The sequence below is a fragment of the Streptomyces sp. NPDC032091 genome, from assembly GCF_055580265.1.
Genome location: NZ_JBVILR010000002.1, coordinates 444,217 through 497,914, shown reverse-complemented (window position 1 = coordinate 497,914; position 53,698 = coordinate 444,217). Strand labels below are relative to the sequence as shown.

The window sequence follows — 53,698 nt, the reverse complement described above, 5'->3', positions numbered from 1 at the left end:
CGGCGCGGATGGAGACCGCGCGACCGGTGAAGTGGTCGCGGGCGTCGAAGTGGGCGAGCGGTCGTACCGGCCGGGGCAGCACCGGCAGCCGGTCGAGGTCCACACACCACAGGTAGGTGCGGTGCCGGAGGGAGTGGCGCAGCGGGGTGGTGCGCCTGTGGGTGATCACGCAGTCGTAGAGGGCCGCCGCGGGCGGCCCGGCGGCCTGCGGGGCTGCGGCCGCCGTGCGCGCGGCGGGTCGTGCGGCGGGCCGTGCGGGCCGGGTCACCAGCGGGCTCCCAGGGAGTGGGCGGCAGCGGCGCCGGAGCGGCAGCCGTCCTCGTGGAAGCCCCAGCCGTGCCAGGCCCCCGCGTACGCGGTGACCCCGTCGTTCAGGCGGGGCAGCTGCTTTTGCGCCGTGACGGAGGCGGGGGTGTACACCGGGTGCTCGTAGATCATCCGCTCTACGACCCGGTCGGCGGCGATGCCGTCGTCCGCGCCCAGGGTGACGATGTAGTCGGCGCCGTCGGGCAGGTGCTGGAGGCGCCGCATGTCGTAGCTGACGCGCACGGGTTCCGTGGAGGGGTCACAGCCGGTCATCCGGTAGTTCCAGGAGGCGCGGGCCCCGGGCGAGCGGGGTAGGACGGCGGTGTCCGTGTGCAGCACGGTGGGGTTGCGGGAGTACGTGAACGCGCCCAGGAGCCGCCTCTCGTCGGCGGTGGGGTCGGCGAGCAGGCGCAGGGCCTGGTCGGGGTGCGTGGCGATGACGACGGCGTCGAAGGCTTCGGTGTCGCCGTCGCCGGTGGTGACCAGTGCGCCACGGCCGGTGCGCCGGACCGCCTCGACCGGGCTGGAGACGCGGACGCGCTGGATGTGCTTGGCGGCGGCGGTGACGTAGGCGGCGGAGCCGCCGGTGACGGTCTTCCACTGCGGGGAGCCCGTGACGGACAGCAGGCCGTGGTGGTGCAGGAACGTGAACAGGTAGGCGGCCGGGTAGGACAGGGCGGTCCGCGCGGGGCAGGACCACACCGCGGCGACCAGGGGCAGAGCGAAGTGGCTGACGAAATAGGAGGAGAATCCGCCCTTGCGCAGGAAATCCCCGAACGTGATGCCCGAGTGGGCCCCGCGGGCCAGGAGACGGCGGGCGCCCCGGTGGAAGACCGGTACCTCGGCCAGGAGCCGCAGGTGCCGGCCCCGCAGCGCCGCCCGCGAGGCGAACAGAGCGGCAGGGCCGCGGGCGCCCGCGTACTCCAGGCCGCAGCCGTCGCAGCGGACCGACATGCTCATCTCGGCGTCCTGCGTGCCGATAGCGAGCTCGCGGAAGAGCCGGAGCAGGGTGGGGTAGGTGCGCTCGTTGTGGACGATGAACCCCGAATCCACCGCTACCGCATCCCCGTCGGGGGCCGGCAGATCACGGGTGTGGGCGTGACCGCCGAGCCGCCCCTCCGCCTCGTACAGGGTGACCTCGTAGGAGGAGGCGAGGACGTAGGCGGCGGTCAGGCCCGCCACCCCGCCTCCCACGACGGCCGCTTTCCGTTGGTTCACCACAAACGCTCCCGCCACTCCACACGCCGCCCGGCTGCTGCGCTTCACCCGTACTTCGCAGCGGCGAGGCGGCCGGATTGGTGGAGATCCGGGGCGGTGTGGCGGTGTGTGGTGAGTGTGTTCGGGCGGGCAGGGTGGCGAGCGGTGAGTGTGTTCAGGCGGTGAGGGCGGCGAGCTGTGCGGTCAGGGTGGTGGCGGGCGGAAAGGTGGCGCCTACGGCGGTGACGTGTTTCCAGTGGAGGCGGCCGGCGGGAGTGAGGATGAACACCGCCCGGCGCAGTCCGATGAGGGGCGCGGTGATCCCGAAGGACTTCGCCACCGTGCGTCCCTGGTCGGACAGCAGGGGCATGCGCAAGCCGTGGGCGCGGGCGAACCGTTCGTGGCTGTCGAGCCCTTGCGGGCTGATGCCCCACACGGCGGCGCCGGCGGACTGGAGGCCGGCCAGGCCGTCGGAGTAGGAGCACAGCTGTGCGGTGCACACCGGGGTGTCGTCGCCGGGGTAGAAGGCGAGGACGAGGGGCTTGCCGCGCTGTTCGCCCAGGGTGTAGTCGCGCCGGTGGAAGGTTGCGCCGTCCAGGTGGCCGCCGGGCAGGCGGAAGTTGCCGACGGTGTCCCCGATCTTCGGGGTGGGGGCCATGTGGGACCTCGATTCGTTGCTCGGTGCGGGCACCACCCGCAGGCACGGGCGGCTGGGCGGGTCAGGCGGGAAGGGCCAGCAGGAGTAGTGGGGCGGTGGTGGGTTGTGGGGAGCCTCCGGCGGGTTCGAGGGTGAGGCCGATGGCGCTGGCGTTGGCGGGGTTGCCGGTGAGGATGATGGTGCCGTCGTGGTCGATGAGTCCGGCGGGGCGCATGGTGCCGTCGTGGGCGAGCCAGAGTTGGTAGGTCTTGCCCGCTCCGGGTGCGGGGAGGTGGGCGGCGGTGAAGACGGCCTTGTTCTGCCGGTCGGAGGCGACGACGGTGGTCAACGCTCCGTTGGCGGCTCGTCCGTGGACGGTGCGCGCGTCGGGGGCGGCCAGGAGGGTGCTGAGCGTGTCGAGTTGCTGCTGCGCCTGGCGGGCCTGTGCCTTGAGGTCCTGTCTGTTCAGGGTCTGCCACGCTGCGATTCCGCCGAGTGCGGCGGCGGCGACGCTGGCGGCCAGCGCCAGGGGCATGGCCCGCCGGGTCAGGATGCGGCCGAGCCCGGGCCCGGTGGAAACGGGTGCGGTCACCCGGGGAGGCAGTTGGCGGACCCCGTCGATGGCGGCCATGACCTGTGCCTTGGCCGAGGCGGGTGGCGTTTGGGAGGCGGCTGCCGCCAGGCGGCCCGCGGTGGCTTCGAACTCGGCGGCTTCCTGCCGGCAGGCCTCGCAGGCTTGCAGGTGGGCGTCGAAGGCTTGGCGTTCGTCGTCTTCGAGTGCGCCGAGGGCGTAGGCGGCGGCGAGGGTATGGGTGTCGGTGGCGTGGTGTTTCATGTGGTCACCCCCATGCAGTCGCGGAGCCGGATGAGCCCGTCGCGCATGCGTGTCTTGATGGTGGGAAGCGGTGTGCGCAGGGCTTCGGCGACTTCACGGTAGGTCAGCCCCCGGTAGTAGGCCAGGGACACCGCTTGGCGCTGGAGCTCGGTCAGCCCGCGCATGCAGCGGCGTACCTGCTCCGACTCCAGGCGGGTTTCGACCTGTTCGGCGACCTCGTCGAAGGCGGTGGTGTGCTCGCGGGCGGCCTGGGCCTGCTCGCGGTCGGCGGCGGCCTGGGCGGAGCGGACCCGGTCCACGGCCCGGCGGTGGGCGATCGTCGCCGCCCAGGTGGTGACGGAGCCCGCGTCGGGGCGGTAGCGGGCGGCCTGGCGCCACAGGTCGATCATGACCTCCTGCGCGACCTCCTCGGACTGCGCCCGGTCGCGGACGACCTTGACGACGATCCCGAACACCATCGGGGCGATGGCGTCGTAGAGGGCGGAGAATGCCTGCTTGTCGCCGTGGGCCACCTTCTGCATGGTCTCGGTGAGGTCGCGGCGTGCAGGGTCGACGGCGCGGCCGGTGCTGAAGGGGTCGGGTTGGTTCACCTGCGGGGCTCCGGCCGTGGTGAAGAGGCGAAGGGGCGGCCTGGAGCGGCCGTCGGGGGGCAGGGCGTCCATCGCATGCCGGTCCTCGTGTCGTCGCTGGTGCGGGACCGGACCACCCCGGGGGCGGTCCGGCCTTGGAAACCTGTACGTGTGTCGTCTGTTCTGTGTCGTCTGTTCTTCGTAGCCGACGGGCCTGCGGATGGGAGGCCGCTTCGTCACCCGGACAAGCCCGCGTTGACCCGTTGGAGGGAACCCGGGCCCGTCGGGCAAGCCGGTGGGGAAGCGGCGTCGAAGACCGGCTGTGAGGGAGCCCAAAGGTGTTCACGGGGCTTCTTCACCGGCCGCGCGGGACCTCCGCGTGGCCGTACACCCTCACGGGAGGTATGAGACATGGTGCGTGTGCGACGAGGTCTGGCCGTGGCCCTGGCGGCGGGCGCGCTCGTGGCGGCGGGTGCGTCGGTGGCGTCCGCCGACGCGGGCGCGCAGGGGCTGGCCGCCGGCTCGCCGGGTGTGGGCTCGGGCAACCTCATCCAGGTGCCGATCCACATCCCGGTCAACGCGTGCGGCAACACCGTCAGCGTCATCGGGCTGCTGAACCCGTCCTTCGGCAACACCTGCATCAACGCCTGACCCGTCTGCCGCGGGCACAGCTCCGGTCGGGAGCCGACAAGACGGGGAGGCCCCGGCCGGAGACCCGGCCCGGTGCGGTTGCCGGGCGCGGCCCTGGGGACGCGCTGCGTGCGAACCCGCACCGGGCGGGTCGGCTGCGGGTGGCTGTCGGCACGGCCACCCGCAGTACCCGCGTCTTTTCACCCGGCCTGCTGGCTGCGTAGGTCAGAAGCGGGAACGGTAGTCAGTAGTTTCTGGGAACGACCGCGGGTCGGCAGCCCTGAAGATGTCGGTGAGAAGCAGGAATGGCTGGCGCCCTCGTCTCGCGGTCCCGGTTGGCTTTGTTCACGAGAACGGGCTCTGGCTCAGGTTTTGTGATGGCACGCTGAGTGACATCTGAGGTCATCTGGACGGTCCGGGAGTTTCCTGAAAACGACCAGTGGCCGTGCCGTGTGGCTGACAGTCGGGGTCGTGGATGAATTCATGCTCCGCGTGCAGGAGTTACTGTTCGTCCCTCGGCGATGTCGTCGTGCTGTCGGTAGACGTGAACATCGCGATAGTGCGTGTTGACGTGTGCTGTACCGCGACTGGGGCCGTGTGTCCGACGTGTGGGACGTGGTCGAGCCGTGTTCACGGCTCTTACCTGCGGTTTCCCACCGATGGGCCCACCGCCGGACGAAGTGTCGTACTGCGGCTAAGGGTCAGACGGTTCACCTGCCAGGACGCCGCGGGCGGGCGACGCACATTCGTGGAACAGATACCAGGGCTGACCCGCAGACACGGTCAGCGCACTGAACGGCTGCGGTCGACGCTGCCACGATTGGTCTTGCACTCGCAGGCCGGGCCGGTGCCCGCCTCGCCGGCGCCCTCGGGGTGCCGGTCAGCCGCAGCACGGTCCCACGCACTACCCGTGCCGGAAGTACCGGCGCCGCGGGTGGTCGGCGTGGACGAGTAGGCCACCCGCAAGGGCCGCCACAACGGCACCGTCCTCGTGGGCGTCGAGATGCGTCGCCCAGTCGACCTGCTGCCCGATCGGGAATCATCGACCCTGGCCGCATGGCTGGCCCAGCGACCCGGAACCGAGGTCGTCTGCCGCGACCGGGCACCGTTCTTCGCCGAGGGCGCCACCGCCGGAGCACCCCAGGCCGTCCAGGTGGCCGACCGCTGGCATCTCTGGCATAACCTGAGCGAAGCCGCAGAGCGAAGCGTCGCCCAGCACCGCCGCTGCCTGCATGTTCTCGTCCCCGAAGTGACCGAGGACGAGGTCGAACCCGGTCCGGAGGAGGAGCCGGCCAGCTCGCCCTGGCCGACCGGCCACCGCTTCGCCGACCGGACCCGTGCCCGTCACGCCACCATCCACGCCCTGCTGGAGGCCGGCCACAGCCGCCGTTCGACACAACGTCAGCTCGGCATGACCTGGCGAACCGTTCAGCGCTTCGGCGACGCCGCCGCGCCTGAGGAGCTGTTCACCGGTCAGCGGCAGAATCGAACATCCGTCCTCGACGAGCACAAGACCTACCTCGACGAACGCTGGAACGAGGGCCACACCAACGCCTGGAAGCTCTGGGAGGAGATCGTCCCGCTCGGCTACAAAGGCAGCTCCCAGCGCGTTCGCGCCTACATACGTAAGAAGCGCACCTCGCCACGGCCGGTGACTGCCCGCCCGCCTTCGCCCCGGACCGTCGCCGGGTGGATCCTGCGCCGCCCGGAATCCCTCACCGAATCCGAACAAATCCAACTCAAGAAAGTACGGGGCAACTGCCCCGAACTCGACGCCCTCACCGGGCACGTCCGCTCCCTCGCGACCATGCTCACTGAACGCCAGGGCCAGCACTTGACGGACTGGCACGACGCGGTCAGACAAGACGACCTTCCCAGCCTCCACACCCTCGCCAAGGGCATCGACCGCGACCTCGATGCCGTCACCGCCGGCCTCACACTGCCTTGGAGCTCAGGCGTCGTCGATGGCCATGTAAACCGGATCAAGATGCTCAAGCGCCAGATGTACGGACGTGCCTGCTTCAACCTGCTGCGCAAGCGAGTACTGCTGGCGGGCTGAGCCCCACGTCCTTACACGCTGATCCAGCAGTACAGCCGGTGACCGCGAGCGGCCGCCCTCTCTGCGAGAGCGGCGAGATCCTCCAGGAAGCCCGTGAGTCCACTCGGGTCCGACTGAGCGCTGAAGACCCCCGACGCACACCAACCGCATGCCACTTCGACCAGCTGTTTCCGGTCGAAACGAGTGAGGGAGTCACGAAATGAATCAGTGAGGGACAGGCTGACAATCTCGCCGTCACCCACCATTCCGACCAAATGCCCATGCCGCGGATCGGCCTTGATGGCATCGGCAGACCGCCCAGTAACGAGCACCTCTGCTGGCAGCAGCTCAACCACCGGATCGACGCCCTTCACGACGAATGAGTCGTACCCCGTGCCCATCGGCTGTTCATCCTGACGAGCCACAGCCCGAACAGCGTCTTCATCGTCAGCAGCGGCGTAGTAGCCAAAGAGAGCTCCCATACAGCCGATCATGGCACTCACCGCCGACAACGAGCCCGTAAGGCAGCCAAACCCCAATATCGATCACCACGCAGCGTCACTGACCACAGAACTTGAACCAGAACCCACACTCACGTGTAAAGCCATTCGGTGCTGGATTCCCGGACCGCCGGGTTCGTCCATGAGGGATGATCCCTCCATGGACAGGGTTGTTGATCTTGACGAGGTGGCTGCGGTTGTGGCTGGCCGGACGGTGGGCTGGAAGTCGGCCGGCCTCGAAGTGGGCCAGGTGACCTGGAGGGATGCCGAGGCATCGTGGCCCCAGCCTCTGGAGACCAGCAGGGCTCGGGTGCATGACCCCGACTCGGTTGGCGTGGTCATCTCTGGTCCGGGAGAGGCCGAGCTGTCGGTGGTGTTGTTCCGGGGTGGCTGGGCCGACGTGGACTTCGTCGCCAGCCTCGCCGACGCGGGCTCCCTCCCGGCCTCGGATATCGCCTCGGCGGCGGACTTCGAGGCCCGGATGGATCAGTGGGTCGCCCGTGTCTTCGGGGTCTGCGGCGGTGCTCAGTGAGTGCTGGCCCGTCTCTGTTCAGCTGGCAGGCTGGTGTTCGGCCCGGGCCCGGGTAGTGGCGAGGCGGCAGCACCCAGTCCCCCTCGTCGTGCAAAGCACAACCATGGCCCCGAAGCAAGCCACCCAGGTGTTTCCAGAACTCGGCGACATCACTCTCCCGTGGATCCGGGCGTTCTCGCTGCTGAGCGACAGACGTTCCTGGAACTCACCTACATAGCCAGCCTGCCAGGTGAGAACCGCGATGACCTGCTTCCCGCTGCCCGAGCGACTGACGAACAGGTCGGCACCCAGAGGCGAGCGTCCCCAGACGGGTGCGCAGCAGTGGCTGGAGGACGCGGCGCCACCCAACCTCAGCCCCGCACGCCCCCACCAGCTGGGCGATGACGATCAGCCCGGCCGCAACGTGCAGCAGCGCACCGCCGAGGGGCCGGGAGCCGCTGCCGTCTCCGTGCCACCCCGCAGCAGTTCACGCGTCCGCGGCGCCGGTGCAGCACGACCGCGCCCACCGCGAGGGCCGACCCTAACTGAGTCAGCTGCACGACCTCTTCCGGTATCCCAGTCGCCGGTTGTACCGCCCCCGGCGTCCCGGCCGCCAGGGCGGCGACGACCGTGACGATGCCGCGCGGCGCCCGGCTGGCCGCTGCACCTGGCAACCGGGCCCGTGGACGGTGCCGGGACTGTCCGGCAGGCGGCCCAGCCCACGGGACCCCGAAGGCTGGTCGGAGCGCGGGGCGGCCCCCGGCGGCCGCCCGACGCTCCTCCCGGACGGTGTCCCATCCCCGCCGGAGACGGCAGCGATCGCGTCACCCCTTCAGTGCCGCGGTGATCTGGCGGGTGGTCTGCGTGGCAATGCGGGGGTTGGTGGCGGCGTACGCGACGTGGGCGTTGAGGCCCGTCGCCAAGGCCCAGCCCCGCCCTCGGGTCCAGGTGTCCTCGTCCACCCCCAGCGCCGTGCCGAAAACGGCCCGGCTGCGCGCCGGCACCAGGGCAAAGGCGATCGCCAGGTGTACGGGCGGAGCGCCGGGTACCACAGCAGGCCCAGCGCGGTACCGCAACCGGCCAGCGTCAGCACCCAGGTGCCGCGTGAGATGGCTCTCCCGCTGCCCGCGGTCACAAGGAGCAGAGCCGTCAGAGCGGCGCCTGCCGTCAGCTGCGGGGGCGCGCGGGCCGTGAGCCAGGGCGAGCCAGGCGATGATGACGAGGATCGCGGTTAGGGGGATGGAAGCCAGTAGGGACCCCGTTAGGCAGGGCAAAGCCGTGCCACAGCAAGATCGTCGGCTCCCACACCTGGGTCGAGGCGCAGGGGGTATCCGAACAACACCCATGCCCGCGGCGACAGCAACGCTGACAGAAATCGGCATCTGGAAAGGAAGCGGGAACCAAGTTGAAGGTCATAACCACGGACGAGTGGCCCGAGATCGCCGCCGCAAACCTGCCCATGGTGACAGTGGGTATCGACCTGGCCGGATACTCCGGAACGACCGGGGTGTGCCGCGTCACCTGGGCGGAGCAACCAGTCGTCGAGCTGCTCGATGCCAGGAACGACGAAGACCTGCTGGCGGCCATGCGCCATGCCCACAAGACCGGCCTGGACTCGCCGGTCGGTTGGCCGGTGACCTTCATGTCTCTGCTCACGGCCCACCAGGCCGGCACGAAGCTGCCCGCACGGTCCCGATACATGCCTCACCCGGACGGTCCTGACGGGCTGGGCACGTTCACCCATCGTCTGACCGACGACCTGGCCTGGAAGCGTACCGGGGCCGGGAAACAGCGCCCCCTTTCGGTCGCTGCCGACAAGCTGGGCATCGTCGCCATGCGAGCAGTGGACCTCTTGGAACGTCTGGCCGACGCAGGCCCCTCTGTTCCCCGCGACGGCTCCGGCTCGGTCGCCGAGGTCTATCCGGCGTTCGCTCTCATCCAGTGGGGGCTTGCCAGCAAGATCAGTTACAAGGGCTCCAAGCCCGGCGCCCTTGCTGCGAGGGCCGAGATCCTTGCTGGCCTCGCCGACGGCTTGAACCTCAATCTCGGCGAATGTGTGCGCGACCGGTGCAGGCGCAGCGACCACGACCTGGACGCCTTGATCTCTGCGGTCGTCGCCCGAGCCGCAGCGTGCGGGATGACTCACCTGCCGACCACGGAGGAGGAGCAAGCCATGGCCGCGGTCGAAGGCTGGATACACCTCCCTCGCCAAGACCTTCCACTCTCCGTCGTGCGGGACGGAGTAGCTCCCTGACCCTCCTCGCCAATTCGGCGGGCGTGCGGTGGCGAATGCCGCCTTGGCAGAGCCCCGGCGTGGGCGGTTTCACCACCAAGATGATCGCGGCCAGGGTCCCTCGGTCACCCGCGCGGCGCCGGCCGCCGTGCTGCGGATGCATCCTGTCCGTCGGCGGCAGCACCCGCCGCGACAGCGACAACCACCCTGGACACCGCTCCCATGCGAGGAACGGATACGCCAGCTCTGGGGTGGACGACACTAGGAAACGACACGAGGCCGCACCGGAAGGACGACACGCCCATCTCCCGTTTAGAGCGCGCCCAAAGCGCCGCCTTCTGCACAGCCAGCGCCTGACATGATCGGGCCGTGAACGACACGAACCGGGAAGGCCTGTACCGGCAGATTCTGGCCGCCGTGGCGCTGCTGGCCGCTCCCGCACCCGACCAGTTGGCCTGGCTGGAGAAGTACGGCGTCCCGGTGGACGAGATTGCCCTGAACTTCGACGACGCCGCCGTGATGGCACCGCAGCTCGCAGACGAGGGCTGGCTCACCCTTGAGGCACTGGCCGATCTCGCACGCATGAGCGACCTACTCGGGCACCTGACCGCCGACGAGGGATCCACGGACTGGACCGAGCAGGGGCTCCGCGCTCACGAAGTGTGGGAACAGGTCCGTCAGGAAGCCGACTGGTTCCTCCGCGCGCAAGGCGAAACGGAACGGGCGCTGCCGTATGCCGACATCCTCCACTGACGGCGTCCTGCGGGAAGACGAAGCGGCATCGGCACCCGTCGGCGCTGACCCTCAACAATCGGCACGATGTGTGAGCGTCAGCGTGACCACGGCGGTCACTCGTAGTCTTCGTCATCGGGCTCGGATTGCCTGACGAACCAGAGGTCGAGGAGGTACTGCTCAGGAACAGGGTTCTGTGTCCAGGCCTGACCGATCCGCTCCGTGGTCCAGTCGGTGTCGATCCGGCGAAGGGTTTCGGCGTAATACTCTGCGGTAGCTATACGCCCTGTCCAGGACGCGTGCCCCTCGTATACGCCGGGGCGTGGCAATGTCATCTCCCCTGCGGGCCCGAGCGTGAGCTGGCCGACTACCAGGATCCCGGTCTCCGACTCGATGGATACCGGGAGGGTTCCCTCGACATCAGTCGGTGGTCTCCGGGGGGTGTCCCAGATGCGGATGGCCACTTCCACCGTCACGTCGGACTGCAGGCTCGACAGGTACAGGTGGTAGCCGTTCCCGCCGACGACGTGCTGGCGGGCCAGGTCGACGGCGGCACTCTCCATCGGTCAAGGGGTGATCTTCGCGTAGAAGGGTCGCCGTCGAGGAGCCGGTTCTCTTCCTACACCTTCTGTATCAGCAGGCCGCCGTTTCCGTTGTCTCCTCCATCGATGAGGCGTACCGAGTAGCGGTTGTCTCCCTTCATGGAGCCCTCGTGGGTGGAGGCAAGGGGATACTCCTGATGGGCTTCCTGGATCTCCCCAGCCGGTGATCGGGAGTGTCCTCAGGCTTGCTTGATCTGATTCCCCACCCGTCAGTGTCGTTCCATTTCCGGGTAGTAGCCGAGTTGGTACTCCGGCAAAATGGAGCTGTTCAACTCTCACTCACCCCGGCAGACAGGGCAGACCTTGGTTTGCGGTGGGTCTGGCCGGGCACCCATCCACGGCCACCGCGTCCAGGGCAGCAACAGAGGCCGTCGCACTCGTCGCAGAGGACGTAACCACGTGTGCGGAGCTCTGGTGTGGGCACCGGCTCCGGCTGCTGGAGTGGTTGCGGCGGGCACAGTGCCAGCGTCGGCGTCTGTCCGTGAAACACCACGGCGGGGGTGTCGTCGCTCGTGCGGATGCGGATGCTGTTGCCCTCCCGGTGAGCGACGACCACGGTCCAGAGCCTCCCGTCGTCATCCTCCTGGGACGCCGCAACGTCCCAGCCGGCTGCGCGGAGGAGGAAGGCCGCGCGAGAGGCCGTCTCGGCAGCGGTGGCGGTCGCCGGGCGATTGCCTTGATACCCCGTCGCATAGTGGTAGCGCGGCGGCTCGCTCCGGTCGGCAACCTTCGGCTCGTCGAGGGACAGTCGGCGGAGGTGGACACGAATGGTCACATCGGTGATGAGTGCGACCAGTTGCCCGCGCAGGATCCGGCCCAGCCGGTCCAGTTCGTCACGCGCCTTCGAAGTCTCATTCATGTCGGCCCCTTGGTCCTGGAACGTATCAGAGGGCCGACTCTCGTGGCCGTGGCCGTCTCCCAGCGGCCGCCTGTGGACGGTCCGTCACGCGGCAGTTCGGCCTCCCTTCGGTGACTGGCAGCCAGCCAGCCCACCCGCGCTTGAACGATGACCAAGACCCGATTCGGGCCCCGCAGGCACCCCGCTCGCCCACAGGCCCAGCAACGCGCTTACGTCGTCCGTCACGACGAACCGGTCCGCCCGAGCCAGCCAGCACCGGGGACCACCCCGGGCCCGGCGTCGGGCGTCGGGCGTAGCGAGCCAGTGCCACACCGTCCGCTCCGACACCCCCAGCGCCCCCGCGGCCACGCGTCAGAGGGCTGTCCCTCGACCAAGCGCAGCAGATCGCCGACCACATCGACGAATGCCGAGACCTGCTCACGGCAGGGACCGACATGGACAGCGTCCAGCAACACCACAAGGACCAAGGCGTCCCCATCATCCGCGCCATCCTGATCACCACCAGACTCATCGGCGATCACCCCGGTAGGCTGCAGGCCGCACGCGCGATCGTCGAATGCAGCCCCGCCCGCACACCCGACTCCGCACTCAGCGATCCGAGGCACCCAGCCCCGTAGCCCGCAGCGCCGCGTACGTCGAAGGGGTCCAGCAACATCGGCGACGAGGTATTCCAGCGCGGCCTGACGGCCCTCACGCAGCGAGGCACGGAGGAAGGTGCGGACCGGCCGGTACCCCGCGTACACGGCGAGGAGATCGCAGTCGCCTGCGAGGCCGGTCTGTGGTCGTCAGGCTCGGGGTGTGGATCTCCAACACCAAAACCCGACGCCACCAACTCACCCCGACCGACTCGCCGCACTCACGAAACTCGGCGTCGCCTGGGCATGACCTCTGCCTGATGTGGACCGGTATCCGTGGGCCCCGGGCGTGTCGCCTGGGGCCGAGGGTTTGTGCGGCTCAGGCAGGACCGCTGCACCGGGGACGGAGCCCTAGCGGCTCCTGCTCACGCACCGCTCCAGTAGTTCGTCGGCGGCATCTTCGCTGATGCCGAGCCCGGCTGCCACCTCCGTCAGATCCAGGCGCTGCGCGTCCCGGGCAGGCCAGTAGGCCCTCCGTCGAGCAATGACCTCCAGGGTACGGGCAGCCTTCAGTGCGGCCACGGGTGAGGCGTCGGCGAGGTCTTCGAGCTGCGCGTTCAGGGTCTGTAGGAGGGTGTCGAGTTCGGCGGGGAGGGGGATGGTGGACTCGGTGACGGTGACGATGTGGGCGTCCCAGTCCTCGCGGCAGTCCTCCGCCTTCTGCATGCCCGCTTCGCGGAACGCACGCCCGTCGTCATCCTCATCTCCGTCGCCGACGGCGGTGGGGACGGGGTCCAGGGTGCGGGGGGTGCCGGTCCACCCGCAGGAACACTCCCCGCGCAGTGAGTGTGCCCGCGGCCGGGGAGTGTAGGGGCCCTGGCCGTCGTAGACGCTCCAGTGCGTGACCTGCCAGCCGAACCCGCCGGAGTTGGAATCGAAGTACACCGGCTTCGGGACCGTACCACCAGCGAGGAGCACCCCGACACGGCCCACATGCGAACGCCCATACTCCTCGGCGGTCCACGTCTCGTCCCTCTTCACAGCCGCCTCCACCTGCCTGGGCCGCCAGGCGCGGCCCCTCGGCAACGAGCGTGCCGTACAGGCCGACGGGCCCGGGTGGGAATCGGCGAATCCCGGCCCTCCCGGGGGGTAGGGGCAGGTTCACTTCGGCGCGAGCAAAGCCGGCACCGTCGCCATCCATGCGCTTCGCTGCCGGGCACACCGACAACCTGCCGGAGGTGCCGCATGGGCCGGCCCACAGGTCGGCGGCCCATGCCTCCCGGTAGACCTCGGGGACGAGCGTCGCGGGCGGGGCCGACGGCCGGCGGGCAACTCGGGGGTACGGCCGACCGGGGCGGCGGGAGGGGCGGGCCGGGTGCGCGGGGACGGCGTGCACCCTCCAACGGGCTGGGCGCCGCATGATGAAGCCCCTCGCCGAGAGCGGAGTCGGGCCCCTACATGCCCGGCCGCCCGTCCACCGCGCGGGGGCGGAATACGGCTGCGCAATGACGACAACGGGCAGCCACTCCGGCGTCTGGCCCAGGCACTGCGCTCCGACGCCCCGTACGCGCGGTTCGACGCCGATGGCGAGGAGCGGGTGCTCGCCTTCATCCCCAACTCCGATGAATCCGGCGTCGGCGAACTCGTCCTCGGCCTGGCGGAAATCGAGCCGGACGGAGCCCGCCCGATCCGGCACCATTCCGCGGGGTTGCCGGGCCGGTATGCGTTCGTGCGCATCGAATCCGAAATTCCGTGCCGGATCGTGGTGCTGCGACCCAAGCCGTAGACGCTGCGCGCGGCTCCTGTCCGATGAGATCCGGGCATGGCCGCCGGAACCGCCGCCGCCTGAGCGAGCAGGGCGGCGTGGACGTCGGCACCGCGCGCCCGCTTCAGCGCCCGTCGCGGGAAGCAGCGAGGTCAAGTCGGGGGCCCGGGGGCGGGCGGGCTCGTGCGAATCCCGCCCGCCCCCGGGAGGGGGTCAGCTGTGGGCGACGATCTCGTTCACGATCCATCCGCCGAGTTCTGCGGTCATGGTGGTGTGGCCTTCGTTGCGGTCGGCGGGCAGGAAGGCGTCGAGTGCGCTGCTGTCGGGCGTGATCGGCTGGTAGAGGGCCTTCGGGTCGCTGATGTCGCCGGCGGCGAGGGCGCTGATCGCCGGGATGAAGCAGGACGTGGTGATGACGTCCGGGTCCACCGTGTTGCCGAGCAGGCTGCTGAGGAGCGCGGCGAGGCCGAAGCTGCCGGGGTCGCCCTGCTCGGAGGGTGCGGTGAACAGGCCGCCGGGGGCACCGTCGATATCGGGCAGTCCGCTGGTGCGGACCGAGACCGCCTCGCCGCCCTTCTTCTGCAGGCGGGCGACTTCCTGGTCGCCGGTCGCCTGGGTCTTGAGCCAGGTGTCGACGAGCGTCTGGCCGTCGGCCCGCATGGCGGTCACGTCGGGCTTGATGCCGTTGCCGTTGCCGGTGTCCACACCATTGGCGACACCGATCTTGCGTACGGACCGCGGCCAGCCGCCGAGCTCTTCGAGCTGCTGGAGGAACGTGACCCGCTCCGGGTCCTCCTTCACGGTGCCGGCGGCCTTCTCCAGGTGCCACCGCGCCATCTGCCGGGCGGCGGGGCTGTTGAGCAGCTCCGAGAACTGGCGCAGCTTCTCCCCCACGAGGGGGACCCCTCCCCAGTTGTCCGCAGCGAAGTGGGTGAACGCCTGCAGGGCGACCGGCAGCCACGCGCCCTGGTGCGGGGTGTCGTAGGAGAGGTACAGGGAGGTCTCGTGGTCCGGGAGGGAGGGATCCTGTTCCATCCTCGCCAGCGCGTAGCGGGTGACGAGGCCGCCCATGCTGAACCCGCCCACGACCAGCTTCGACCTGCCCACGCGCTCGGAAAGGGCCCGGCGAACGCAGTCGATGACGGCGTCCGCGTTCACCGTGATCGACGCCGCCCGGTCTTCGTAGCCCAGGATGATCACGTCCCGGCCGGTGGCGTGGAGCTCGGAGATGAAGCGGAAGACGCCGTTCTCCTCCAGGCCCGCCCAGAGCCGGTCCAGGTTGCTCGGCCCGCCGGAGAAGCCGTCGGAGAGGATGACCGGCCGGACGAGCTGCCTGCGATTCAGCGGGCTGTAGTAGACCCATGCCGTCCCACCCGTGAGCGCCCACTCGTCGTGAGGCTCCGGCGCGGCAGGGATTTCGGCTCGGGTTCCCGGAGCAGCGGGGCCCCAGATGTCGACGACGGGGGTGGTCATGATCAGTTGACTCCTCGCAGGAAGGTGTGAGGGTTCGCCGAACGGCTCACCCTGAAATCGCACCCTAAGAAGCAGAAACGTTACGGAGAGTAACCAGCGCTTCGGGTTCACGCGAAGGTGCCTGCATTTGACATAAAAGGTGTGCACGTGAGCAAAAACGGGGAAACTGCGTCGGCCCTTCGTTGGGCCAAACCGACGGGCCCAGGGCTCCCGGGTCCTGTCGTCACACGTCACGCCCGCATCAGGGCTGATGCGAGGGGCGCGCGCCGCACGTGATGGCGTACCGACACGGTCATCGGGTGGTCGAGCCGGTTTGCCATGACGTCGATGTCAGCGAAGCGGGTGCGAGCACGCTCCGGCTCCGCCCCGACCTCTGCTGGCGGTCATGACCGGTCGATGACCAGCGGTGCGAGGGCGGCGTGTTGGGTCGCGGTGCGTTTGTGGCGTCGGCTCGCGGTGTCGGACGAGGCGCCCGCCTCGTTCATTCCGCGGCAGGCTGGACTTGCGGGCGCGGGCGTCTGTGGTTGATCAGGTGCCAGTCCGCGCGCAGCTCGAAGCGGGCGGTATAGGCAACGTCCATCGGGTTGGCCGGTACCGGCGGACTGCCGCAGGAGAGCTGTACCTCTGAAGCGGTGGTGAGGCGGGCCAAGGCATTGCGGAGCGTGCAGAGCTCCACTCCGGTGGCCTTGGCCAGCCGGAGCAGGGAGGTTCGGGGTGCGGGTCCTTCCTGGGATGTCCACTGACCTGCCAGGTACAGCAGGACGGCGTCCTCTTCAGGGCCGTCGAGAGCGGACTGGGTACGCTGCTCGTGCTCGATGCGGCGCAGCATGAATTCGACCTGTGGGGGGAGCACCCCGCGGGCCCGGTCACGGTCCCTGCGTTCGCGGGCCGCGTCCAGGACACGACGTGCGTTGATGCACGCTTGCTCTTTCGTGATCAGGCCATCGGTGTGGGACTCACTTGTCACGATTCTCTTCTTTGCTAGGTCCAGATGGTGCCTGGGCGTGCGTAAGGTGAAGGCGCTGAAACTTGCCGAAGGCAGCGGCGTTGACGGTGATACGGCCGTTGGTGAGCGTGACCAGGACGTCACCGTTGTGGACCTGGCGGTCTCCTCCGTCAACGCGCGCATCGGCCGAACCGGCCTGACTGCTGACAGCACGGCCAAGGCCGGAGTCCTCGGCCTCAGACCGTCGCTGGCCAGGGAACCCCCGCCAGTGTGTCCCCCGCCGCATCGTTCATCACCGCCCGGTCGTTGACCGTCGACTGCGGCTGGATGCCCCACTGACCCAGGACCGACCACCCCCAAGGAGACCAGCTCATGAAGCAGCGTGTCCGCGCCATCCTGCTCACCGCCGCAGGCACCATGCTCGTCATCAACCGCATCCGCCCCGGCATCCCTCCGTACCAGGTCCTCGTCGGCGGCGGCGTCGAGCCCGAGGACGCCGGCCTGGAAGCAGCGCTGCTGAGGGAGGTTCGCGAGGAGATCGCCGGCGAAGCCGTCAACCTGCTCCCCTTCTGCCGGATGGAGAACGACGAGGGCGAGACCGAGCACTTCTACCTCGCCCAGATCGCCGTCTGGAACTTCGACGACCGCACCGGCCCGGAGTTCGCGCGCGACGACCGCGGTGAGTACCTGCTCGAAGAGGTCCCGTTCACCGCTGAGGCGATCGAGGGACTCAATCTGATGCCGCCGCAGATCAAGGACGCGCTACTCGACGCGATCGGCGCGGGAAGCCTCGCCCTCCCCGTGGCGTAGCCAGCCGCCGCCGGGCGGGTACCCAGCCGCAGAGGCCGGGTGGTGTGCTGAAAGTCAGGCTGCGCTTTCGGCTGCGACGGGTGTGTGCTGGGTTTCCGTACGTGGCGAGGGCTCGCTCAGTACCCGTCCCGTACTCCTGCTCGCTGATCGCCTGCTGGCGCGTCGGGGAGGGCAGCAGGGCGATCAGGCGACAAGGCGGTGAAAGTCGCCGGGCGCAGGGTTGAGGGAGAGCGGGTGGATGACTCGGCGCGGATGCCCCTGCCAGCGATCGCCGCACCGCAGGCACCCGTACCGCGCGGCTGCGGGCGAACTCGGGCAGTCCCAGCGCCTCCTGCTCACTTTGCCGCGTCTGCCGGGCAGGTCTTGGCGAACCAGCGCCGGTCGTCTTCGCCATCGGTGACATGGTTGCGCGTTGCGGTCCCTTGCGGGCCGTCCACCACCGCAGTGGCGACGATGCCCTAGAAGCGCCGCAGGACACCAGCCACATCCCCGGCCATGGCCGCCGGCTTGGACTGCGCGTTCACCGCGACGCCCCGGAACGGACCCGGTGATCCACTCGGGATCGAGGTCCGCGGGGGGTATAGGCCCGGCGCCGTCAGGCCCATCTCCTCGGCGACGGCGCGGACTGTGACTGCGGCGGGCCCCTCCTCGACCAGCAGTCGGCGGGCGATGCGCGTCGCGTCGGCCAGTGCCTCCTCGCACACGCGGTGCCGACGCCGCGCCGCCGGGGCTCCGGTTCCGGACGGTTCGTCATCTGGGCCCGTCCGCCTTCCACTTGACAAAGTTAACAGGTATCACTTTAGCTTCCTGTCAGAGTTAACGGTGTAAACAATTGCTTTGGGGGACTCATGACGTACGGCATCGTGCTGACCTACACGCTCACACCGCGCTGGCTGGCCCTGCCGCGCGAGGAGCGCAACCGCATGCGCGCCACGCACATCGAGCCGGTGTTCGCCCGGTACGCGGACCGCGTCTCGGCCCGGTTCTTCGACGGCGAGGCCTTCAACAGCCGCTTCTCCGACTTCGCCGTGCTGGAGACCGAGGACCTGGGCGCCTACTACTTCCTCGTCGAGGCGCTGCGCGACACCCCGCTCATCAGCGAGGGCCACCTCGTCCTCGGCGAGGTCATCCTCGGCGTGCGCGACGGCTTCCAGACCTACGAACGCCACCTCGCCCCCGCCCCCGCGTCCGCGCCGGCCACGGAGACCGGGGCGTGAGCAGGCGCAACACCGGCGCGGGGCGGTGGCCGCTGCACCTGATGCGGGCCGCGGCCGCACTGGCGCTGCTCGACACGCTCACACAGGCCGCTCTGGCCGGCCTCTTCGTCACCGGCGACCTCGATCTGCTGGCCTGGCACTCGGCCAACGCCGACGTGCTGGCCGCGCTCACGCTCGGGCAGGCAGCGGCCGCGCTGCTGGTGCGGCGCCGGCTGGGCGGGCCCCTCTGGCCGATCGGCGCGAGCGCCCTGCTGGCTGTCCTCGTGGGCGCGCAGCAGGCCCTGGGAGAGGCCCGGATGCTCGCCGGGCACCTGCCGCTCGGGATGGCGATCTTCGGACTGGCCACCGCCCTGGCCTGCTGGACCTGGACCTTCACCCCCGCCCCGGCCGACGCACGCAGGGAGCCGGCGGAGGTGACCGGGTGAGGCCCTCGCTCGGCCGGCGACTGTTCCTGGGACTGGCCGCCGGCGCCGGTGCGGCCCTCACCCTCGGCGCAGCCGGCATCTCCCGCCTGGCGGGCGCGTCCACCGGCCGCATCCTCGCCAGCACCGCCCTCCTGCCCCAGCCCTTCACCGTGCCGCTGCCCATTCCACCGACCGCACGGCCCGTCCGCAGGGAGCAGGGCGCGGACGTCTACGAGCTGGAGCAGCGCGAGGGGAAAGCGGAGATCCTCCCCGGGCTGACGACCACCGTGTGGGGGTACGACGGGACCTTCCCCGGACCGACCATCGCCGCCCGCTCCGGACACCCCGTACGGGTCCGCGTGCACAACAACCTGACCGTGCCCACCGTCACCCACCTCCACGGCGGCGTCACCCCGCCCGAATCCGACGGCTACCCCACCGACCTGCTCCTGCCCACCCGCTGCGCCCCCGGCCAGACCCGCGAACACGCCATGGGCGCGCACGGCGGGAACACCACCACCGCCTACCGCACCTACGACTACCCGCTGGCCCAGCAGGCCGCCACGCTCTGGTACCACGACCACCGCATGGACCACAGCGCACCCCAGGTCTGGCGCGGCCTCGCCGGCTTCTTCCTCATCGGCGACGACGAGGAAGACGCGCTTGCGCTGCCCCGCGGCGAACGGGACGTCCCGTTGATGCTGTGCGACCGATCGTTCAACGCGGACGGCTCCTTCCGCTATCCCGAACGTGCCCACGACGACTTCCCCGACGGCGTCCTCGGCGACGTCCAGCTCGTCAACGGCGCCCCCTGGCCCGCGCTGGAAGTCTCAGCCTGCCGCTACCGGCTGCGCCTGCTCAACGGCTCGAACGCCCGCCGCTACCGGCTGCGCCTCGACGTCGAAGGGGGCGGCCGCGGACGGTTCACGCAGATCGGCAGCGACGGCGGGCTGCTGCCCACGCCCCAGAACCTCGACAGCATCGACATCGCACCCGGCGAACGCTTCGACGTCATCGTCGACTTCGCCGACCATCCCGTCGGCAGCCGCATCCGTCTGCGCAACAGCGCCGCCGACGGCCCGATGCGCGAGATCATGCGCTTCGTCGTCGTCCGCGCGGCCAAGGACACCACCCGCATACCGGCCCGGCTGTCGACCCGCTACGAAGACCTCGCGCCCGCCACGGGTATGCCGGTCCGCACCTTCGACTTCCGCCGCACACCCGCCGGTGACGAGCAGCGGATGTGGACCGTCAACGGCAAGCCGTTCCACCTCGACACCGTGCTCGCCCGGCCGCGCCTCGGCGCCGTGGAGCGATGGCGCCTCAGCAGCGACTTCCACCACCCCGTCCATGTCCACCTCGCCCAGTTCCAGGTCACCGCCCGCGGCAACCACCCACCCGAGCCCAAGGACGCCGGCTGGAAGGACACCGTGGACCTGCGCCCCTACGAGATCGTCGAAGCCCTCGTCCGCTTCACCGGCCACAAGGGCCGCTACATGATCCACTGCCACAACCTCGAACACGAGGACATGGCCATGATGGCCAACATCCAAGTCACCTGAGTCCCGACTGACCAAGACCGCGCATCGGCCCCGACAATAGGGCCGACCAAGGCTTCCGGACCGGGCGGACAGCAGCGGCCTGGTCCAGCCCAGAGGTAGTGAGGGGATTGCGTGGGCGGTGATTCACCAACCCCCGATGATCCCCGCCTCGGGCAGCTGTTCGGCAGATGGGGCCGTCAGGTTGCGAGGGCGACAACCCACTTCGAAGCGGGCATTGCGAAGCGCCTCGGGAGCAGGAGCCCAGCACGCCATATCGCCATGGGCTGCCCGCACCCTAGGGCAGTGTGATGTCGAGACCGATCGCCCATGCGCTCAGGTGCAGCAGGGGCACGGGTTTCGAGCCGGTATGCGAGGGCTTGCCCGGGTGGGTGACGTGTAGTTTGAGCAGGCGGGCGAGCCGGAGACGTTCGCTGGGGGTGGCCCAGGCCTGGTGTCGGTCGAGGAGTTCGACGGTCGCGGTATTGAAGGCGGCGCCGTTCTGCTGGGTGCGGGTGACGGCGCTGAGGTAGAAATCCAGGTTCGCGTTGCCGGGCGTGCTGGTGGGATCGGTCGCGGTGGCACCGTCTGGGGTGGTGCCGAGAAACGCTGCGCCGAAGCTGGGCAGCGGAGTCGCCGCGCCGGGCAGGACATTGCCCGTGGAGTGGGTCAGCCGCTGCCGGCCGTGGTCGTCCCGCGTGTTCAACAGCGCCATCAGACCAGTGTTGAGCCTGCGAGACAGCTCGGTGCGTGCCGGGGTCAACTGCGGCTGTTCGAGGAGGAGCCGCCCGTAGTAGGCGGTGTGCAGGGTGGTGCTGGTGAGTTCTTCGTTCGCGTTGACCGGGGGGTCTTGGTGCAGGGTCTCGTGCGAGAGGGTGGCCCCGAGCAGCCGGAAGTCCTCGTAGCGGAACCTCTCGTTGAAGACGATCTCCGGCCCCTGCGGCGTGCCGACGACCTGAGCGACGGCGGCGGGGTTCGGTACGGTGCCGAATTTGACCTGACGGAAGACACCGTGCCGGATCGCTTGGATGCCGGCCTGCGCGGGGGTGGCGGCCAGGGAGGCGAGGGCGGCTCGCAGGTTCGGATCAGGGACGATCACGGTGATCGGATGGCTCTGGAAGACGGCGAGTGCCTCCTCGACCACCCGACGCCCGCGGGACCTCAGGGTGGCTTTCAGCTGTGCGGTCAGTTCCTGCTCGGTGATGCGGCGGGGCCGTGCGGGCTCCATCGGCGGACCGCCGGGGTAGGCCTGGGTGGTGAACAAGCTGACGTCGATGGGTGGGAAGGGCGGCTGGGCAAGCAGCCGTTGGGCTTCGACGTCAAAGCCGCTGGCATCTACATGAGCGCTGGCGGCGCCGTGATGAGCTGACGCGGGCGGGGCCATCACCAGGAGGGAGGTGGTCAGCAGCGGCGTGGCGGCGAGCAGGGCGGTGACACGCCGCCACGCACGAAGAGCACTCATGCAGCATGCCTATCCGGCGGGAGTGGCACGCCCGGTGGAGCGCGCCGCCTCAAGCCGGGCTTTCACCCACCTGACCGGACCTCACCACCCGAACCGCTGATCGCCAAGGGCCCCTCCCGCAACCGCCGGCCAGCACGCCGACCGGCAGCCCTACGGCCGTGCGTACGCTCGATGCCCCCGCCACCGGAACCGGCACGCCCCGTAGGCGGGCACTCCACCAGCCTTCTCGCGGATGCCGCAGGCGGTCCGGGCGGAGAAGGACGCGGCCGGCTGCATCGACTGGCTGGTGTCGGTCGACTCGATGATCGTACGAGCCCACCACACGTCATGGAGGGCTTCCGAGGGTGCTTCGGATCGGTCACCATGGAGGTCCGTCGGCGATCCGAGGTGGGGATGAGCGAGGGTGGGGACGTTCTGGACGGGCAACCGGAGCAGGTAGGACCCGCGCCGTGGCTGGCGCTGGCCTGTACGGTCGGGTTGTTTCTGGCCTACGTCGTGCTGATGAACTGCACTGGAGAGCTGCGGACGGCGCTGTGGGGCGAGCCCGGCACCGTGACCGAAGTTGACTGCCGGACGTATGACGCCACCGTGGCCAATGCGGGAACGTCGACGTCCTGCTCGGGCACCTTCACCCCGGACGACGGCGGCTCGCCGTTCGACGTCCCCGTCGAGGGCGACACCGATGCGCAACCGGTCCGCGCGTGGCTGGTGGACGGTGCATCCGGCACCGCGTACGTCTCACCAACGGTGTGGGCCGGGGTGCTCCCGGTCGGGCTGTCCCTCCTCCTGGCGGGCCTCCCGGCGGCGGTGACGGTGAAGCACGTGCGCCGCGTCCGCGCACAGCGCCCTTAGGGGGTCCGTACCTGTAGACGAACCCATCATCGATGACGGTGAGGGCCGTTCCCGGTGTCAGGCCCTCGATGTCACCGTTCCCCGTCGACCCGGCGGAGGTCGATGCCGTCGCCGCCGGCACCACCTTGCCCAGCGCCGCCCAGCGCCGCCCAGCGCTACAGCACCACGATCAAGCCCTCCGCTGGCCCCGGTGCGGGCACCTTCTGCTTCGAATGTGAGGTGTGGTCACCATCACCGCCTGCCACACGAGCCACATCAGCGTCACGGGGCACGGCGGGCCGAGGCCGAGGGTTGCAGCACCGTCCCTTCCGATACTCATCTGCTACCTGGAAGTAGAGAATTCCTGGGTAGATGCAATGGTCAATGCCTGCTAAAGTCCGCATGCGCTGCTCTGGACAGGGTGGCGAGATGGCCGGTCCGAACCCCCCAGCCTGCCCCTTGAGCGGCGTACATCCGCGAGGCAGGCAGCCGTTGTGATGCCGTGGCGATGCCGCACCGACGACGCCCGTGCGCCCCTTCCGCTCCGTGCCGCCCACGCCCGCCCATGCCGCCTTCGAGGCCCATCCGCCCGCCCCGCTCTTCGCTTGTCACCCGTCAGATGGGGAGATCCACATGAACGCAGGACTTCTGCGCCGTTTCGTCACCGGCAGGACGCTGGTACTCGGCGCCGTTCTGGCCTTGGCCGTGCCGGGAACCGCCCACGCCAACACCGTCGGCGTGACCGTGAAGACCCCTGGGGCCACCAGCGGCCCCGCCTCCGCCAACTCCGAGATATCGACCCACGGCGACTGTTCCAGCGGCCTCGTCGCCGGCGGCGGAATCAACCAGGCCATCGGCACCGGGCCGAGCGTGAACGGCAACCACGTCAACGGCACCTCGCCCAGCTCCAACGGCACCACCGAGTACACGGCTCCACCGGTGTCGTCGGCACCGACGTCACGCACTGGCTCGGCATCGGCGGAAGCGGGGGCCAGGTCAACGCCTCCTTCTCCACCACCCCGTACGCCATGTGCTTCACCAGCAACCTGATCAACCACACCCAGGTCGTCATGAACAAGGCCAACACCCCCACCGCCGGGGCGACCGCAGGCCTCGTCACGGCGACCTGCCCGGCCGGCACCCGCTTGCTCGGGGGCGGCGCCCGCACCACGCCGGGCAACACGGGCAGCCTCAAGACGATCGCGAGCTTCCCCACCTTCAACGACTCCGCGCACGCCTTCGGCGCGAAGGCCACGGCGGACGGAGAGACCAACCCCGACTCCTGGTCGGCGGCCGGCTGGGACTCCGGCGCCAGCGGCGCCGACTACACGTACGCCTACGCGATCTGCAGCGGAAGCGGCATCACCGTCAGCGGCGCCACGGTGAAGGTCCGCTACACCGAGGTGAGCGGCCCGACCACCGGCAGCACCGGCCAGACGGCGACCGTGGGCTGCGGCCAGGGCGACGGGAACCTGGTCAGCGGCGGCGCCGCGATCAGCGGAGGCAGCGTGACCACCACCAGCTTCACGGGGCCGGGCTCGGGCGGCGACCACCTGGGCGGCAGCTTCCCCAGCACCTCCGGCGGCGCCGCGGTCGCCGACGGGACCACGGCGGCGTACTGGACGGCCTCCGCCCACACCGGAGGCCAGTCCTCCCCCGGCACCCACACCGACGCCTGGGCGCTGTGCGCCAACGACGGCGTCTGAGGCAGCCCGTTCCCGACCGCCGGACAGCCGGCCATGCGCACGCACACCAGAGAGAGAATCCGATGAGCACAAAACTCCGGCGGGGCTCCGCCACGGGCAAGGCCCTGATCCTTGCCGCCCTGCTGACCGTGGCGGTGCCGGGATCCGCGTACGCCAAGACCGCCGACGTCACCGTCGTCACCCCCGGGGCCACGATGGGCCCCCCGACCCCGTTCACCGGGGTCTCCTCGCACGCCGACTGCCCCGACGGCCTCGTCTCCGGCGGCGGAACCGACCAGGCCATCGGCAGCGACGAGATGTCCAACGGCAACCACGTGATGGGCATGGTGCCCAGTGCCGACGGCGCCACCGAGTACACGGACACCCCCGGGATCATCGGCAGCGACGCCACGCACTGGATGGCGTTCGGCGGAAGCGGCAGCCGCAGCAGCGACGCCTTCTCCACCACCCCGTACGCCATCTGCCTGCACAGCAACCTGATCAGGCACACCCAGGTGGTCATGAACAAGGCCTCCGGGCCGACCAGCGGGCTGTCGTCCAAGCTCGTGACGGCGACCTGCCCGGCGAACACCGTCCTGATCGGCGGCGGCGCCCGCACCACCCCGGCCGGCGTCGGCAGCCTCAAGCCGATCGCCAGCTTCCCCACCTTCAACGACGCCGCGCATCACTTCGGCTCGATCGCGGCGGGCGCCGGCGAGCGCGACCCCGACTCCTGGACGGCGGTCGGCGGAATCGGCGGCGGACGCGGCGCGGACAACATGACCTACGCCTACGCGATCTGCAGCACTGACGACATCGACCTCAAGCACGTGTCCACGACGGTGCACTTCACCGAAGTCAGCGGCCCCGACACGGCCTCCACGGGACAGACCGTGACGACAGGCTGCTCCCGCGAGGACGGGCAGCTCGTCAGCGGCGGCGCCGCGATCAGCGGCGGCAACGTGACCACGACCGACTTCAGCAAGGCGACCTCGGGCGGCCCCCACCTCAACGGCAGCTTCCCCAGCGACGCCGCCGGCACCCCGGTCGGCGACGGGGGCGCCAACCCGTCGTACTGGACGGCGGCCACCCACAGCGGCGGTTCGCCCTCCCAAGGCAGCTACTCCGACGTCTGGGCGCTCTGCCTGGACGTGCAGCATGGGCACAAGCGGTAACGCAGCTTCAGTGTCGTTCCCGCCCCAGCCGGACCTCCATCGCCCGCCGGCGACACCGGAGGACCGGCCTGCTCCCCCGGCCCGGCCGACCGCAGCCGGCGCCCGCCCATGTTCCGAGGGCCTGGCGGTGGGCGGGTGGGCGGTCAGGCGGTCAGGGTGGCGAGCTCGGCGTTGGCGCGCTCGGTGACCAGGGCGAGGACGCGGCCGGCGGCGGCCAGGTCGTCGGCGGGTATCCCGCCCCAGACGCGGTCGGAGATGGGGGCGGTCTCCGCGGCGAGGGCCGCGAGGAGCTCGCGCCCCGCGTCCGTGGCGTGGAGGTGCGCGCCGTCCGCGGTGAGCAGGTGCTTGGCCTGGAGCTCGTCGAGGGTGGCGTGGATGTCGGCCGGGTCGGCCTTGAGGGAGCTTTGGACCTGGGTGACGAGTTCGTCCGCTGTCTGCGGGGCTTCGGCGGTGACGGCGGCGCGCAGGGCGATCTGCTGCTGGAACGTCATTCCTTGGCGGGCCAGGACACGTTCCAAGACGCCGCGGGCGGCGTAGTGGGCCAGGCCGAGGGCGCGCGCGTCGGCGGCGGGGGCGGTGGTGGATGCGGTGGTGGATGCGGTGGTGGTCATGGTGTTGTCCTCTGGCTTGTCTGGTCGTCGGGTACCGATGGTGCGAGAGGTGCGTCGAGCAGGTTCGTCAGCTCGGCGGTGAACGCGTGCGTCCGCGGGGCGTCGAGGCCGCCGAGCGGTTCCAGCAACTGCTGATGGAGTTGCTGGACCACCGTGATGGCCTGCCGGGTGACCGCCTGGCCCTGCTCGGTGAGGGCGAGCTGCATGGCGCGAGGGTCGCGGGGATCACGGGTGCGTTCGATCAGGCCGGCCGACTCCAGGGTGCGCGCCAGCTTCGAGACGTACAGGGCCTCCAGGCCGGTGTGGTCGGCGAGCTGGCGCTGACTGGGCCGCTCGCCGGCACGCTGCATACCGTGCAGCGATGCGACGAGTGAGTACTGGGCGTGGGTCAGGCCCAGCGGTGCCACCGCACGATCGACGGCGACGCGCCACTTGTTGGCGAGCCGCCACACCAGGAAGCCGGGCGTGGGACCCGGTGAACCGTTGCTCATACGGAATACATTACATGGCTACCATGTCCATGGCTACTATTTGGCGCCGTGACCACCGCTCCTTCCTGCGGGGGCCGCGCGGCGCCCGCTCATCTGGCCTGGAGGGATACCCGCCGGATTGCCTCGCCTGCCTGCCGATCCGGGGTCGCGGATTGCGGGGTCCGGCGGGCTGTGTCAGCGTGGTTAGCCGAAAGCTCGGGGATCTCAGGGGCGGGGACGACCAGAGGAATCCCGGACGAGGGGAAACCCATGAGGCACATTCCGAGTACTGCCGTGAGCACGGCCGCAGCCCTGCTCCTGTCCGTCGGCGGAGCCTCCGCCGCCTTCGCGGCCGATCCGAGCCCCAATCAGAGCGCGGCCGCGGCGCAGTTGTGTACGGACTTGAACAAACTCCGGTCCGACGCGACGGCACTGGTCGGACTGAAGCCGGCGGCCGCGACCAAGGACCAGGTCAAGGACGCGTACAACGACGTCAGGGACGGCTGGGACGAGGTCTCGAAGTCCACGGCGGAATGGAATGCGGCACAGAAGCAGGCCGTGAAGTCCGCGGCAGACGGGCTGAAGAAGACCTGGGACGACCTGCCGGGCAACACGACCGGCGCCGAGGCCGCCACCAAGCTGAAGCCGCAGGCCCAGATGCTGGACAGCGCGGTGAAGTCCGCCCGGACCGGCCTGAAGTGCCCGGGCTGACGACCACACCCGGACCCGTGAAAGTGACCCCGCGGCGTGTAACCACGCCGCGGGGTCACCGGTTCTCCGAGCCTTCGGAGCCGTACGCCCCTGTCCGGCAAGCCGTCGCCTGAAAGCCCTCCTGGACGGCGGCCGCACGCTCGGGGCGAAGCCGGCGCGGACCGTACGGGCCCGTACGGCGCCTGCGGCGGCGGGCACGGCCCCTATGAACGGAATGAGCAGGTCAACGGGGAGCCAGGAGGCCGTCTACCAGGGCTCGGAGCCCGTCCAGGTAGGTGTCCTCGGCGGTCAGGGGTGACCACTGGTCCGCGACCTGCGCCAAGCGGGGTAGCCGGCTCGGGTCGAGTTCGGCGAAGACTCGCTCCCGGTAGGTGGGGCGGTCGTCGTCTGTGCGCCGCCGGGCCGCTGCCACCCGGACCACGATCTCTCCGGCGGTGTAGTACCAGATCGCGCGGTAGCCGTGTACTGCCCGCTCGGGGGACAGGCCGCAGCCGACCAGGCCGTCAACGATCTGTTCGACGAACCAGAGAGCGGATGTGGCCATCAGGTCGTCGGCGGTCAGCACCTCCACGATCCAAGGGCAGGCGGCGAGCGCGTCGTGGATCGCGGCAGCGGCGACGACGATCCGCTCACGAGGCTGAGCGGGCAGTTCGGGACGTTGCAGCGTCCGCGCGGCGTAGTCGTCCAACAGCAGGAGGAGCAGTTCTTCCTTGTTGCGGACGTGGTGGTAGAGCGCCATCGGCGTGCTGCCGATCTCCGTGGCCAGTCGCCGCATCGTCAGCCGGGCCACGCCTTCCGCGTCCACGATCCGACGGGCCGTTGCGACGACCTCCTCGCGGGAGATGCGGGGAGGTCGACCGAGGGTTTTGCGCGGTGCGGTTTTGCGCGGTGCGGACGGTTGCGGCATGCCCCCATCATCTCCCAGGCGTCGACAGCGGTGATCCCTTCGGCTACTTTCTTTACATGTATAGAAAATACCGAGGGAGACCCGGCGTGGTGCTGACGGCGGTGGCCGTCGCCCAGTTCGCCGTCGCCCTGGACCTGTCGGTGGTCAACGTCGCCTTACCCGCAATGCGCACCGCGTTGGGGTTCGCACCGCTCGACCTTTCGTGGGTCGTGCATGTCTACGCGCTCACGCTCGGCGGATTTCTGCTGCTGGGTGGCCGCGCATGCGACCTGTACGGCCGGCGCCGGCTGTTTGTGCTGGGTCTGGCCGTCTTCGGGCTGTTTTCCCTGGCGGGCGGGCTGGCGCAGGCGCCCTGGCAACTGATCGCCGCCCGCGCCGGTCAGGGCATCGGAGCCGCCGCGGCCACTCCGGCCACCTTGGCGATGCTCACCACCACGTTCACCGAGGGCCCGCAGCGCGTAAGGGCGCTCGGGGTGTGGAGCGGGGTGAACGCCGCGGGAGGGGCACTGGGCGTACTGGCGGGCGGGCTGCTGACCGAGTACGCGGGCTGGCGCTGGGTGATGCTGGTCAACCTGCCCATCGTCGCGGTGGCTCTCGCGCTGGTCCGCGCAGGCGTGCCCGCCGAAGCACGGCCCGCCCGGCGCGAGAGGCTGGACGTGCTCGGTGCCGTCCTCGCCACTGGTGGAGTCGGGCTGCTGGTGACCGGTGTCGTGCGCACCGACACCCACGGAGGGGGCTCCCCGGCCACCTGGACGATGCTCATCGCCGCGGCCACGCTCCTGGCCGCCTTCGTCGTCACCGAATCCAGGGCTCCCGCACCACTGTTGCGCCTCGGCCTGCTGCGCAGCCGCTGGGTCGCCGGCGCCAACGTGCTGGTCTTCTTCTCCACGGCCGGGCAGTTCGCGGCGTTCTATTTCGTGTCCCTGTACATGCAACAGGTCCTCGGCATGGGGGCCGCGGCAACCGGCGCCGCGTTCCTGCCCTTCTCCGCGAGCCTGATCGCGGGCACCGTCGTCGCGACCCGCGTCACCGCCGCACGCACCCCCCGCGCGTCCCTGGTGCCCGGCGCCCTGCTCGCCGCCGCCGGCCTGTCCTGGTTCGCCCTCATCAGCCCCGACGGCGGCTTCCTCACCGATGTGCTCGGCCCCTGCGTCATCACCGGCACCGGTGTCGGACTGGTCATAGCCCCGATCGTCGCCGCCGCGACCACTGGCGTCGCCCCCCATGAGGCCGGCATGGCCTCCGGCCTCATGAACAGCTCCCGCCAACTCGGCGGCTGCGTCGGCCTGGCCTCCCTGGCCACCGTCGCCACACACCGCACCGGCACGGCCACCCACCCCGCCGCGCTCAACGACGGCTACGCCTTGGGCCTGGGCATCGCCGCCGCCCTCTTCGCCATCGCGGCAGTCGTGGCGATCGTCGTGCTGCCCCGCCGCCTGTCCGAAACACCCGAGCCGCGACCTGCCACCGCCGCGGAGAACCCACTGGAAGGAACGCTGTCATGACGACGACGCGCATCTCACCCATCGACTTGTTCGCCTCGGCGCTGCACATCCACCCCGACGGCGACGTCAAAGCCGCCGAACGGCGAATGACGAGCAACGACACGGGCGCCTGGCAGATCGCGACGTTCCACGTCGAGACCGACGCCGACGTTCACGCCGACCACTGGGAGATGCACCCGGATGCCGAGGAGGCGGTGTGCTGCCTGGCCGGCGGTGTCCGCCTCTACTTCCGTCCCACCAAGCCCGACGACACCGAGGACATGGTGGAGTTGCAGCCGGGCACCGCCGCGATCGTCCCCCGTGGCCGCTGGCACCGCCTGGAGCTGGACGCCCCCAGCGACCTGATGTCGATCACCCTTCGCCACGGCACCCGCCTCGAAAAGCGTACCGACACTCGCTGACAGCGCGGTGGTCCGGCCGAGCCTGCCGCCGGAGACGTCCTCCGGTCTGCTGCTGCTCGACCCGCTGCACGTGGCCGGCGGCATCGCGCTGGCGGGCGCCCTGCCCGTCAGCCTGGCAGGATCGCCTCCCATGAGTTCTGACCGATGGAGCACCCATACGATCGAGATGGGGCCAACCAGTGTGACCAAGCGCTTCCGGGACCGTGGCCGGGAGCGGTGCGAGCGCGAGTGGCGTGCCCTGACGCTCCTCGACGCCTACGCGCCCGGCCTGGCCCCGGAACCGCAGCTGACGGATCCCGCTGCCGCCGTGCCCCTCGTGGTGATGTCCCGGCTGACCGGCGAACCCCTGCGCGGTCGCCCCCACGACGAGCGACAGGTGAAGGCTCTGGCGGAAGCCGTCACCACCCTGCACAGCGCGGTGCCACCGCACGTGCTCGCCGGGATCCCACGCAGACCCGGACATCAAGGCGAACTCGTCGCCCACATCCGCACCTGGTCCGCAAACGGACGCTCGGACGTCAGCAACAGCGGTGTCCCGGGGCAAGGAAGCGGGCTTGGCATGGCTGGCCCAGTCGGGCCTGGAGACCGCTGGGGAGCCGGCCGTTCCAGCGGTGTTCGGCCCTGGAGACGGCAACCTCGCCAATTACCTCTGGGACGGCACCAGGGTCCGGGTCGTCGACTTCGAGGACTCCGGTCGCAGTGACCGCGCTTTCGAGCTGGCCGAGATCACCGAGCATGTGTCGAGCTGGGTGGACCATCCCCTTGATGTCCCGTCGTTCCTGGGGCACTTCGAGCTGACCGCAGCTGAAGCCTCCCGGCTCCGAGATTGCAGACGGCTCCTCGCCCTCGTCTGGCTGTTCCTGCTGTCGTTCGACGACCCGGACAACCCCAGGAACCCGCCCGGCACCGCGGATAGGCAGGCCGACCGCCTACGGGAACTGCTGGGGTGAAGGGGACGCCCCCAGTCCGCCAGCAGGAACAGGCCTGGCGACGGGCCAACCCTGGCCCATCCACCGCTCTGACACCTCGGTGAAGGATCGACGGCGCCGCGTAGCCGCCGGCGGCGGCACGGCGGTCGGTCAGGCGGTCTTGGTGAACGCGTGGAGATGTTCGCGGAGGAAGGTGTGCAGCGTCCTGGCGGGGCGGCCGAGGACGGTCTCGATGGTGTCGTTGGGAGATTCCGGGCGGGCGATGGCCAGTTGCTGGATCTCCACCACGTGGCTGGCGAGCCAGGGCGGCATGTGTGCGGTGGACACGAGGTGGCTGTGGAACTCGCTCGGTGGCAGGTCGATGTAGCGAACGGGGCGGCAGGTCAGCTCGCCGAGCAGGCGGGCGAGCTCGGGGTGGCTGAAGGCCCGCGGGCCGGTCAGGGTGTAGGTGGCGCCGGCAAGGCTGGGGCGCAGGAGGGTCTCGGCGGCGACGTCGGCGATGTCTCGGACGTCGATGTAGTTACAGGGTGCCCCGCGCATGGCGCCGATGAGTACGCCCTCGGCGATCGCTGGGGCGTTCAGGAGCAGCTTTTGCATGAATGCGTAGGGCCGGAGCAGCGTAGCCGTCATGTCGGTTGCCGCCAGGTGTTCCTCGACCCGCCAGTGGCTGCGCGAGATGGCCACCGGTGAGGCGGGCTCGGCTGCCGGGGCGGAGAGTTTGACCACGTGCCGTACTCCGCGGTGGGCCGCGGCGTCTATCACGTTGGTTTCCAGCTCGGCTTGACGCGGGCTGTTGGCCATGGCGAGGAACAGTTGCGTGGATCCCTCGAACGCGTCGCGGAGCGTCCGGGGGTCTTCGGCGTCCGCTCCGACGATCTCGACTGGCGTGTTGGTGCCGATGGCGGCGCGCAGGTTGTCGGGCGTACGGCTGACGGCGCGGCAGGGGACGTCGAGTTCGACGAGCCGCCGGAGCAGGGCGCTGCCGGTGGCGCCGGTGGCGCCGATGATGGTGATCACAGTGTGGCCTTTCGTGTGTGAGGGGTCTGGAGAATCGGGTGGGGTAAGGGCTGGGTCAGGCCTGTTTCCGGGATGTCGTGCCGTGCCACCGCCAGGTGACGATGGTGGTGGCCAGGCCGGCCGACAGCGGCAGGTCGATCCGCAGCCGCTCCAGCCATCGGGCGTCGGGCACCGGTGTGTGCGACGGCAGCCAGTCGGATCCGAACCATCCGGCGAGGCCGGCGATTCCGGCCGCTGCAATGGCGAGCCCGAGGGTGAGGACCGGTCGCGGTGCCGAGGCCGTCCAGCGTCGGGGCCGGCCACGGCGGTGCAGCCATGCGCCGACGATGCAGGCCACCAAGGCCGATGTGGCCCCGATGGAAGTGAAGGCGGCCCTGGTCAGCTCGGGCTGCCCGCTGAGGTATCCGCCGAGCCCGGCGGTGAGCGCGGGGGCCAGGTAGGCGGTCGCGACTTCCTTCCACAGGGTGAACGGGCGCGTGGCGAAACCGCTTTGGGCGGTTCTGGGAGGGGAACTCATGTGGCTCCTAAAATAATTAGCTGGCTAATTAGTTGGTTAGGCAGCTAACTATTGGGGTATGGGAAGGGGTGCCGCGGGGCCGAGACGGCCGCCCCCGCGCGGAAGTGATGCTGCGGCTATTCGGCGGTCAACGCGCCGATCCGCTGAGTGATCCGCTCCAGGAGGTCGAGGAACAGCCCGCGTTCGTCGGTGGCCAGTCCGCCGACCAGCGCCTCAAGCCGTGCGAAGTGGTCCGCGGCCATATCGCGCAACCGCTGGCTGCCGCGCGCCGTGAGGACGACGACTGCGCCCCGCCCATCGTCCACTGAGGCGCGGCGAGCCACCAGACCCTCTCGCTCCAGGCCGACGACCAGGCCGGTCACTGTGGCGCGCGAGACGCCCAGACTCTTCGCGAGCTGCGACGGCGACTTCTCCCCGTCACTGTCCTCAAGATCCACCAGGAGGCGGTAGCGCCCGGTCGACAGGCCGGAACGCGCAAAGTGCACTTCGGACGCCCGGTCCAGACGCGCCCCGGCAGCCATCAGGCGCACCGCGACCAGCACCGCCTGCGGGTCGGCCTCAAGCCCGTACCGTCCGATCTGCTTCCGCGCCTGTTCGAGCGTGGGTGCAGCGGCGGGGTTCGCGTCCTCGTCACTCATGAGAAGTAATATGGCGGCTAACTATCTGCCCGTCAAGTCGCCGCGAGCCGCGCACGCAGTCTCGGCGATGATCCGGGGGGCGGTGTCACCGGGCCGGAGGCGTCGGTGGACCGCGACAACAGCTGAAGCGCGCGCTCTTCCTGGCCGCGTTCGCCTCGCTCAGCGACCTCCTCTGCCTGGCCAGACGCCGGGTCGATGTCCTTCGCCATGCTCCGCGACGGGACCCCCTACGAGTCCCGGCCAGCCGAAGCGGTCAGCTGAGCTGCGGGTCCGCCATGAGCACCACGCGGTCAGCCGCGGGATCGAACCCGAGTACCGGATGCCCGTAGTCGCCCTCGGCCGTCATGACCACCTGCTTGCCGAGCCGACGCCCGACCGCGGCCAGGAGCCGGCACAGGACGTCCACCCCCTCCTGGCCACGAAGTTCGCGGAGGTCGACGTCGAAGTCGATCTCGTCGGCAGACCGCGGACGGAAGATCGCCAGCACGTCCGGGACCGGCCAGACCCGCAGATCGACCGTCTCCGCATCAGCGGGCCGCGCCAGCACCTCCGCCGCAGAAGGCAGCGGACCTGCGACGCCGCCCTCCAGGTACTCCCACGTCCATCCGCTCGACCGGACGAGGTCGAACACCGCCTGCCAGTCCTCGACCGAGGCGCCCTCCACACATACGTCCGGCAGAGCGCCCATCAGGTCAGGGTCGAAGAAGTTCCTGACGTCGTCCCACAACAGATCCGGCATCACGGCACATCCATGGGCTCGTAGAGCACATCCGTTCTGAGAATTGTTTTCGTGCCCTCAAGAATCGGGGCCGAGTCGTGAAGCGTCCGATGCCAGAAGAGGAGCGCATCGCCCGGTTCGGGGCGGTGGGTGCTCAATATTTCCTCGGGCTCTGCGAGCCGGGGCCAGTCCGAGAAGTCGCGTTGCGCGAAGGGAAGCTCGTTCTGCTTGTCGGCGATGAACCGCGTTTCTCCGCCCACTGCCTCATACGACAGGTAGACGACGACCGTCAGGAGAGTTCGCCTTCCGCCGGGGGCGAAGTAGGGAGAATCGTAGTGCGGGACAAGAAGTCCGCCGTGTTGGTATGTGATGAAGCGCATGCGCGGATTGACGGCCGCCGGCCTCCAGGGCCTTCCGTCGGAATCCGTCGGAGCGTCTGATCCCACTTCACACGACAGAAATCCCCGCAGCCTGCGGTAGAACTCTGCCGCCAAAACAGTGGAGTCAGCCGTGGCACGGAGATGGCCGACCGGATCCCCCTCCGCATAGTTGGCGGCAATGCCGTCTCGACCCACCGGCACAAAACGCTGGGAAGCCAGTTCTGCCGCGAATACCTCCACTTCAGCCGGAGTGAGGAAGTGGCGAATCACCCTGGCGTCGACGTTCGGGATCTCCGACTCGATCGGGGCCCATGAGTCATCGGGAGATATTCGGCTCAGCGCTTCTTCGGAGAGCTCAAAGGGATTTACCGGCATTTCGAACATGCTCACTTCTCCGCCCTGAGGTCATCGTCGACACCAGCGTGGCCGTGGACCCAGCCGCCCGGAACTGCCGCGGGCAGCACATTGAGGTGAAGGGCGGCACTGCGGGCCGCGTACTTGTGCGCGTTGAATCCGTGGAGGGACTCGCGGCCCCTGGAGTCGAGGCCTGCAGGGAGCGGGGACCGCTGAGCGGTTATCGTCACGCTGACGATATTAGGCCGAGGTGAACCCACAAGCAAGCAGGACGTACCCAACGCGGCGGAAGGGCCAGGAGGCCGGGCGGGGACCGGCTCATGGGACTACCGATGCGCGGCAGTCCTCCGCAGCGCTGGGTCGTTGCGTACCGGGGGCCTCACGTGCGCTGGGGGAACACCGCTCTGACGCGGGACCAGCCAACGGCTCAAGTGCTGTGATGCTGCTCCCGAGTCAGGAACGCGGCCAGCCTCGCGTCAGGGTCTCCGGTCAAGCGGTGATCGGACCGTCCGGCCGGCCAGGTCGAGATTCCGTCACCCATCCACCGCGGAACGACGTGGAAGTGCAGGTGCGGCACTGACTGTTCGGATCCTGGCCCGCTGGCGTTCAGGATGTTGACTCCGGAGGCGTCCAAGGCGGTCCTCATGGCCCCGGCCACGCGCTGGACCAGTGCCATCGTGGCGGCAAGGACCTCGTGCGGGGTATCAAAGACGTCCGCGTAGTGCCGTGTGGGAACAACCAGAGTGTGCCCGGGCGCCAAGGGATCCAGCGGGGAAAAAGCGCAGGCCATGGCTTCCTGAGCCACCCAGCGCGCGGAGTCTTCACGTATAAGTCGACAGAAAGTGCAGTACACGGGCTGAGCCTGTCACAGGGTTGTGGAGTCGCCGGGGTGCTTGCCAGGGCGGCATCGGGACGCTCCTGGTGAAAGGGCCTGGTCATGCCGCCGATGTCGAAGGTCGAGCTGTACGCGGCGATCCGCCGGGACCATCGCGGGGGCATGAAGAACGGGTAAGTACGCAGTCGCGCGCTCAGATGGTGTGCACGTCGGGGGTCATGTCGTACTCGTCCACGTCGAGTTCGGCGTCGACTGCGGCGAGGAAGTCCAGGACATCGCGGTCGATGTGCCAGCCGAGCAGGTTGGGAGTGTCGGGAGCGTCCGGGTGGCTGGGCGATGCGTCGTCGACGTCGTTGAAGTAGCGGACGACCTGCAGGACTGCCCCGCCGCCGTCGGCGGCCAGTTGGCTCACGAGTTCGGCGATGCGGGCTGTGTGGGGCCGGAGCCTGTCGACGATTCGGGCGATCTGTTCGTCGACACAGAGGTCGGGCTCCCGGCAGACGACCCTCCAGGTGCCGCTCGCGGGAATCACCCTCGGCGTGGTGATTCGGCTACCGCGGACCCTCACCTCATCAGGGGTGATGCCCAGTCGTGAGGTGATCTCGTCGGCGGAGATGTGCCGGCTGGACAGAGCGAAGTAGGCGTACTGGCGGAGAGGCATCCGGGGATGATAGCGATGCCGGGCATGCGGCGGAGCGGATATCCAGGCTGTGCCGGCATCGGCGGTCACGCGACTTCGGCGTCGCCGTCGCCCGTCGATGACGGCGAGTCGGCGGCTCGGGCCGTTGATCGAGATGACGTCGCGGTGGTGAAGGAGTCGGTTGAGGGTCGCCCGTCCACGGGTGGCCGGGCGTGGCTGCGGGCAGATGCCCGGCGACCTGCCGGGAGAGCTCGGGCCGAAGCGGTGCCGTGCGGCCGACCGAGTGCACCAGGCGGACGTGGGCTGGCACGCCTCGGTCAAACGCGACGTTGCATCTGGGCATCGCGGGCATCCGCGACGCGTCCCATGGGCGAAGGGCCCCCACCCGCCTGCGCAGGCCGTTCCACGCATCGGTTCTTGCTGCCTGGACCACTGCGGTGCCGCCGGCCAGTGCCATGACCGCCAACGACTCGACCAATACGCGATCATCTGCGCGGGCCCCGGCGCACACGCGGCAAGACCCCCCCGGCACGTGGTCACGGGTGAAGGCCTCGAAAGGACCGTGCTGCCACCCCCGTCAGGCAGTGTCAGTGCGGGATGTGACGCTGTCGTGGATAGGCGGTGCTTGGAGCAGGTCGCCGGTAGTGGACAGCAGGGCGTTCTCGGGTGTCTCTGGAGGGGTGGATAGGGCGTTGGAGACCGAAGGCGGTTTCGGAGTCGTCGAACGGGGTGAGTGGTCTTATGCGGCGGCTGTCGGGGTCGGACCGCTCCGGTTCGGGATGACCGTCAGCGAAGTGGTCGAGGCGGCTGCGGTTCTCGGCCCGGCGAAGGTCAGCGGCTGCCGCCGGCAGTACGCGGTCTTCTCGCAGACATGGAAGGTCGAAGTCCACCGTCGCGGGGGCGTGGCTTCCGCACCGGCCGTCACGGCCTACGTGAGCCGGGACGCGGGTCTGTTCGGCGTCGCTTGCGACGCTGTGCAGGGTCCCCAGGTCGTCTACAACGGCCTGCTGCTGGTCGGGACGGAGATGGGGGAGCTGGAGAGCGGCGTCATCGCGTATGCGGATGCGCATGACGTGCACTTTCGCTATACGTGCGAGGGCCACGCAGGGCCGGATGATCCCGGGATCGTCATGCGCGCGCAACCGGTCGGCGGAGTCCTGCGAGCGCGTCCGCTGTTCATGGTGCCGCGCGACGGCGCATGGACGGAATGGGATTCGCTCCCCTCCGAGGAGGAGTAGGACCACAAAGCACCAGACGCCCAGGGGCGAGGGGCGAGGGCCATGCCGCCGGACGGTCCGAGGACGGCCCCGGGGCGAGCGCACCGTGCGCTCCTGGGCACGGGAGCGCGGCGAGGTGAAGGGCCCTGACAGCGCCCCGACGAGCGCTTCCCTGCCACATCGGGAGGTGGCCGGCGGCTCGGCGGCGGCCGGGCTGGCGTTGCCGGTGAAGACACCGGCCGCGAGGAAGCGGGCAAGCTCCGGATCGGGGGCCAGGGGCCGGAAGCTGATGGTGCTCGCGAAGGTCGAGCTGTACGAGGATGCGGCCGCGGCTGGCATCCCGGGCCAGCTCGCCGACGCCCTCGCACACACTGGCCGAAGCTGGCGCAAGGCGTCAGGCGGCCCGTGCCCGAACGGCGATCGAAGCACCAGCCGCTCGCGACATGGCCCATGGCGGGGATTCTTCTCCTGCCAACCGGGCCTGTCCGTGAGGGCGGGAATCCGGTGTCCCATCCCGGAGTCTGTCGACCAGGGCGCCCACCGTAAGGGGCGAGGGAAGGCCGGCGTGGGCGATCGGGCGCTCGCCACCCGTTCGACAACTCACGGTGGTCCGCTTCGGGGCACTGGCCTGCTCGCCGCGATCGGCGAATGGATATGACGGGTCTGAGCGGGTGGTCGTTGGCGCACCGCAGGCTGGGGCCGGGATCCGCTGTCCTCACCTTCGTGCAACGGCTTCCCAGGCAGCGGTGACACAGCCTTCCTCCCAGTGCCACCACTCCTTCGTCTCACCATGCTCCAACAGCTCTCGGATCTTCGGCAGGTCCGCCTGCGGCGGGACATCCAAGGCCACCATCCGGAACCGCTCGATGCCTTCGCCCGTCGTGCCGAGGCGGTGGAAGGCCTCCAGCACGCTCTGCCGGGCGGCGGCAGAGCCGTCTCCTGCTGGCACCCCGCCACTGGGGTGATGGTTGTCGCAGGTCGCAGGTCGGACGTCCCCATGTGGTTGGTTGAGCCGTGCACGTTCAGGTCGGGGCCGCGCCCCGACCGACTTGGCTCAGCCCATCGCGTCCATCAGCGATGTGACATAGGCATCCAACCGCTCCTCCACGGCACGTGTCGTCAGATCGGCCCGTCCTGCCTCCCGCCACGGCTGCGCCACCCACTGCACTTCCTCAGAGAACGCCAGCGGCTCCCGCACCTGCCAGTACAGCCGCTCGCCCGCGACCGCGGCCAGCGTCCCGCCGGCCTCCTGGTACGCCTCGGTGAAACGCAGGCCCCACGCCGGGCCGTACAGCAGCGCGAGACTGGTGGAGCAGTGCGCGACGTCGAGGTCTGCCGGGCCCCAGGAGGCCGCCGCCCAGTCGACGACGCCGGTGATCCGGGTTTCGGCGGCGCCGGACGGGTCCTCGGACGGCAGGTCGAACAGCACGTTGCCGGGCTGGAAGTCCCGGTGCAGGAAGCGTCCTTCGTAGCGCGGCGCAGGCCTGCGGATCACGTCGATCGCGGCGGCCCAGACCGCGGCGTGGGCGTGCTCGGGGGTCACGACCGTGTCGGCGGTCGTCAGCGCCACGTACTCCCGGGGCCGGACGGCCGGCCGCACCGCGTGGACCGCCACGAGTTGGCGGGCCAGCAGGGGCAGGCGCGTCTCCAGCCCCTGGTCGTCGAGGACCGTCCTGCCCGGCAGGTGGGTCATCAGGAGCGAGGGGTACTCGCACTGCGCGGCGGTCGGGTCGACGGCGATGAGGCGGGGGGCCGGCACGTCGGTGCCGGTGAGCGTGGTCAAGGCGTCGGCCTCCCTGTGCAGCAGGTCCTCGGCCGGCCCCTGACGGGTGGGGTCGACGAAGGAACGCAGCACCAGGTGCCGGGTGACTCCGTCCCGCGTGCCGATGGTCAGCCTCCGCATCTCGGCAGTGGCGCCGCCGTGCAACGCCTCGGCTCCGATGATCCGCTCACCGGCCTTCAGGTGCCGGCTCACCCAGGCCAGCGTCAACGGTCGGACGGTCGCCGCCTCGTCAGGGGTGGTCACCGTGCCACCTCATCATCCGGGCGGCCGCATACGCGAGCCCTGCGTGCGGGTGGTGGGGGGTGGGGTGAGCAGGTTTGTCCGCGCCCATGGCGAGGGGTGGGGGCGGAGCGTCTTCGGTGGCGGGGTGCGGGGTTGTCTCTTCTGTGGTGCAGGTGGGCTGGGCCAGTTCTCTTTTGCGAGGTCGGCAGCCAGGTCGTCGACGGTGCGTGCCCTCCACCGACGCCAACGGTGGTCGGCCGTCCACGTCAGCGGAGGGAGCGGGACCCCCAGCTGCGCGCCTGGCGGAGAAGCGCGTCCGCTTCGCTCCAGGAGCTGACCTCGTTTCACGGGACGGGGGCATTCGGCCCGTGGGCAGGTCCGCTTTCCCCCCGGCCCTGCACTCCTTGCGGCTTTGCCTCCTGGAGTAAGGCTCGCTGCGCGGACAGCTGGCTACTGGGGTGGGCGGGGGGTGAACCGGTCGAGGAGGCGGATGGCCATGTCGTGGTGGTACGTGTCGGCCAGGTCTCGGGCCGTATGGCCTCCGAGGACCAGGCCGGGGTCGGCGCCGTATGCGAGGAGGATCGCGGTGAGCGCGCTGTCGATCGGCTGTCCTGACTGGAGGGCGGAGTCGCCTTCGAGGTCGATGGCGTGCATCAAGAGGGTCTGGCCGCAGCAGACTTCGTTCACGTCGGCACCCGCGTCGAGCAGTCGCGTCAGGGTGGCGTAGTCGCTCGACTCGACCGCTTGATGGGCCGGCGTCCACGGGTTCTCGAAGGCCTGCTTCCCGGCGTTCTCGGGCATGTCGTTCCTTGGCGGGTGGGGGTGCGGTCCGCTAGCGGGTGCCGTCGAGGAGTGTCGTGGCCGTTTCGAGATCGACTGCGGGATCCCCTGTCGCCTCGACGGCGGCGATGAACTTGTCGAGCTGAGCCGGGGGCAACTGATGGGCCAGGCCCTGCCTCAGCTGGGTGGCGTCGAAGTGGGCGTCGTGGTCGTGCCCGTAGAGATCGGCCAGGAGCTCTTGAGGTCTCGGTTCCAGGGGTTCCAGGGGTTCCACGGGTTCCACTGGGGCCATCCTTTTTCACAAGGGGAGGGGAGCCGGATCCCCGCCCGTAACGGCCCATCCTACGAAGTGGCACCGGACCCCTGCATGGGAGCAGCCTCCCGGCTCTGTCGGTTCACAGTTCCAACCCCGGATCACATGGGTGGCAGGGGGGAGGGCCCCACGCCGCCCTGGTGCGGCGCAACTCAGGTGAACTCCTCGTGCGGCCCGCTCCCGCCGACACCACTGTTCCCTCCTTGGGGTGGCAGCACCTTCCGCCCCCACGGGTCCGCGGGAGGAGGCCTGCTTGATCGTTCGGTCTGCAGGGGCGCGGCCCCCCTGGTGCGCGACCCTGCCCCGGAACGGCAGATCGAGGCCGCCCTCGTCCGGGGCGCGTACGCCCCCGAGGCGTGCCCGCCTCTGGGGGGGGCGCGGAACACCTTGCGGAGCGGGGGGGGCGGGTGATGCCCCCGGTCATCGAGGTGATCGAAGAGTTGCCCGCAAGGGCCAGAACGCGTGTGCCGCGCTGATATCTGCGACACCAGCGCAGATATCAGCGCCGGGCTCGACGCCACCGTAGCGACGGCGTCTTCCTGCACGCGGTGTTCCAGTGTTCTGCGGGAGCAGGGTCAGCGGGATTCGAGCACGGAGTCGTCGAGAGCGCCCGCGCCGGGCAGGTGGTGCCTAGCGGCTATCAGCGCGGCGTGCACGTCCGCCGTGCCTGTGGCCACGCACAGGGCCTGCTCGACGTCCCGTATTTCCTTGCGTACGGGCGAGGCATCGTCCGCGGCGTCCAGCACGGACAGCGCCCAGTAGCGGTCGACGAGGCCGGGGAGCACAGCCGGGTGAGCCATCAACATGGGATTTACCTTCCGCCAACTGATCAGTCCAGTGGCCGTCGCTTACCCTGCCGATCACGGTTGAACCCCGGGATGCGCGCGCTGTCCGCGTTTCGTCAGTGTGTGTGGTTGGTAGGTGACGTCTCCTTCGCGTTCAGGCCGCCACCCGCTGTGACCAGGGCCGCCTCGGCCTCGGCCGGCATTCGTCCGGCGTCTGGCGCACGACGGCCACCGCGGAGTTGCCGTCGCCCGTCATCCCTGGCGGCTGGACGCCCTCATCGGCGTACTCGGCCCGGAACGCGAGTTTCTCGCCGCCAGGGGCGGGGACGGGGGTGTGGGCGGCCGGTCGTCGTCATGTCAAGCCTCTCCTCGGATGCAGCGGCCGGCATGCTGGCGACCGCGCGGACGGCGGCGCTTTCCAGCAGCCGGCGGAGGCGGAGCGGCAGCCAGAGGGCCCCGACCCGGCGTGCTGTTCGGACCAGCTCCCGGTAACGGTGATGAAGGGGGGCGTGACGAGTACGCAGCAAGGCCTGGGCAACACGGTCCATATCGCCCCGGGTCGGACGGGAGGGGCCGCTGCCTCCTGCCCTGCGAGAGAGGTCCGCTGCCCAAGAGCGAGCCGAAGCTGCGGGCCGTCTTCGACAAGCCGACCGTGAAGTTCGGCACCGCGTCCGGTGTACGGGATGACACTGAGGCGGGACGCGGCGGCCTGGTTGATGACGCTGCACTCCAAGACGTTCCCCGGCTCCGGCGGCGACGCGGCCCCCTGATGGCCGCCAGAGCCGCCGGGCGGGCGGGGAATGGGGGTGTGGTGCGAGTGCGGGGGGCGGGTGGCCATGCGCTGGGAGACGAAGGGGCGACGCTCGGTGTCGCCGACCAGCGCCGGCCCTGTCCGAACGGCCCTCACTGGGCTGGATGAACGCCGTCCACGTCAAAACACGACCCGGTGCGAGGCCGCCGCCGTTGCGGAATCCAGCGTAGGGGGGTCCGGCAGGCCAGTGCAGTGACTCCGCAGGGCGTGCGGGCCCGGCGCGTCGGGGAAGGTGAGGTCCCGCAGGTCGCAGACTGCTGCGTCGACATGCCGGAGCGGCCTGGACCTCGTCGAGAGCTCAGGTGGTGTTCCGATCGAGCCGGGCGACAGGGGTGGGGGGCACGGTCGGTCCGTGGCGTCGGCGCTTCGTGCATGGGGCATGAGCCTGGACGCCGGCCGGCGTGAGCCAGGCCTAACGGTGGGAAGGGACCGCCGGCCCCCTGGCGATCAGCACGTCGGCTTCGCGGCGCCAGCCGAGGGAGGAGTAGAGGCGCTGGCCTTCCTCACTGGCGATGAGAAGACCGGTACGTGCGCCCTGGGCCACGGCGGCCTCCGCCAGAGCGCTCATCATGGCGCGGCCCAAGCCGCGTCGCCGGTGCGCCGCGTCCGTCTCGATGCGATCGGCAATCGCATCGGCGCCGACCACCGCGATGGTGCCGCGCGCGGCCACCTGTCCGGAGGAGTCGTGCAGGGAGACGACCGTGACGGGTCCGTCCGTGCGGAGGTCGCGCTCGTTTCGGCGCGGAGAGCGCGTGCCGCGGGTGCTCGGTCAGATCCGTCGTCATGAACCACTCCGACCGGCGGAGCAACTCCAGTCCGGCGGCGCCGACGACGGCTTCGACGGTGCCTGGGCGCAGCGTGGGTACCGTGAGCCAGGTGGTCTGCCTGGCGGTGGCGACGGCCGCTGCCAGCCGTGCCAGGGACTCGGGTTCCTCGTCCGCACGCAGGGCGAACACCTCGACTTCGCGGCCGGGTTGGCCGCACGTGGAGCGCAGGCCGTCGCCGTCGGGCTCGACCGGCTCGGCCTCGGGGAGGGAGCGACCCACTGTCCAGCCGTCCAACCAACGTCGTATCAGCGCTGATTCGATCTTCGTCATCCGGCGATTGAAGCATGGGGCCGGTCGGCGAGCAGTCGACCGCGGAGCTCTTCGTGGGCCTCTCGTTCCCTTCGGCCGGCGCGCCAGGTCGTCCCGTCGATGTCGGTGAACGGTGCGCGTGAGAGATGCGGGAGCTGCCGCGCCCCTCTCCCGTCGGCGCGCTGCTGGCGCTCCCGACCCGCAGCCGCGACCCGGCTTGCATGGCGGATGCGCGCAGCGCGGCAGCGCGGGCCCGTCCCCCTGGGCTTCCGGTCCCTTGTTCGCCGGCGCCTGCCCCCCTCCCCCCTCGGCGGGCGGGACATCCGTCCTCAATTACGTGCCGCCGTCCGCCGGATCGTGGCCTGGTTCCCTCGTTGTAGCGATGATCTTGTTCAAGTAGGGTCACCCTCATGAACACCGGACCGGCACCACGCCACGCACGGATTGGCCATCCGGTGGAGGGCTGATCGCCCGACGGGTGCCACGCACGCACCCCCTCCGTTCGGCACGCGGACCTCCCGGCACTCGCCCCATCGCGCGAGTCCGTTTCCCGTGTCGAACACCCACGAGGTCAGCCGTATGACAGCCACGTTCAACCACACCATCATCGCCGCCAAGGACCGTACCGAGTCGGCCCGCTTCTTCCGCGACCTGCTCGAACTCTCGGACGCACCGTCCTGGGGTCCGTTCACCAACATCCAGCTCGCCGACGGCGTCCTCCTGCAGTTCGCCGAGCCGCCGGTGGAGATCCAGATGCAGCACTACGCCTTCCTGCTCGACGACGAACTGTTCGACCGCGCGTACCAGCGGCTGTGCGAACAGGACGTCGAGCACTGGGCCGACCCGCAGATGCGCCGCCCGGGCGAGACCAACGACGAACACGGTGGTCGAGGGGTGTACGTCAAGGACCCGGCGGGCCACCTGATCGAGCTGATCACCCGCCCGTACCTGTAGGCCTCGGTCGCGGTAGGTGTGCCCGGTCGAGCGCGCGAGCCACGTGCGCCCGACCGGGCGGTCGGCGCGTGATCACACAACGTCCCCGGCACGGCCGGACCGCCGCGACTCCGCGCGCCAGATGGTCGAGGCGCTGGCCCTCGTCACCGACCGGCCTCTATGCGCCTCGCGGCGTCCCCCGGATCGTTCGCTTCAGCGGCTTCAGCACGCTGGCCGTCACCCATCTGATCACGGGCATCGGCTACGCCCTCTTCCCTGGGGGCTTTGCAGAACTCCTACGAGCGCACCCACTCCACGGCGTGGGCCGCAGCCGCGCTCGGCGTCTGGACGTGCATCGCCCCGTGGGTCGTCGCCGGCGACCCCGCCCCCACTCGCTCCATCACCAGCAGCCTGATCACCGGCGCCGTCGTCACGCGTGCACGATGTCGTGCGCCCCGTACGGCCAAGAGGGAGACGGCGCCGTTTCCTCGGGCGGGTCGGCCGCCAGACCCGGGCAGCGCCTACGCCCCCCGCGCGCCCCCGAAGGCCGCCGTGCGAGCAGCACCGTCGACGGCGGAACAATCGAGCTCGGCGTCGACGACGCGAAGGCCGCGCAGCGGTACCTCGTCGGACCCGCCGTCGCGCAGGAACTCGCGGCGGCCCGGGCCAGTCCCATCCTTCCAGCACTCCCGCGGCGGCGGTCAGCATCGATTTCACGCTTTGCCACGCTCATCAACGCGCGGCCGGCGCCTCCACCCGCGCCCCGAAGATCCCGGGTCGACGCAGGAGCCCGGAGCGTCACCGTTCCGATGAGGTCCTGGGACGCTCGCCAGACGGTCGCTCAAGCGAGAACCACCTCGGCGGGTAAGGCGGGTGCCGCCCTCTCGGGTTCGTCATCACGCCCGCCCGGCCAGATGTTCCCGTCCTGGAGGAGATCCGCGTGCCCCGCCAGGGGGACTCCCGCGCACCACGTCCCTGGTCAGCTCATACGGCCCGTCGGGGAGGTCAGGCCGTGGGGCCGTCGCCTCGGTGGACGCGAAGTGCCCACAGCACGAGGGGGACTTGGAGCGGAAGCCGGGCCAGGGCCGCTGCCCGAAGCGGGGTGGGGCGGTGGCGCCAGTCGTAGGCCATCTTCACGTTTGCGGGGAACACGGCAACGAAGAGTCCGGCTGCGGCGAGCGCGCCGGCTCGTCGTGTGCGGGGAGCCGAGACTGCGGCGCCGATGGCGATCTCCGCGAGTCCGCTCACCTGCGTCCACATACGGGGCGAGCCGGGCAGGGTGCGGGGCACGATGGCGTCGAACTGCCGAGGCGCCGCGAAATGCGCGGCGCCGGCCGCTATCAGCAGGCCGCTGAGGAGCCGTGCGGAAGATCCAGATGCAGTCATGTCGCATTCCTTCGCCGGTAGGGCCCCGCGGTGAGGCTGTCTCACTACTCGGCGGTAGCTTACGGGGGAACGCGGCCTGGCTTCCAGGCCTGGCGCTGCGGGGAGGCAGAACCGAACGAGGCCGTCCGAGCCATGCGGATCGCCGCGCGGTCCACCATCAGTGCCATCGGGCGCGTGCCGGGGGCCAGGCCGGTGGGCCCGGCCCCCGGCAGGAGTGGTGCCGGCCCCGGGGCTACTTGGGCATGAGGACGGTGTCGACGATGTAGACGTTGGCGTTGGCGGTCTTGACGTTGCCGCAGACCACGGAGGCGCTGTCGTCGACCGTGTAGGACTCGCCGGAGCCCTTCGTGGTGACCATGCTGCCCTTCTGGAGGGTCTCGAAGGAGCCGTTCTCCAACTGCTTGGGGCTGAGCTTCCGGCCGACGACGTGGTACGTGAGGATCTTGGTCAGCTGCTCCTTGTCGGCGAGGACCTTGTCGAGGTCGGCCTTCGGGATCTTCGCGAAGGCGTCGTTGGTGGGTGCGAAAACGGTGAGGTCCTTGGCGTTGTTGAGGGTGTCGACGAGACCGGCCTGCTTGACGGCGGCGACCAGGGTCGACAGCGCCGGGTTGTGGGAGGCGGCGGTGGCGACGGGGTCCTTGGCCATGCCGTCGAAGGAGCCTGCGCCTTCCTTCGGTACGCCGGCGCAGGCGGGGCCGAAGGGCTTGTCGCCGGTCGTCGAGTCGCCCATCGGGGTGCCGGCTGCGGAGGCGGCCGTGTCGCCGGCCGCCGGCGGGGGCGCGGCGTTGTCGCTGCCGGAGTCCGAGCACGCGGCCAGGGAGAAGGGCAGCAGGGTGGCTGCGGCGACGGCGATCGCGGTACGGCGGACCTTCATGCTGTTCATAACCGGTTGGTTCCTTTGAGTAGTTGTGTCGGAGGGTGAAGGTTTTCGGTGGTTCTGCCGGGCTCGGGCTGCGCGGGGCCCCGGTGGTCTAGGGGACGGTGACGAACACGTCGTGCCAGCCGCTCGCTCCGTCGGGGCTGGTCCGTGCGCGCTGCTCGGTCTGCACGGCTCCGGTGCCGTCGGTGGCGCGGACGGCGATCGTGTGCCCGCCCGGGGTGGCGCTCCAGCGGTACGACCACTGGCGCCAGGTGTCGACGCCCGCCTGCGGGGCGAGGTCGGCGTCCTGCCACGCGCCGTCGTCGATACGGACCTCGACGCGGGTGATGCCGCGGTGCTGGGCCCAGGCGACACCGGCGACGGTGACGGTGCCGGCGGCGGGGCGGGCGAACGGCTTGGGGGTGTCGATACGGGCCTGGGTCTTGATGGGCGCCCGCTGCGCCCACTGCCGCCTGACCCAGTAGGGGTCGTAGGCGTCGAAGGTGGTCAGCTCGATGTCGGTGATCCACTTGCAGGCCGACACGTACCCGTACAGGCCGGGGACGAGCATGCGGACCGGGAAGCCGTGGTCGAGGGGCAGCGGTTCGCCGTTCATGCCGACGGCGAGCATCGCGTCGCGTCCGTCCATGACGTCCTCGACCGGTGAGCCGAGCGTCATCCCGTCCACCGAGCGGGCCACCAGCTGATCGGTCTTCCCCCCGCCGGACGGGGGCCGTACCCCGGCTTCGGTGAGGAGTTCGGCGAGGCGGACGCCCAGCCAGCGGGCGTTGCCGGTGTACGGGCCGCCGACCTCGTTGGACACACAGGTCAGGGTGATGTCGCGTTCGATGAGGGGGCGGGCGAGGAGCTGGGCGAGGGTGTAGGTGCGCGGGCGGGTGACGCCTTCGCCGTGGATGCGCAGCCGCCAGGTGCTCGCGTCGACTGCGGGGACGGTCAGGGCGGTGTCGACGCGGTAGAAGTCGGAGTTGGAGGTGGCGAACGGGCTGATGCCGGGCACCTTGAGCTGGACGCCCGCCGGCACCGCGGGCGCGGGGGAGGCGGGCGCGGGAAGGGTCAGGGCCTCGCGGGAGGCGACGGCGCCCTGGCCCCGGCGGCCGGTGAAGACGCGGCCCAGGGCTCCGGCGGATGCGGCCGCCGCGGTCGTCACACCGGCTGTGGCGAGGAATCCGCGCCTGCTCCAGCCGTGGGTGCCGTCCGGGCCGTCCGCAGGTGTGGGGGCAGGGCAGGGCACGGCTTTGGACGCCAGGACGTACAGGGCGGCGGCTCCCGCGCAGGCTCCGGCGATCGAGGGCAGTGCGTCGCCGACGCCGGCGGAGTCGGGCCGGCTCAGGGCCGCGGCGGCGCCGGCGACACCGAACAGCAGCACGCCCGTGGCACCCGTCAGCCGGTGGGACAGGGCGAAGACGCCCAGTCCTGCGGCGATGACGGCGAGAACCGCGAGGATCCCGAGCCGCAGGACGGTCTTGTCGTTCTCCCCGAACGTGCGGATCGCGAAGTCCTTCACCGAGGCAGGCGTACGGTCGATCACCGCGCCGCCCACCACGGTCACCGGCCCGGCCGCGGGCCGCACCAGTCCGGCGACGAGTTCGGCCACGGCCAGAGCCGTGAACGCGGCCAGAACTCCGGCCGACGCGCCCCGTGCGGCGCGGGAGAGGGTGCTGCGGAAGCTGCTCACATCCGCCATTCGGCAGCACCCGGCCGGCGGATTGGTCCGTACTCCGAACGAGTGGGTCCGCGCGCCCGTGTTGCCTTCGGGAAGCCGGCGGCGGAGGCGGCGGGGAAGACGACGGAGAACAGCGCCCGGGCCGGCTCGGTCTCGGCGCTGCCGGTCGCCAGCTGGAGCACTGCGGCCGGCTGTGGGCTCTGCCCGCCCGCCAGCGCCCCTGCCCCGGCCGGCGAAACGGGCAGCCGGGTCGCGTGTCGCGGGGCGTCGCCGCTGTGCGGGCGTGGGTGGGCGTCGGCCAGTACCGCCAGCCGATCGCCTGCCCGGGCCGGGGTGATGGTGGCGGCCGCCGCACCTGGTGTCCCAGGGGGGTGGTCGCGTACCTCGGGGGCGGCGTCAACGTCGGCTGGCGCGGCGATGATCAGGGGGCTCGGGCTGCGGCTGGGGCTGGCGGTGTCGGCCGGGATGTGACGCGGCCGGACGTGGTGCTCGGTGACGGAGGGGCACGGCTGGCAGGTCCTGGTGCGGGGGGGGGACACCGCCTTTGGGCCTGGGGCGGGGCGCGGGCCGCTGTCGCGCCATCAGGAACAGGCAGGCGGCTGCCCGTACCCGCCGCGGCGGCCGTATGCCGTAGCGTCCGCCGTCCGCGCAGCGTCGAAGGAGCGGGGTGGAAGGCCAGGGATACGGCGGCGCAGCAGGCCATGGCGTACAGCGTCCCCACGGCCGCGTTGCGTCCCTGCGCCGGGTCGGGCCACCGGTCCGCGGCTCCCCGTCTTGACGACGTCGGACCGGGGCTTCTTGCCGTGGTGCGGTCTCAGGCGTTGATGCAGGTGTTGCCGAAGGGCGGGTTCAGCGGCCCGATGACGTCTAGCGTGTTGCCGCAGGCGGGCACCGGGATGTGGAGGGGCGCCTGGATGAGGTTGCCCGAACCCACGCCGGGCGAGCCAGCCCGTGCGCCCGCGTCGGCGGACGCCGCCGATGCCCCGGCCACCAGCACCGCGCCGGCCGCCGTGGCCCCAGCCAGACCTCGTCGCACACCGGCCATGACGCGTACCTCCCGTGCGGCGGGTCCGCGGCCGCGCGGCGGTCCCGTGCGGCTGGTGAGGGGCATCCCCGTAGGCGCTTTCGGGCTCCCTCACACCCCCGCTTCGCCGCCACCTTCCCACCGGCTGCGGCTTCCCTCGAACGGGTCAATCCCGTGCCGGGGCCGGAGGCAAGAAAGTCTCCCATCCGCAGGCCCGTCGGCTACGAAGAACAGGCGAAACACGTACAGGTTTCCCTGGCCGGACCGTCCCCGGGGGTGGTCCGGTCCCGCACCAGCGACGACACGAGGACCGGCATGCGATGGACGCCCCGCCCCCCGACGGCCGCTCCAGGCCGCCCCTTCGCCTCTTCACCACGGCCGGAGCCCCACAGGTGAACCAACCGATCCCCTTCGGCACCGGCCGCCGCCCCGGCGATGACCACGCCCGCGGCGACCTCACCGAGACCATGCAGAAGGTGGCCCACGGCGACAAGCAGGCCTTCTCCGCCCTCTACGACGCCATCGCCCCGATGGTGTTCGGGATCGTCGTCAAGGTCGTCCGCGACCGGGCGCAGTCCGAGGAGGTCGCGCAGGAGGTCATGATCGATCTGTGGCGCCAGGCCGCCCGCTACCGCCCCGACGCGGGCTCCGTCACCACCTGGGCGGCGACGATCGCCCACCGACGGGCCGTGGACCGGGTCCGCTCCGCCCAGGCGGCCGCCGACCGCGAGCAGGCCCAGGCCGCCCGCGAGCACACCACCGCCTTCGACGAGGTCGCCGAACAGGTCGAAACCCGCCTGGAGTCGGAGCAGGTACGCCGCTGCATGCGCGGGCTGACCGAGCTCCAGCGCCAGGCGGTGTCCCTGGCCTACTACCGGGGGCTGACCTACCGTGAAGTCGCCGAAGCCCTGCGCACACCGCTTCCCACCATCAAGACACGCATGCGCGACGGGCTCATCCGGCTCCGCGACTGCATGGGGGTGACCACATGAAACACCACGCCACCGACACCCACACCCTCGCCGCCGCCTACGCCCTCGACGCACTCGACCCAGACGAGCGAGAGGACTTCGACGCCCACCTGCAAGCCTGCGAGGCATGCCGGCAGGAAGCCGCCGAGTTCGAAGCCACCGCGGGCCGCCTGGCGGCAGCCGCCTCCCAAACGCCGCCCGCCTCGGCCAAGGGGCAGGTCATGGCGGCCATCGAGGGCGTACGCCAACTCCCCCCGCGCATCCCCGCACCCAGCGCGGCGCCCGCCGCCCTCGGCGGCATCCTGCGCCGCCGCGCCGTACCCCTGGCGCTGGCCGCCAGCGTCGCCGCCGCCGCGCTCGGCGGGGTCGCAGCGTGGCAGACCCTGAACGGGCAGGACCTCAAGTCCCAGGCCCGCCAGGCGCAGCAGCAACTCGACACGATCAGCACCGTTCTGGCCGCCCCCGATGCGCGTACCGTCCACGGACGAGCCGCCAACGGAGCGTTGACCACCGTCGTCGCCTCCGACCGGCAGAACAAGGCCGTCTTCACCGCCGCCCACCTCCCCGCACCCGGAGCGGGCAAGACCTACCAACTCTGGCTCGCCCACGACGGCACCATGCGCCCCGCCGGACTCATCGACCACGACGGCACCGTCATCCTCACCGGCAACCCCGCCAACGCCAGCGCCATCGGCCTCACCCTCGAACCCGCCGGAGGCTCCCCACAACCCACCACCGCCCCACTACTCCTGATGACCCTTCCCGCCTGACCGGGAGCCCGGCCCGGCGCGATCCGCCGTGGTACACCGTCCTGGCCCAAACGCGCCGAGGCTCGTGCACGGACGAGGGCGATTCACCCCGGCCGACCGGGCACCCCGCCGACCGCGTCCGGCCCGGCCGGCCGCTGTCCACGCACTGCTGGCTCGCGCAACCGCGCGGGCCGGTACCGTGAGACAAGACGAAGCCCCGCAGGAGACCCGCCCATGCCCCAGCCCGGCCGCCCCACGTACCGCGTCGAGTTCACCGAGTCCGCCGCAGCCGTCCGCGACACCCTTCCCGAGGAACGCCGGGCCCAGCTCGCGCGCGGCATCCGCGTCCTCGCCCGCGACCCCTACACCAAGTACTCCGCCCCCATCGGCCCCGACGACTACAGCCGCAAGGCGATGGTCGCCGAGTCTCTGCTGATCGAATACGGAGTCCTCGAAGGCGTCATGATCGTCGTCGTCGTGGCAGTCCTCGACGACATGCAGTTCATCGCCGACGACGAGGACTGACCGCTCTCCGCCCCCGCTGTGAGCCCGTCGTGGCCGTCAGCCGTCGGCGCCCGGCGGGCCCGGCAGCTGGCGGCGGGCGTCGAGGAGGTGATGGCGCAGTTCGTGCAGCGTGTGCACGGCGACCCAGCTCAGGGACCGCTCGGCGGGTTCAGGGTAGCTGTACACGAGGGTGCGCTCCCATTGCGCGGGCGGCAGGCGGTGCAGGACGTTGCCGAAGAGGGAGGCGGCGTCGGTCAGTTGGCGGGCGACATCGGACGGGTCCTGGAGGGCGTACCCCTCGTGTTCGGCCCGCTCGTCGCGGCCCATGGGGGTGGCGACGGGGGTCTCGGTTCGCCGGGCGGCGAGTACCCGCTCACGCTGGACGAGCAGGACGTCCCGCACGTGGCAGGCGTATTCGAGCGGCGACCAGACCCCGGGCTCGGCACGCCGGGCCAGCGCCGCCCGCTCGGTCCGCAGCAGCAACTCGGCGAACCGCGCCGCGTACTCGCCGGCGAGCGCGGCGACCGAGGGCGCCAGTTCCAGGTCGTAGGCGAACCCGCATTCCGCGCAGTCGTCCGTCACGCACCCACCTTAGCGGCGACGGACCCGCCCTCCCAGACCGAGGTTCGTCCCGGTCGACGGCCACGCGCCCAGGCGCGTCGTGCTGGCCGGCCGCGCGGACGTCCGCGACCAGCTCGTGGACGCTGTGGCGGCTGCCCTGGCCGATGCCCACGCCACGCGGGCGAACGGCCCCGCGGCGCGGAGGCAGCGCGGGCCGCCCCTGCGGGGCGGGCGGGCCCGAGGGACCCGGGCGGGCTACAACGGCTGAGGGATGACCGCCCTCGGTGCGGCCCGGGCGGCACCTGGTCGCGTAGGACGGACACGAGGGGGTCCGCGCCCCAGGTCGGGGCGCGGGCCCGTCCGTGGCCCCGGCCAGCCGTGGGCCGGGTCAGCCGTGGTCTGAGTCGGACTGGGTGGTTACCTTGCCGGTCGTGGCGTCCACGGAGCCGTCCCAGGTCTTGCCGTCGGGCCCCCGTACCGCAACGTGCCAGGTGGCCGCCTTGCCGTTGTCGTCGTCGTCGGAGTTCCACTCGACGCTCCGTGCCTCGCCCGGGTGGGCTGCGACGGCGGCCTTGAGGGCCTGCTCGGCGGTGACCTTGGCGGCCAGCAGGTCCTTGTGATCGCCCGCGTCCTCGTCGCTGTCGACGTTCTCCCGGGTCACCTTCCCGGTCCCCGCGTCGATCTTCAGCTCGGCGTGGCCCTTGCCATCCTTGGCGATCACGTCCGCGTGCCAGGCGTTGGCGTCCCTGTCGAGGGACTCGATCACGCCCGGGTAGTCCTTCAGGGCCGCGGCGGCCGCCCCCTCGGCCGTGACGTCGGCCAGGGAAGCGGCGACGGCGATGGGAGTCGCCGGTACCGCGTGGACAGGCGCCGCGAGGGCGGCGGCGGCCGGGCCGCCGGCCAGCAGGACCGCGGCCGCGGCGACGTACACGGTGCGCTTCATGGGCTCGACCTCCTCAGGCCGGCCGAACCGCGTACCCGCGGTTGCCCGGTGCGGGCGGCCGGCGGCGGGCATCCCGCCCATTGTCCGGCCGTCCGCCACCGCACGCCCCCCGAACCGGGCGTGGTTCCCCGGCGGGGCGCACGCTCGGCTGTGGTCGCCCGCATGGCTGCACCCCGGAGCGTGGACGGCCCGGTACGGCCTGGTGGACACGAGCACGGCCGGCCGCTGGACATGCGGCTGACGGGGTTGGAGAAGGCCGTGGCGGTCCGCACTGCCGAACGGAACGGCGGCCATCTGCCGTCGGCCCGTCTGGCCAACACCGCGCAGACGTCCGAGACCGACCGGCAGGTGGACGGTCCCCGGCCGGTCTTTCGGCAGTGAGCGGTCCCACCGTGACGGGCCCGCTGCGTCGCGGGCCGGGGGGCGCCGACGTTCCTCAAGGCGGCTGTGTGGGCACCCGGCGCCTTGCGCGAGGCCGCCGCCTCGCGCCGGAAGCGGGCCCGGGGCTCGGGCGTCCTCGGCCCGTTCGGGGTGCACCTGATGGACGGCGGTGAGGCGGCCTTGGGGGCCACGGCGAACAGGACGCGCGTCCCATGCCGCCCTGCCCTTCGGCGACCGCTCGTCGCCCTGATCCGTCGGCGATGGCGCGGGAAGACCCGCTTGGGTGGTGCCTGTGGCGAACTGCGCGGCCGGTCCGCGGGGCCGCCGCCAGGGTGAACAGGGCCGGCGCTCATGTCTTCGCCGGTTGCCGCGCCAGCAGCACACACGTGCAGGTCCTGGGGGGGGGGGGGGGGGGGGGGGGGGGGGGGGGGGGGGGGGGGGGGGGGGGGGGGGGGGGGGGGGGGGGGTGTGGGGGGGGGGGGGGGGGGGGGGGGGGGGGGGGGGGGGGGGGGGGGGGGGGGGGGGGGACGGGGGGGGGGGGGGGGGGGTGGCC

At 70.7% G+C, this 53,698-nt stretch carries 61 protein-coding genes and 1 pseudogene (1 of these 62 cut by a window edge); 24 read left to right on the top strand and 38 right to left on the bottom strand.

The genetic code is table 11. The features are described 5' to 3' along the window. The 5 genes from ACZ5NJ_RS05330 to sigK (ACZ5NJ_RS05310) all read right to left on the bottom strand — a co-directional run. Positions 1-169, bottom strand: partial view of a DUF1365 domain-containing protein gene (locus ACZ5NJ_RS05330; protein WP_468763165.1) — the start only. 536 nt of this gene lie to the left of the window's left edge; only the first 169 of its 705 coding nucleotides appear in the window; the start codon lies at positions 167-169; the stop codon falls past the left edge of the window. A gap of 95 nt (positions 170-264) precedes the next feature. Beyond that, positions 265-1,524 (bottom strand): NAD(P)/FAD-dependent oxidoreductase, encoded by a 1,260-nt coding sequence (locus ACZ5NJ_RS05325; RefSeq protein ID WP_468762969.1) that lies wholly within the window; start codon positions 1,522-1,524, stop codon positions 265-267. Positions 1,525-1,678: 154 nt separating this feature from the next. Continuing rightward, positions 1,679-2,161, bottom strand: coding sequence for a peroxiredoxin (locus ACZ5NJ_RS05320; protein ID WP_468762967.1), 483 nt, complete (start codon positions 2,159-2,161; stop codon positions 1,679-1,681). A 61-nt stretch (positions 2,162-2,222) separates the two neighbouring features. After that, positions 2,223-2,975, bottom strand: a complete 753-nt coding sequence (locus ACZ5NJ_RS05315; RefSeq protein WP_468762965.1) for an anti-sigma factor — start codon at positions 2,973-2,975, stop codon at positions 2,223-2,225. Further along, positions 2,972-3,565 carry an ECF RNA polymerase sigma factor SigK gene (sigK, locus tag ACZ5NJ_RS05310; RefSeq protein ID WP_468763163.1) on the bottom strand — a complete coding sequence of 198 codons (594 nt, stop codon included), beginning with the start codon at positions 3,563-3,565 and terminating at the stop codon, positions 2,972-2,974. Before sigK (ACZ5NJ_RS05310) ends, ACZ5NJ_RS05315 begins: the two co-directional genes overlap by 4 nt. A 390-nt stretch (positions 3,566-3,955) precedes the next feature. Here sigK (ACZ5NJ_RS05310) and ACZ5NJ_RS05305 point away from each other — a divergent pair, with 390 nt between their 5' ends. The 3 genes from ACZ5NJ_RS05305 to ACZ5NJ_RS05295 all read left to right on the top strand — a co-directional run bounded on the left by ACZ5NJ_RS05305 (position 3,956) and on the right by ACZ5NJ_RS05295 (position 6,233). Further along, on the top strand, positions 3,956-4,195 hold the full coding sequence (locus ACZ5NJ_RS05305; RefSeq protein WP_468762963.1) for a chaplin: 240 nt from the start codon (positions 3,956-3,958) through the stop codon (positions 4,193-4,195). Between the two features lie 454 nt (positions 4,196-4,649). Then, entirely contained in the window at positions 4,650-5,129 is a 480-nt protein-coding gene (locus ACZ5NJ_RS05300) for a transposase family protein (protein ID WP_468762961.1), read from the top strand. 36 nt (positions 5,130-5,165) lie between these two features. Then, the gene (locus ACZ5NJ_RS05295) at positions 5,166-6,233 is read left to right on the top strand and encodes an ISL3 family transposase (protein WP_468762958.1); all 1,068 of its coding nucleotides are present in this window, start codon (positions 5,166-5,168) and stop codon (positions 6,231-6,233) included. Between the two features lie 11 nt (positions 6,234-6,244). Here ACZ5NJ_RS05295 and ACZ5NJ_RS05290 read toward each other — a convergent pair whose 3' ends face one another. Beyond that, positions 6,245-6,706 (bottom strand): hypothetical protein, encoded by a 462-nt coding sequence (locus ACZ5NJ_RS05290; protein WP_468763161.1) that lies wholly within the window; start codon positions 6,704-6,706, stop codon positions 6,245-6,247. Positions 6,707-6,872: 166 nt separating this feature from the next. Here ACZ5NJ_RS05290 and ACZ5NJ_RS05285 point away from each other — a divergent pair, with 166 nt between their 5' ends. After that, positions 6,873-7,244, top strand: a complete 372-nt coding sequence (locus ACZ5NJ_RS05285) for a hypothetical protein (protein WP_468762956.1) — start codon at positions 6,873-6,875, stop codon at positions 7,242-7,244. Positions 7,245-8,047: 803 nt separating this feature from the next. Here ACZ5NJ_RS05285 and ACZ5NJ_RS05280 read toward each other — a convergent pair. Further along, positions 8,048-8,266: pseudogene (locus ACZ5NJ_RS05280) on the bottom strand (phosphotransferase); the annotation flags it as partial. 362 nt (positions 8,267-8,628) lie between these two features. On the opposite strand from ACZ5NJ_RS05280, the gene ACZ5NJ_RS05275 reads away from it, so the two are divergent. Both ACZ5NJ_RS05275 and ACZ5NJ_RS05270 read left to right on the top strand, forming a co-directional pair. Beyond that, entirely contained in the window at positions 8,629-9,477 is an 849-nt protein-coding gene (locus ACZ5NJ_RS05275; RefSeq protein ID WP_468762954.1) for a DUF429 domain-containing protein, read from the top strand. Between the two features lie 348 nt (positions 9,478-9,825). Further along, a complete protein-coding gene (locus tag ACZ5NJ_RS05270; protein WP_468762952.1) occupies positions 9,826-10,209 on the top strand; it encodes a hypothetical protein in 384 nt (127 codons plus the stop codon). 95 nt (positions 10,210-10,304) lie between these two features. Here ACZ5NJ_RS05270 and ACZ5NJ_RS05265 read toward each other — a convergent pair whose 3' ends face one another. The 3 genes from ACZ5NJ_RS05265 to ACZ5NJ_RS05255 form a co-directional block, all read right to left on the bottom strand. Further along, positions 10,305-10,751 (bottom strand): hypothetical protein, encoded by a 447-nt coding sequence (locus tag ACZ5NJ_RS05265; protein WP_468762949.1) that lies wholly within the window; start codon positions 10,749-10,751, stop codon positions 10,305-10,307. Positions 10,752-11,058: 307 nt separating this feature from the next. Then, positions 11,059-11,649, bottom strand: coding sequence for a hypothetical protein (locus ACZ5NJ_RS05260; RefSeq protein WP_468762947.1), 591 nt, complete (start codon positions 11,647-11,649; stop codon positions 11,059-11,061). A gap of 986 nt (positions 11,650-12,635) precedes the next feature. Continuing rightward, on the bottom strand, positions 12,636-13,169 hold the full coding sequence (locus tag ACZ5NJ_RS05255) for a hypothetical protein (RefSeq protein WP_468762945.1): 534 nt from the start codon (positions 13,167-13,169) through the stop codon (positions 12,636-12,638). A gap of 652 nt (positions 13,170-13,821) precedes the next feature. Here ACZ5NJ_RS05255 and ACZ5NJ_RS05250 point away from each other — a divergent pair. Further along, positions 13,822-14,010, top strand: coding sequence for a hypothetical protein (locus ACZ5NJ_RS05250; protein WP_468762943.1), 189 nt, complete (start codon positions 13,822-13,824; stop codon positions 14,008-14,010). Between the two features lie 192 nt (positions 14,011-14,202). Here ACZ5NJ_RS05250 and ACZ5NJ_RS05245 read toward each other — a convergent pair whose 3' ends face one another. Further along, on the bottom strand, positions 14,203-15,462 hold the full coding sequence (locus tag ACZ5NJ_RS05245; protein ID WP_468762941.1) for an esterase/lipase family protein: 1,260 nt from the start codon (positions 15,460-15,462) through the stop codon (positions 14,203-14,205). Positions 15,463-15,943: 481 nt separating this feature from the next. Further along, a complete protein-coding gene (locus tag ACZ5NJ_RS05240; protein ID WP_468762939.1) occupies positions 15,944-16,429 on the bottom strand; it encodes a hypothetical protein in 486 nt (161 codons plus the stop codon). A gap of 351 nt (positions 16,430-16,780) precedes the next feature. Here ACZ5NJ_RS05240 and ACZ5NJ_RS05235 point away from each other — a divergent pair, with 351 nt between their 5' ends. After that, positions 16,781-17,218 carry an NUDIX hydrolase gene (locus ACZ5NJ_RS05235; RefSeq protein WP_468762937.1) on the top strand — a complete coding sequence of 146 codons (438 nt, stop codon included), beginning with the start codon at positions 16,781-16,783 and terminating at the stop codon, positions 17,216-17,218. A 458-nt stretch (positions 17,219-17,676) separates the two neighbouring features. Here ACZ5NJ_RS05235 and ACZ5NJ_RS05230 read toward each other — a convergent pair whose 3' ends face one another. Beyond that, positions 17,677-17,922 carry a TetR family transcriptional regulator gene (locus ACZ5NJ_RS05230; RefSeq protein WP_468762935.1) on the bottom strand — a complete coding sequence of 82 codons (246 nt, stop codon included), beginning with the start codon at positions 17,920-17,922 and terminating at the stop codon, positions 17,677-17,679. Positions 17,923-18,066: 144 nt separating this feature from the next. Here ACZ5NJ_RS05230 and ACZ5NJ_RS05225 point away from each other — a divergent pair, with 144 nt between their 5' ends. From ACZ5NJ_RS05225 to ACZ5NJ_RS05215, 3 genes are read left to right on the top strand one after another with little or no spacing between them, the layout of a single operon-like run. Beyond that, the gene (locus tag ACZ5NJ_RS05225; RefSeq protein WP_468762933.1) at positions 18,067-18,435 is read left to right on the top strand and encodes a darcynin family protein; all 369 of its coding nucleotides are present in this window, start codon (positions 18,067-18,069) and stop codon (positions 18,433-18,435) included. Continuing rightward, a complete protein-coding gene (locus tag ACZ5NJ_RS05220) occupies positions 18,432-18,860 on the top strand; it encodes a hypothetical protein (protein ID WP_468762931.1) in 429 nt (142 codons plus the stop codon). The genes ACZ5NJ_RS05225 and ACZ5NJ_RS05220 overlap by 4 nt, the downstream gene beginning before the upstream one ends. Further along, positions 18,857-20,401, top strand: a complete 1,545-nt coding sequence (locus ACZ5NJ_RS05215; protein WP_468762929.1) for a multicopper oxidase family protein — start codon at positions 18,857-18,859, stop codon at positions 20,399-20,401. Before ACZ5NJ_RS05220 ends, ACZ5NJ_RS05215 begins: the two co-directional genes overlap by 4 nt. A gap of 274 nt (positions 20,402-20,675) precedes the next feature. Here the strand turns inward: ACZ5NJ_RS05215 and ACZ5NJ_RS05210 are convergent, their stop codons facing one another. Continuing rightward, positions 20,676-21,839, bottom strand: a complete 1,164-nt coding sequence (locus tag ACZ5NJ_RS05210) for a hypothetical protein (RefSeq protein WP_468762927.1) — start codon at positions 21,837-21,839, stop codon at positions 20,676-20,678. A 393-nt stretch (positions 21,840-22,232) separates the two neighbouring features. Here ACZ5NJ_RS05210 and ACZ5NJ_RS05205 point away from each other — a divergent pair, with 393 nt between their 5' ends. Next, a complete protein-coding gene (locus ACZ5NJ_RS05205) occupies positions 22,233-22,691 on the top strand; it encodes a hypothetical protein (RefSeq protein ID WP_468762925.1) in 459 nt (152 codons plus the stop codon). Between the two features lie 587 nt (positions 22,692-23,278). Here the strand turns inward: ACZ5NJ_RS05205 and ACZ5NJ_RS05200 are convergent. Continuing rightward, complete coding sequence (locus tag ACZ5NJ_RS05200; protein ID WP_468762923.1) at positions 23,279-23,635, bottom strand: hypothetical protein; 357 nt, start codon at positions 23,633-23,635, stop codon at positions 23,279-23,281. A gap of 63 nt (positions 23,636-23,698) precedes the next feature. Between ACZ5NJ_RS05200 and ACZ5NJ_RS05195 the strand changes: the two genes are divergently transcribed. Then, a complete protein-coding gene (locus tag ACZ5NJ_RS05195) occupies positions 23,699-24,376 on the top strand; it encodes a hypothetical protein (RefSeq protein WP_468762921.1) in 678 nt (225 codons plus the stop codon). Between the two features lie 62 nt (positions 24,377-24,438). Further along, a complete protein-coding gene (locus ACZ5NJ_RS05190; RefSeq protein ID WP_468762919.1) occupies positions 24,439-25,530 on the top strand; it encodes a hypothetical protein in 1,092 nt (363 codons plus the stop codon). A gap of 143 nt (positions 25,531-25,673) precedes the next feature. Here the strand turns inward: ACZ5NJ_RS05190 and ACZ5NJ_RS05185 are convergent, their stop codons facing one another. After that, positions 25,674-26,141, bottom strand: coding sequence for a MarR family transcriptional regulator (locus ACZ5NJ_RS05185; RefSeq protein ID WP_468762917.1), 468 nt, complete (start codon positions 26,139-26,141; stop codon positions 25,674-25,676). Beyond that, on the bottom strand, positions 26,138-26,632 hold the full coding sequence (locus ACZ5NJ_RS05180) for a MarR family winged helix-turn-helix transcriptional regulator (protein ID WP_468762915.1): 495 nt from the start codon (positions 26,630-26,632) through the stop codon (positions 26,138-26,140). The genes ACZ5NJ_RS05185 and ACZ5NJ_RS05180 overlap by 4 nt, the downstream gene beginning before the upstream one ends. A 273-nt stretch (positions 26,633-26,905) precedes the next feature. Here ACZ5NJ_RS05180 and ACZ5NJ_RS05175 point away from each other — a divergent pair, with 273 nt between their 5' ends. Then, on the top strand, positions 26,906-27,322 hold the full coding sequence (locus ACZ5NJ_RS05175; protein WP_468762913.1) for a hypothetical protein: 417 nt from the start codon (positions 26,906-26,908) through the stop codon (positions 27,320-27,322). Positions 27,323-27,545: 223 nt separating this feature from the next. On the opposite strand, the gene ACZ5NJ_RS05170 is transcribed toward ACZ5NJ_RS05175, so the two are convergent. After that, complete coding sequence (locus ACZ5NJ_RS05170) at positions 27,546-28,229, bottom strand: TetR/AcrR family transcriptional regulator (protein WP_468762911.1); 684 nt, start codon at positions 28,227-28,229, stop codon at positions 27,546-27,548. 56 nt (positions 28,230-28,285) lie between these two features. Here ACZ5NJ_RS05170 and ACZ5NJ_RS05165 point away from each other — a divergent pair, with 56 nt between their 5' ends. From ACZ5NJ_RS05165 to ACZ5NJ_RS05155, 3 genes are all read left to right on the top strand, one after another. After that, the gene (locus tag ACZ5NJ_RS05165; protein WP_468762910.1) at positions 28,286-29,734 is read left to right on the top strand and encodes an MFS transporter; all 1,449 of its coding nucleotides are present in this window, start codon (positions 28,286-28,288) and stop codon (positions 29,732-29,734) included. Next, positions 29,731-30,135, top strand: coding sequence for a cupin (locus ACZ5NJ_RS05160; RefSeq protein ID WP_468762907.1), 405 nt, complete (start codon positions 29,731-29,733; stop codon positions 30,133-30,135). The genes ACZ5NJ_RS05165 and ACZ5NJ_RS05160 overlap by 4 nt, the downstream gene beginning before the upstream one ends. Positions 30,136-30,689: 554 nt before the next feature. Further along, positions 30,690-31,085, top strand: a complete 396-nt coding sequence (locus ACZ5NJ_RS05155) for an aminoglycoside phosphotransferase (protein WP_468762905.1) — start codon at positions 30,690-30,692, stop codon at positions 31,083-31,085. Between the two features lie 129 nt (positions 31,086-31,214). Here the strand turns inward: ACZ5NJ_RS05155 and ACZ5NJ_RS05150 are convergent, their stop codons facing one another. The 7 genes from ACZ5NJ_RS05150 to ACZ5NJ_RS05120 all read right to left on the bottom strand — a co-directional run bounded on the left by ACZ5NJ_RS05150 (position 31,215) and on the right by ACZ5NJ_RS05120 (position 36,184). After that, the gene (locus ACZ5NJ_RS05150; RefSeq protein WP_468762903.1) at positions 31,215-32,081 is read right to left on the bottom strand and encodes an NmrA family NAD(P)-binding protein; all 867 of its coding nucleotides are present in this window, start codon (positions 32,079-32,081) and stop codon (positions 31,215-31,217) included. Positions 32,082-32,136: 55 nt separating this feature from the next. After that, complete coding sequence (locus ACZ5NJ_RS05145) at positions 32,137-32,598, bottom strand: hypothetical protein (RefSeq protein ID WP_468762901.1); 462 nt, start codon at positions 32,596-32,598, stop codon at positions 32,137-32,139. Between the two features lie 116 nt (positions 32,599-32,714). After that, the gene (locus ACZ5NJ_RS05140; RefSeq protein WP_468762899.1) at positions 32,715-33,236 is read right to left on the bottom strand and encodes a MarR family winged helix-turn-helix transcriptional regulator; all 522 of its coding nucleotides are present in this window, start codon (positions 33,234-33,236) and stop codon (positions 32,715-32,717) included. A 253-nt stretch (positions 33,237-33,489) separates the two neighbouring features. Then, complete coding sequence (locus tag ACZ5NJ_RS05135; RefSeq protein ID WP_468762897.1) at positions 33,490-33,975, bottom strand: hypothetical protein; 486 nt, start codon at positions 33,973-33,975, stop codon at positions 33,490-33,492. Next, the gene (locus ACZ5NJ_RS05130; RefSeq protein ID WP_468762895.1) at positions 33,975-34,718 is read right to left on the bottom strand and encodes a 2OG-Fe(II) oxygenase; all 744 of its coding nucleotides are present in this window, start codon (positions 34,716-34,718) and stop codon (positions 33,975-33,977) included. The genes ACZ5NJ_RS05135 and ACZ5NJ_RS05130 overlap by 1 nt, the downstream gene beginning before the upstream one ends. 397 nt (positions 34,719-35,115) lie before the next feature. Continuing rightward, a complete protein-coding gene (locus ACZ5NJ_RS05125; protein WP_468762893.1) occupies positions 35,116-35,541 on the bottom strand; it encodes an HIT family protein in 426 nt (141 codons plus the stop codon). 175 nt (positions 35,542-35,716) lie between these two features. Continuing rightward, positions 35,717-36,184 carry a DUF4279 domain-containing protein gene (locus tag ACZ5NJ_RS05120; protein WP_468762891.1) on the bottom strand — a complete coding sequence of 156 codons (468 nt, stop codon included), beginning with the start codon at positions 36,182-36,184 and terminating at the stop codon, positions 35,717-35,719. A gap of 671 nt (positions 36,185-36,855) precedes the next feature. On the opposite strand from ACZ5NJ_RS05120, the gene ACZ5NJ_RS05115 reads away from it, so the two are divergent. Further along, entirely contained in the window at positions 36,856-37,401 is a 546-nt protein-coding gene (locus ACZ5NJ_RS05115; RefSeq protein ID WP_468762889.1) for a hypothetical protein, read from the top strand. A gap of 694 nt (positions 37,402-38,095) precedes the next feature. Here the strand turns inward: ACZ5NJ_RS05115 and ACZ5NJ_RS05110 are convergent. The 6 genes from ACZ5NJ_RS05110 to ACZ5NJ_RS05085 form a co-directional block, all read right to left on the bottom strand. After that, the gene (locus tag ACZ5NJ_RS05110; protein WP_468762887.1) at positions 38,096-38,329 is read right to left on the bottom strand and encodes a DUF4265 domain-containing protein; all 234 of its coding nucleotides are present in this window, start codon (positions 38,327-38,329) and stop codon (positions 38,096-38,098) included. Positions 38,330-38,434: 105 nt separating this feature from the next. Next, on the bottom strand, positions 38,435-39,406 hold the full coding sequence (locus tag ACZ5NJ_RS05105) for a phosphotransferase family protein (RefSeq protein ID WP_468762885.1): 972 nt from the start codon (positions 39,404-39,406) through the stop codon (positions 38,435-38,437). 429 nt (positions 39,407-39,835) lie between these two features. Next, complete coding sequence (locus ACZ5NJ_RS05100) at positions 39,836-40,186, bottom strand: ankyrin repeat domain-containing protein (RefSeq protein ID WP_468762883.1); 351 nt, start codon at positions 40,184-40,186, stop codon at positions 39,836-39,838. Positions 40,187-40,217: 31 nt separating this feature from the next. Beyond that, positions 40,218-40,448 carry a hypothetical protein gene (locus ACZ5NJ_RS05095; RefSeq protein WP_468762881.1) on the bottom strand — a complete coding sequence of 77 codons (231 nt, stop codon included), beginning with the start codon at positions 40,446-40,448 and terminating at the stop codon, positions 40,218-40,220. A gap of 605 nt (positions 40,449-41,053) precedes the next feature. Then, positions 41,054-41,284, bottom strand: coding sequence for a DUF5133 domain-containing protein (locus ACZ5NJ_RS05090; RefSeq protein WP_468762879.1), 231 nt, complete (start codon positions 41,282-41,284; stop codon positions 41,054-41,056). 1,202 nt (positions 41,285-42,486) lie between these two features. Then, positions 42,487-42,744 (bottom strand): GNAT family N-acetyltransferase, encoded by a 258-nt coding sequence (locus tag ACZ5NJ_RS05085; protein ID WP_468762877.1) that lies wholly within the window; start codon positions 42,742-42,744, stop codon positions 42,487-42,489. A gap of 985 nt (positions 42,745-43,729) precedes the next feature. Between ACZ5NJ_RS05085 and ACZ5NJ_RS05080 the strand changes: the two genes are divergently transcribed. Further along, positions 43,730-44,104 (top strand): VOC family protein, encoded by a 375-nt coding sequence (locus ACZ5NJ_RS05080; RefSeq protein ID WP_468762876.1) that lies wholly within the window; start codon positions 43,730-43,732, stop codon positions 44,102-44,104. A 275-nt stretch (positions 44,105-44,379) separates the two neighbouring features. Here the strand turns inward: ACZ5NJ_RS05080 and ACZ5NJ_RS05075 are convergent, their stop codons facing one another. From ACZ5NJ_RS05075 to ACZ5NJ_RS05055, 5 genes are all read right to left on the bottom strand, one after another. Further along, positions 44,380-44,517, bottom strand: a complete 138-nt coding sequence (locus tag ACZ5NJ_RS05075) for a hypothetical protein (RefSeq protein WP_468762874.1) — start codon at positions 44,515-44,517, stop codon at positions 44,380-44,382. Positions 44,518-45,088: 571 nt separating this feature from the next. Then, positions 45,089-45,469 carry a DoxX family protein gene (locus ACZ5NJ_RS05070; RefSeq protein ID WP_468762872.1) on the bottom strand — a complete coding sequence of 127 codons (381 nt, stop codon included), beginning with the start codon at positions 45,467-45,469 and terminating at the stop codon, positions 45,089-45,091. 232 nt (positions 45,470-45,701) lie between these two features. Next, complete coding sequence (locus ACZ5NJ_RS05065) at positions 45,702-46,352, bottom strand: fasciclin domain-containing protein (RefSeq protein ID WP_468762870.1); 651 nt, start codon at positions 46,350-46,352, stop codon at positions 45,702-45,704. Positions 46,353-46,440: 88 nt separating this feature from the next. Then, a complete protein-coding gene (locus ACZ5NJ_RS05060; RefSeq protein WP_468762868.1) occupies positions 46,441-48,033 on the bottom strand; it encodes a molybdopterin-dependent oxidoreductase in 1,593 nt (530 codons plus the stop codon). A 793-nt stretch (positions 48,034-48,826) separates the two neighbouring features. Beyond that, a complete protein-coding gene (locus ACZ5NJ_RS05055; RefSeq protein WP_468762866.1) occupies positions 48,827-49,057 on the bottom strand; it encodes a chaplin in 231 nt (76 codons plus the stop codon). A 371-nt stretch (positions 49,058-49,428) separates the two neighbouring features. Between ACZ5NJ_RS05055 and sigK (ACZ5NJ_RS05050) the strand changes: the two genes are divergently transcribed. The 3 genes from sigK (ACZ5NJ_RS05050) to ACZ5NJ_RS05040 all read left to right on the top strand — a co-directional run bounded on the left by sigK (ACZ5NJ_RS05050) (position 49,429) and on the right by ACZ5NJ_RS05040 (position 51,281). Beyond that, the gene (gene sigK / locus ACZ5NJ_RS05050) at positions 49,429-50,028 is read left to right on the top strand and encodes an ECF RNA polymerase sigma factor SigK (RefSeq protein WP_468762864.1); all 600 of its coding nucleotides are present in this window, start codon (positions 49,429-49,431) and stop codon (positions 50,026-50,028) included. Beyond that, positions 50,025-50,777: an anti-sigma factor gene (locus ACZ5NJ_RS05045; RefSeq protein ID WP_468762862.1), complete on the top strand. Its 753-nt coding sequence runs from the start codon at positions 50,025-50,027 to the stop codon at positions 50,775-50,777. Before sigK (ACZ5NJ_RS05050) ends, ACZ5NJ_RS05045 begins: the two co-directional genes overlap by 4 nt. Positions 50,778-50,990: 213 nt before the next feature. Further along, positions 50,991-51,281, top strand: a complete 291-nt coding sequence (locus tag ACZ5NJ_RS05040) for a hypothetical protein (protein WP_468762860.1) — start codon at positions 50,991-50,993, stop codon at positions 51,279-51,281. Between the two features lie 36 nt (positions 51,282-51,317). Here the strand turns inward: ACZ5NJ_RS05040 and ACZ5NJ_RS05035 are convergent, their stop codons facing one another. Further along, on the bottom strand, positions 51,318-51,842 hold the full coding sequence (locus ACZ5NJ_RS05035) for a DinB family protein (protein WP_468762857.1): 525 nt from the start codon (positions 51,840-51,842) through the stop codon (positions 51,318-51,320). Between the two features lie 367 nt (positions 51,843-52,209). Beyond that, positions 52,210-52,764 carry a PepSY domain-containing protein gene (locus tag ACZ5NJ_RS05030; protein ID WP_468762855.1) on the bottom strand — a complete coding sequence of 185 codons (555 nt, stop codon included), beginning with the start codon at positions 52,762-52,764 and terminating at the stop codon, positions 52,210-52,212. A 162-nt stretch (positions 52,765-52,926) separates the two neighbouring features. Between ACZ5NJ_RS05030 and ACZ5NJ_RS05025 the strand changes: the two genes are divergently transcribed. After that, complete coding sequence (locus ACZ5NJ_RS05025) at positions 52,927-53,145, top strand: hypothetical protein (RefSeq protein ID WP_468762853.1); 219 nt, start codon at positions 52,927-52,929, stop codon at positions 53,143-53,145. The last annotated feature ends 553 nt before the right edge of the window (positions 53,146-53,698 follow it).

Coding starts and splice junctions, on each gene's coding strand:
- ACZ5NJ_RS05090 (WP_468762879.1), bottom strand. CDS start 41,284: ATGTTGATGGCTCACCCGGCTGTGCTCCCCGGCCTCGTCGACCGCTAC.
- ACZ5NJ_RS05300 (WP_468762961.1), top strand. CDS start 4,650: ATGAATTCATGCTCCGCGTGCAGGAGTTACTGTTCGTCCCTCGGCGAT.
- ACZ5NJ_RS05140 (WP_468762899.1), bottom strand. CDS start 33,236: ATGAGTGACGAGGACGCGAACCCCGCCGCTGCACCCACGCTCGAACAG.
- ACZ5NJ_RS05025 (WP_468762853.1), top strand. CDS start 52,927: ATGGCTGCACCCCGGAGCGTGGACGGCCCGGTACGGCCTGGTGGACAC.
- ACZ5NJ_RS05265 (WP_468762949.1), bottom strand. CDS start 10,751: ATGGAGAGTGCCGCCGTCGACCTGGCCCGCCAGCACGTCGTCGGCGGG.
- ACZ5NJ_RS05190 (WP_468762919.1), top strand. CDS start 24,439: ATGAGCACAAAACTCCGGCGGGGCTCCGCCACGGGCAAGGCCCTGATC.
- ACZ5NJ_RS05135 (WP_468762897.1), bottom strand. CDS start 33,975: ATGCCGGATCTGTTGTGGGACGACGTCAGGAACTTCTTCGACCCTGAC.
- ACZ5NJ_RS05080 (WP_468762876.1), top strand. CDS start 43,730: ATGACAGCCACGTTCAACCACACCATCATCGCCGCCAAGGACCGTACC.
- ACZ5NJ_RS05060 (WP_468762868.1), bottom strand. CDS start 48,033: ATGGCGGATGTGAGCAGCTTCCGCAGCACCCTCTCCCGCGCCGCACGG.
- ACZ5NJ_RS05210 (WP_468762927.1), bottom strand. CDS start 21,839: ATGAGTGCTCTTCGTGCGTGGCGGCGTGTCACCGCCCTGCTCGCCGCC.
- ACZ5NJ_RS05170 (WP_468762911.1), bottom strand. CDS start 28,229: ATGCCGCAACCGTCCGCACCGCGCAAAACCGCACCGCGCAAAACCCTC.
- ACZ5NJ_RS05180 (WP_468762915.1), bottom strand. CDS start 26,632: ATGAGCAACGGTTCACCGGGTCCCACGCCCGGCTTCCTGGTGTGGCGG.
- ACZ5NJ_RS05185 (WP_468762917.1), bottom strand. CDS start 26,141: ATGACCACCACCGCATCCACCACCGCATCCACCACCGCCCCCGCCGCC.
- ACZ5NJ_RS05045 (WP_468762862.1), top strand. CDS start 50,025: ATGAAACACCACGCCACCGACACCCACACCCTCGCCGCCGCCTACGCC.
- ACZ5NJ_RS05100 (WP_468762883.1), bottom strand. CDS start 40,186: ATGCCCGAGAACGCCGGGAAGCAGGCCTTCGAGAACCCGTGGACGCCG.
- ACZ5NJ_RS05245 (WP_468762941.1), bottom strand. CDS start 15,462: ATGACCACCCCCGTCGTCGACATCTGGGGCCCCGCTGCTCCGGGAACC.
- ACZ5NJ_RS05305 (WP_468762963.1), top strand. CDS start 3,956: ATGGTGCGTGTGCGACGAGGTCTGGCCGTGGCCCTGGCGGCGGGCGCG.
- ACZ5NJ_RS05120 (WP_468762891.1), bottom strand. CDS start 36,184: ATGCCTCTCCGCCAGTACGCCTACTTCGCTCTGTCCAGCCGGCACATC.
- ACZ5NJ_RS05315 (WP_468762965.1), bottom strand. CDS start 2,975: ATGAAACACCACGCCACCGACACCCATACCCTCGCCGCCGCCTACGCC.
- ACZ5NJ_RS05030 (WP_468762855.1), bottom strand. CDS start 52,764: ATGAAGCGCACCGTGTACGTCGCCGCGGCCGCGGTCCTGCTGGCCGGC.
- ACZ5NJ_RS05285 (WP_468762956.1), top strand. CDS start 6,873: ATGGACAGGGTTGTTGATCTTGACGAGGTGGCTGCGGTTGTGGCTGGC.
- ACZ5NJ_RS05040 (WP_468762860.1), top strand. CDS start 50,991: ATGCCCCAGCCCGGCCGCCCCACGTACCGCGTCGAGTTCACCGAGTCC.
- ACZ5NJ_RS05225 (WP_468762933.1), top strand. CDS start 18,067: ATGACGTACGGCATCGTGCTGACCTACACGCTCACACCGCGCTGGCTG.
- ACZ5NJ_RS05195 (WP_468762921.1), top strand. CDS start 23,699: ATGTGCTTCACCAGCAACCTGATCAACCACACCCAGGTCGTCATGAAC.
- ACZ5NJ_RS05165 (WP_468762910.1), top strand. CDS start 28,286: ATGTATAGAAAATACCGAGGGAGACCCGGCGTGGTGCTGACGGCGGTG.
- ACZ5NJ_RS05145 (WP_468762901.1), bottom strand. CDS start 32,598: ATGAGTTCCCCTCCCAGAACCGCCCAAAGCGGTTTCGCCACGCGCCCG.
- ACZ5NJ_RS05055 (WP_468762866.1), bottom strand. CDS start 49,057: ATGGCCGGTGTGCGACGAGGTCTGGCTGGGGCCACGGCGGCCGGCGCG.
- ACZ5NJ_RS05205 (WP_468762925.1), top strand. CDS start 22,233: ATGAGCGAGGGTGGGGACGTTCTGGACGGGCAACCGGAGCAGGTAGGA.
- ACZ5NJ_RS05320 (WP_468762967.1), bottom strand. CDS start 2,161: ATGGCCCCCACCCCGAAGATCGGGGACACCGTCGGCAACTTCCGCCTG.
- ACZ5NJ_RS05065 (WP_468762870.1), bottom strand. CDS start 46,352: ATGAACAGCATGAAGGTCCGCCGTACCGCGATCGCCGTCGCCGCAGCC.
- ACZ5NJ_RS05160 (WP_468762907.1), top strand. CDS start 29,731: ATGACGACGACGCGCATCTCACCCATCGACTTGTTCGCCTCGGCGCTG.
- ACZ5NJ_RS05235 (WP_468762937.1), top strand. CDS start 16,781: ATGAAGCAGCGTGTCCGCGCCATCCTGCTCACCGCCGCAGGCACCATG.
- ACZ5NJ_RS05290 (WP_468763161.1), bottom strand. CDS start 6,706: ATGATCGGCTGTATGGGAGCTCTCTTTGGCTACTACGCCGCTGCTGAC.
- ACZ5NJ_RS05070 (WP_468762872.1), bottom strand. CDS start 45,469: ATGACTGCATCTGGATCTTCCGCACGGCTCCTCAGCGGCCTGCTGATA.
- ACZ5NJ_RS05260 (WP_468762947.1), bottom strand. CDS start 11,649: ATGAATGAGACTTCGAAGGCGCGTGACGAACTGGACCGGCTGGGCCGG.
- ACZ5NJ_RS05130 (WP_468762895.1), bottom strand. CDS start 34,718: ATGTTCGAAATGCCGGTAAATCCCTTTGAGCTCTCCGAAGAAGCGCTG.